A 46865-nucleotide genomic window follows, 5' to 3' on the forward strand; every position below is an offset into this window, starting at 1 on the left:
TCCCCAAAAATGCTTCAATGCTTCGTGTAGCCGCCTACAAAGGGCAGGAACAAGCAGGCCGGCTGATCGATATAACCATCGATACCCTGAAAAAAAGGGCTGCCGAGGGAGAAAAGAAATAACCTGCTATAAAACATAAAAAAACAAATGTTACAAAAAGAATAAATATGTGTACTACTTATAGAACGGACAAGGAAAAAAGAAAAAGAAAACTTCAAACCAATAAGTAAAAAACACCTTAAAGAATGAAATACTTTAAAACAGCCATGATCACAGAAAAATTTCGTATCATATTCTTTTTATTACTAATGAATGGATTCATGGGCATTCTGAATGCCCAGAATCTTCAGAATGCACCGGAGCCGAAGCTCTCTCTTTCGCTTAGCAATGTCACACTCAAGCAGTTCTTCGAAGAAATCCAACACAAAACGGATTACTATTTTTCGTATCGCGAAGGAGTGGTGGACAATCGGAAGGACATTACTGTATCTGTACAGGATCGAAGCCTGACGGAGATTCTCAAAACGGTTCTTGCACCGAGAGGACTGAGTTTTAGCATACAGTCCAAATCAGTCATCATTACTCTGCAACAAGCCGTTGCAAGTAAACCCGTCATCATCAAAGGAAAAATTACAGATGCCATGGACGAACCGCTTGTCGGTGTCACCATCCGGGTTAAAAACGGTAATGAAGGTGCGACCACCGATATGGACGGTAACTATTCCATCCAGTTAAAAGACAAAAACTCCGTACTCCAGTTCTCTTACATCGGTTATAAGCAGAAAGAGGTAAGAACGAAGGACAAAGCGGTTATCAACGTTCTGATGGAAGAAGACAGCCAGATGCTCAATGAAGTAGTGGCAATCGGCTATGGAGTCATGAGAAAAAAAGACCTGACAGGTGCTGTTGCCCGCTTGGGAGGGAAAGATATAAACAATATCCCGACCGTACGTCTCGATCAGGCACTTACCGGTAAAGTATCGGGTGTACACGTTACCAATACTTCCGGCGAACCGGGTGCGGCAACTAATATCCTTATCCGTGGCGGTAACTCCATCTCGGCAAGTAACCAGCCGTTGTATGTGGTAGACGGATTTATCGGTGCAGGCGATCTGAACCTGATCGACCCGAACGATATAGAATCGATAGAAATCCTGAAAGATGCTGCCGCCACCTCCATTTATGGTGCCAGAGGTGCCAACGGGGTAGTTATCATCACTACGAAAAGAGGAACAGAAGGAGGCAACAGCGTCACAGTCAATGCCTATGTAGGCGTTCAGCAGGTTGCCAAACGCCTGGAAATGCTCAATGCCCGCGAATATGCCGAGATGTTAAACCAACAGGATGTCGCCGCCGGCCAGGAACCGTCTATCGAAAACCCCAGCATCTATGAAAAAGGAACCGACTGGCAAGACGAAATTCTCCAGACAGCATTGATGCAGAATTATCAGGTAGCCGCTTCGGGAGGTAACAAAGACACCCGCTATTATCTGTCATTAAGCATGTTCGATCAGGAAGGTGTAATCAAAAAATCGGGAATCAGACGCTATCAGACCCGTCTTAATTTGGACAGGAAGATCGGTAACAAAGTAAATATCGGTGCCAATTTCCAGTTCTCGCATTCTGCCCGAAAGCCCAATCTGGTAAGCCTGGGAGGTTTCGACTACCAAAGTTCCGCTTTGGCAACTCCGCCGACCATGCCTATCTATAACGAAGACGGTTCATATGCCGCCGACAGCCCTTCACGTGTAGTGAGCAATAAAATCGATAACGTAGTTGCCCAACTCAATCTCCGCAAAAAAGAAGAAAAGTCGACTACCGTATACCTCGGTGTTTTCGGAGACTGGGAGCCTATTAAGGGATTAAAGTTCAAAACCTCCTTAGGTCTGAATGCCAGTACCGCCAAGACGAGTGAATATAAGCCCGGATCTCTGCCTACCATGATGCAGAATAAAACCAAAGGCGAAGCACGGATCAACCAGTCGGAAGGATATTCCATCTTGTGGGAAAACACAGCCAACTATATGAAAGAGATAGTGGAAGGCCATCACCTCACTGTTTTGGGAGGATATACGCTCCAATTCGGACGCAACGAAGGATTGGATCTCTTCGGAAAGAACTTCACCAACGACCTGCTCGACTGGAATAATCTCTCCGATGCCGAAACCAAAACCCGTCAGATAGGAAGCTCGGCTTCCGAATGGGCCATCATCTCTTATTTAGGACGAATCAACTATTCCATCCGCGACCGCTATCTGATTACCCTTACAGGCAGATATGACGGTTCGTCACGTCTGGGCAAGGACAACCAATTCGCATTCTTCCCTTCGGCAGCCTTAGGCTGGAGAATCTCGGAAGAGAAATTCATGAAACGTTTCACTAAACTGAACAACTTAAAAGTAAGACTGAGTTACGGTCTCTCCGGAAACCAGGATATTGCCCTGTATCAGACCTTGCCTCTGATGAGACAGCAGAATGTCATGTTAGGAGAAATTCCGCAAATCGGCTACGTCCCCGACCGTTTGGGTAACGACAAACTAAAATGGGAAACAACCGCCCAAGTCGATTTCGGTATCGAGGCCTCTTTCTTCAATTCACGCCTGAACGTAGAACTCGATTTCTATTCCAAAAGAACCAAAGATCTCTTGCTGGATGTGGAATTCCCTTATGTTTCGGGCTTCAAGAACGGCTTCATGAACGTAGGAAAGATTTCAAACCGCGGTGTGGAATTAATGATCCGTACTACCAATATCATGACGAAAGATTTCACATGGTCTACCGAATTCAACATCTCGACCAATAAGAATGAAGTGCTTGCCATGGGACCGGATAAAGACTTCGAATACACCTTCCGCCCGGGCTTGGGAACCCATCCTTATTCCTGGCTGAAAGTAGGTCAACCTGTCGGTGTATTCTACGGCTATATCATGGACGGTATCTATCATTCTCGCGAACAGATCGATGCCGGAAATGAACCGACAGCCTCTCTCGGACAGAAAATATACCGGGATATCAATGGCGACGGTGTCGTATCGATTGAAGACCAGACCACCATCGGTGACCCGAACCCCGACTTTTTCGGAGGTATCAACAATACTTTCACCTACAAGAATTTCACCTTAAGCATATTCCTGCAAGGAACCTATGGCAACGATATATTGGCCGGCGGTGACTTCCTGTATGCCACAGTCGATCCCCGGTTCGTAAACCAATATAAGCGGATAAAGGATTTCTGGTCGCTCGACAATCCGCGTGCGGCTTATCCCAAGCTCTATTCCAATGACGAATACCAGCCCTCCACTTATATGATTCATGACGGTTCACATCTGAAGATTAAGAGCATCAGCCTGTATTACAATTTCCCGGTGAAGAGCTGGAAGAAAAATAAAGTAATTCAGGATATGCAATGCTACGTTACCGGAACTAACTTGTTCACATTTACCTCTTATAAAGGATACGACCCGGAAGTAAATACGGGAAAGGAAGGTGGATATAAAGTTTATTCGGCAAATGTACTCCGGGGTATGGACTTCACCGCATACCCATCGGCAAGAACGTATACTTTTGGTTTTAAGATTACACTATAATGAAAAGAATCATGAAAAGATTAAAAATAATGGTATTATGCACCCTGACAGTGACGTTAAGTTCGTGTCTGGATATGCTGAACAAAACACCGATATCACAACTGAGTGTCGATAAACTATTTGAAACGGTAGACGGAGCCGAAGCTGCCGTAGCCGGATGTTACAGCTTCCTTTACGGAACCGGCTATTATAGCCAGGACAGATGGTGTTTCGCTTTCGAAGGCACCGATATATCCGGTAGTGCGGGCGGTTCCGCCAATTATCAATGGACTTCGGGCGAAAACAGATGGAGTGACTGGTGGCTTACCACTTATCAGGCTATCGGTGCCTGTAACACAGCCATAAGCCGCATAAAAGAATCAACGTTCGATGAAAACAAACGTATTCTTCTGTTATCAGAAGCCCGTTGCCTGCGCGCTTTCTATTACTATCACGCATTGACATACTGGGGAGGCGTGCCGTTGCTACAAGATGAAATCACCTCATTGGATCAGGTGAAGAACGTAAAAAGGGCTACAAAGGATGAACTGGCCAAGTTCATCATTGACGAACTCGAAGAGGTGTCTCCACTATTGGAAAAGAACCCCACCGTTGTAGCCAGAATCAGTAAAGGTGCCTCCTATACCTTATTAGCGAAAATGTATCTATTACAAAAACAGTGGGAAAAAGCGGCAGGTGCATGCGAAGAAGTCATGGGATTGAATAAATACAAATTATTCGACAATTACAGCGACATCTTCTCCCAGGCTTTTGAAAATGAACAGGAACACATTTTCTCCATACAATTCAATGCCGATTATACCGACTTCTCAGCCCGCATGTTGTGGTATTTGGGCCCGAGCAAAGAGGAATGGGACAAATTCAACGGACTGGGAGGCAGCTCCGCCCCAACATCCTTCTATAATAAATACGACGAATGGGATTTACGTCTCGAACACAATCTGGCCAAAACGTGGCGCGGGCAACCTTTCAAGGACAGCCGCATCGCTGTTATCAAATATTGGGACAGAACCGGCAAGCAGATGCTCGACCATGACGGTTTAAATTTCCCCGTATTTCGTTATGCCGATGTTCTCTTGATGTATGCTGAAGCACTGAACGAATGGAAAGGCGCCCCTACCGAAGAGGCCTACGATGCCGTAAATGAGATCCGTCTACGAGCCGGTATAGACGAAGTGGAGGATCTGAATTACAAGCAGTTCCAATCCCTTATCCAAGATGAGCGCGCCCGCGAACTCTGCTATGAAGGACACCGCCGGTTCGACCTTGTACGATGGGGAATACTCGTAGAGACCGTAAAAAGAGTCAGTAAGGAGATCAACTCCAAAGGTGGCGAATATGTGAGCGAAGCGCACAACCTTTGCCCCATTCCTCAAACAGAAATTATCAAAAATTCAAATTTAGAGCAGAACCCGGGATATGAAACCACTCAAAAATAATAGCAAGATGAAAGCAACCGTAAAATTAATACTCTTTCTGATCACTTTTTCTTTTGTAGCCTGCGATAAAGACGAGGATGACTTTTCGAAAAAGGACAGCTATCTCTACGTATGGAACGTACGCACCTGGGAGGTTGGTAAAGAAAGCAAACTATCTGACATCAAAGTCACCTATTTCTTCAAAGGCGATACCACCCGCGTACAGAATATCAACTTCTGGATAATCAAAGAGAAAAGTACGCTCTATGCCGAAGACGCGATGGAGCACACCGACAAGGCTTTTCAGATAAGCCGTCTCCAGAAAGATCCCGACCAGAAAGAATTTAAGAACCAGTGTTCGTTCCGCTTCGACGAGAGCATCACTACCGATTTCGACGGTGACCCCATCGTAGCCGGTGGAAAATACCGCTTGGTAGTGAAAGCCATCGCCACCGACGATCTGGTAGTAGACAGCCCCACCATCGAATCGGGCGTATTCGAGATTTATGACCCCAACAAACCTCAAGAATAAACTTTGTGTAACTTAATAATAAAAGAACAATGAAAAAGAATCTATTTTTATGTCTATTTGCCTTGTTAGGCTTTCTCAGTGCAGCCGCACAAACAACGGGAAACAAAGGTTTTAAACTGAACGTTAATTCCGGTGATGCTTATCTGGATTGCGGAGATATAACACAACTCAACAAAGCAGGTGCCTATACCATCGAATCATGGGTAAATATAACCCTGGATGATCTGGACGACCGTTTCATTATTTTCAAGAAAGAACAACCCGACGAACGTAACCGTATCAAAGTACAGGTAGAGAAAAGCGGGCAGATCTATGTAATGCAAGCCAACGGGGCAGACGGTGCTTACGCACAAACTTCTGCCGGATGTTATCCGAAAAGCGGCTGGCATCACATCGCCTTAGTCTACGACGGAACCAAAACAAGTACCGATGAGGGAGTCATCATTCTCTATATCGACGGTATCCGCCAGGCTTTCTCCAATGCATTCTTTAAACCGACCACCGGTGATATCGATGCTTCTTTCGTATTGGGCGGTGCTTCTCTTGCCTGTTATGACGAAGTCAGAATATGGAATAAAGCCTTGGATCTGGAAACGATCTCCAAATGGAAAAGTTATAAAGTGCTCGATTCTCACCCGGAAAAAGCTAATTTAGTAGCTTACTACGATTTCCAGAATGTTTCCGAAACGACTGTTCCCGATCTGCAAGGTGCTTATCCGGCCACTTTCAAAACAACGGAAGCAGAAATAAAAGACATCGACCTGAAAATATTCGAAGAAGTAGGAGAAATGACAATCGAAAGTGCCATGGTTTCTCAAAAAACCGGTAATGCTTATGCTAAAGAGGAAAATATCGAATTGCTTACTTTAAAAATCAATACAGTCGGTGCCGGTGAACTTTCACTTAGCGGACTGGACATTTCTTTGGACGGTACTACCAAACTTACCGATATTGCCAGCATTAACGTATATTATGCCGGTGACAAAGCCCAAATCACAGACGAATCGTTCACGATGAACTATCAAGCACTCCGTCCGGGAAACGGTAAGTTAGAACTGCGTGACGAAGTAAATGCCGGAAAACAAGCGCTTCTCGTTGGTAATAACTTCTTTATCGTTGCCATTCGATTAAAACCGACTGCAACCGATGGTGGTAAACTGGACGGCCAAATCACCAAATTGTATTTCAGCAACGGTAACAGCATCACTCCCGAAAACCCGAATCCCAATGGTGATATGACCATCCGTCAGATCAATGAACTGGATGAGGCTGCCTATACGCAGAAATGTAAAGATTACAATAACAAAATCGTTTTCGGCTGGTTCCCCTGGTTCAGTGTTACCACCATCGACAAGGTAGACTGGAAAGGACTTACTCATGTGGCTCCCATCGGTTTTGAAATCGACAAAGGCAACTATACTCCGACTTTCGAGGATAAAGGCATCGACTTGAAATGGCCGTGGATCGATTTTATCAATGACGCACACAAAAACGGTGTGAAAGTACTTGCCGCCATCACCGGTAATGTGCGCGACGGAGGAAACACCGCCTTCTATGTAGACCTATTCGGAGATTCCCAGAAAATGCGTACGGCTGCTGCCGCCATCGCCAAGTTTACAGACAAATACAATCTGGACGGTATCAACATGGATATTGAAGAGTTTTATAACTCTGTGCCCAATCACGGTGCTAAATACAATGAACTGATCAAATACATCAAAGAGGAATTAGATAAGATCAATCCGGATTTCGAGCTCTCCGTAGCTACCTACCCGGGCAATGAAAGCAACGAATGGGACTTCAAAGGCATGCTCCAAAGTGCCGACTATCTGACCATCATGATGTACAACATCGGACAAACTTTTACCTGCCCGTTGAACGATGCGCAAAGAAGAATCAAACAATTCTGGCTGGATATCAATATCCCGGCATCCGATATCGTCATCGCATGGCCTTATTACGGCAATCTTTATAAGAACGGTTCCAAAGTCGGTACAGCCACTTTAGGTGATGTGCCCAAATATTCTAAAGACAATAACATCACTTGGGACGATGCAGCCAAAGGTAATGTTTACAAGTACACCGATGAAGACGGTGCCAATATGACGGCCTATACGGAAGACCTCCAGAGCCTTCGCCTGAAATACGATTATACCATCAAAGGCGGTTTCAAAGGTATCGGAATCTGGGCATTAGGCCAAGATGCCGGTATGGAAGAAGAAGCTTACGGGTTAATTCGTGAATTCTATGATTCCACTTATCAAGGAACAGGAATCAGCACTACCCAATCCAGTGGCAATATATCCGTATATCCTACACTGGTTGAAGACGAGCTGTTCGTCAACCTCAATGGTAATGACGAAACCAATCTGACAGTTACCGTTTACGGCACGATGGGACAGATATTAAAACAAGAAAACCTGTCCGACGGCACACGCTTCATCCACCTCAACAACTTGTCTACCGGTTATTACGTGGTAAAAGTGCAATGCGACTCGGAAACAGCAAGCTTTAGAATTATCAAGAAATAAAAAACACTTCGTTTTTTATACGATTCATAATATACCCGGGTTGGAATCCGTTTTTATTCTAACCTGGGTTTTCTTCGAAAAAGTTTTCAATAAATAGAGATACAATGAAACACAAGCTCCTTCTATTCGTCCTGCTAACAGCCAGTTTGCCTATTTTTGCAACCGGCTCTATCAAAGAACGTTTATCCCCCAATGAAACGTTATGGTTCACTTATCCCGCCCGAAACTGGTCGGAACAAGCTTTACATATCGGCAACGGCTATATGGGAGCTTCCTTTTACGGTGACGTAGAAAAAGAACGCTTTGACATAGCCGAAAAGACATTCTGGACGGGAGGCCCTCACTCTGTTCCCGACTTCAATTACGGAGTTGTCAAAGGAGGCAAAGACAAGATTGCCGCTATCCGCCGGTCCATTACAGATCGTCGTTTTGCAGAAGCCGATTCTCTCTCCCGTCTCTATATGGTGGGAGACTATACAAACTACGGTTATTTTTCAATGGTCGGTAACCTGTTTGTGGACTTTGGAAAGAAAAACCAGCCGGTACAGAATTATCTGCGTGGTATTGATCTGTCTACTTCCCGGGGGTTCGTCGAATATACCCAAGGAGGTGTCCGGTTCAACCGCGAATACTTTTGCAGTTATCCCGACAAACTGATGGCACTCCATTTCACAGCCGACCAAAAAGGGAAGATCAGCTTTTCCCTTTCCCATTCACTTGTTTATCAACCCGAAAAAGTAACAGAAGGCAAAGATGAACTCATTTTCAACGGAATCATCCAAGGAAACGGACTGGGCTATACCATCCGTATGAAAGTACTTCACCAAGGCGGAAGTATCAAAGTGGGACACCAGCAAATTACAGTCGAAGGAGCCGATGAAGCTACCGTCTTTTATACGGTCGATACCGAATATTCCCCCGTATATCCGCTTTATAAAGGAGAAAAGCCTCGTCAAACAACCGAGAAAACAATAAAAAGTGCTATCACTAAAGGTTACGAAACAGTCAAACACACCCATATATCCGATTATCAGACATTGTACAACCGTGTTAAATTCACCCTTTCCGGTGACACGGCTTCCGAAAAATTACCAACCGATATACGTGTAAAGCAATTACAGCAAGGATTTACCGACGACGCTTCCCTCAAAGTATTGTGGTTCAACCTCAGCCGGTACCTGCTGATAAGCGCCTCCCGCCCGGGAACATTACCCTCCAATCTGCAAGGTGTATGGAATACCTTTGAAAAAGCACCCTGGAATGGTAACTTCCAAAGTAATATCAATCTTCAGGAGATGTACTGGGGTTGCGGACCTACCCAACTTCCGGAGTGCGAAGAGGCTTATCTGGAATGGATCGAAGGTTTGGTAGAACCCGGACGAAAAACAGCCGGAGAGTATTACGGAACCAAAGGCTGGGTCAGCCACTCCACCGGAAACATCTGGGGACATACCGTTCCAGGTGACGATATCCTATGGGGACTTTATCCGTCAGGAGCCGCCTGGCATTGCAGGCATCTGTGGGAACATTATGCTTTCGGCGGAGACAAATCTTATCTTGAAACCAAAGGATATCCTATCATGAAAGAAGCCGCCGAGTTCTGGTTGGAAAATATGGTAGAGTACCAGAAGCATTTCATTATCGCCCCCTCCGTGTCGGCCGAACACGGCATTGAGATGAAAAACGGTTCTCCGGTAGATTATTCTACCGCAAACGGCGAACAAACCGCAGGACGTATCTTCACCCTACCGGCTTATCAAGATATCGAAATGGTCTATGATTTGTATACTCATGTGATAAAGGCATCGGAATGTTTAGGAATCGATTCCGCATTTCGTGAGAAAGTGACTATTGCCAGAAACAAGCTATTACCTTTGAAAATCGGTCGCTACGGACAACTGCAGGAATGGATAGACGATGTAGACAACCCACGCGATCATCACCGGCATATCGCCCACCTCTATGCCCTGTATCCGGGAAACATGATTTCATACAGTCAGACCCCTGCACTGGCACTGGCCGTCAAAAAATCATTAGAGATGAGAGGAAAAGGAAAGTTTGGCGAAAGATGGCCCCATACCGGCGGTAATTGGTCTATGGCATGGCGTACCGCTCTTTGGACAAGACTTTATGAAGGTGATCAAGCCATCGGCACTTTCAACCAAATGATTAAAGAAAGCGGTTATGAAAACATGATGTCCAACCAATCGGGAAACATGCAGGTCGATGCCACAATGGCAACCTCCGGGCTCTTTGCCGAAATGCTCCTACAATCGCAGGAAGGTTTTATCCACCTCTTACCGGCTCTGCCTACTGAATGGCCGGAAGGAAAAATCGAAGGTTTAATGGCAAGAAACGGTTATCGGGTAAATATGGAATGGAAATACGGGAAGTTGATGAAAGCGGAAATCATACTCCCGCACAAGGCGGATAAACCGATGGTGAAAGTACAAGGCAGTTACTTACCGGAATCAGACAACAGGGTTGTTCTTATCCAAGATACGGGCATAAACAACTGATAATGAACGCTTATAAGAGTATATACTTTTACACTGCAAAAATATACACTATTGCATGATAATGGTATATACTCTTGTATATTAAAAGTACATACTATTCTGAAATAGCAACTACATGATACAAACAAAAAGAAAATATGACAAACATAGTGTCCCCAAATGGATGTGCTGCGATGTTTTTGACAGAACGATAAAACTGTTTTCTACCGATACGTTTTCAAAGCCGTAATTTACAATAGCTATAAAAGATGAAGTGGAGTTATTGGTTTCCACTATTGAACAAGCTTTTTGAGAATGCCTGCTGCTTACACCACAACAAATACAGATAATTAATATGGAATCAGCAACTAGCTATTCCTGCTTTCGTATTTATGAGAGTTGTTGTCTTTTAAGAATATTCAACTCGTTTCTCGGTGAGAAACGCTCCGTTGCCCGTAGAGAATCGGTGCGTTTCTCTACGACAAACGCTTCGATTCTCACCGAGAAAAAAAGGAAACATATAACTTGTTGGTATTCAACAATTTGCCCAGCAGCAAAAGAGTCATCTATTTTCAACTGTCAAATCATATCTTTATCCCCCTATTTTCTCTATAATTACATATCAGAAATCACAACATTCATTCAGGCTATTCGAATCATCTACCGGATAATTGAGAGATTTTTATAAGTTATGATAAATAAAACCACTATATTTACGATATTTATTAACCATAACTTATAAAAAATGGACTTTTTCGATCTCCTATTCGGGCCGATTGGGCCCTCACTTCAATTTATTTTCAAAATCGGATATATACCCAATGAAAATGATTTCTTGGAACTTACAGAAGACCAATATGCTGCATATGTCAAACAGTGTGGCGAGATAAAAGGAAAAATTTACATGTTCTCTCCACAAAATCCACATTTTTCCATGGATGATGACTATAACGAAATTTCATGTTTTGATGAGGAGGACTTACGAGGATTTAAAGATGCGGAACAGCTCATACAACACTATTGTGATAACTCCAAACAAATCTTCAAAACGACTGAAGAAAAATTACAGTATATGGCTTCAGCTTTGCCAGAGGTATTTTCCAAGGATACTCCCTATGAGAAATACCATCACATGTCAATTCATTGAGTTCGTAAACCTTAGCTATTCACAAAGCACTTCACACACCTTGTCCTGAAATTCTCTGGCTTTTGCGGCCGAGAGAACATTCTGATTCATGATGGCAAAAGCTATTTCATGCCCATTGGCAGCTTTCAGATAACCGGCTAACGCATTGATAGCGGTATAGGAACCGGTTTTGGCATGGACATTCTTATACGCTTTACTCTGCTTCATCCGGTATTTCAATGTCCCGTCTACACCGGCAACAGGAAGTGCTTTATAGAGTTTCCGGAATACTTCCGTGCGGGAATATGCGAATTTCAAGAAATCGACTAAAAGGGCAGGGGAGAGGTAGTCATAGTTGGAAAGACCGCAACCATCGGCTATTTTGTAACGGTCGGGGTTGTGTCCCAACTGTTTTATCATTCTATTTATTTCGGCAATCCCTTCTTTGGCGGACACATATCTTTTACCGGTAGCCTGTGCCCCCAAACGACAAAACAAAGCCTCCGCACTCAAGTTATCACTCTCTTTCATGACCTGATTCAAGACATCCTGCACCGGACGCTCCCAACGAACCATGCAAGCCGACAAACTATCGGGAACAAAGACCGAAAAATCATATTCACGAGACACATCGATACCGCGATCACGAAGTTTCTCTAAAAAAGCATGCATAAAGAAATCCTGTGAAGAAAAAACATTGATATCGACACTGCGTTTTCCTTCTACATTACCCGTGACCGTGATGTTGTTCTTATTCTGAAGCCATCCCCGGGTCACGGCAAATTTCCCGGCAGAAGGAGTACGCGTCTGTGCTGTGTTGTGAAGAGAATAATAAGAGGATACAGGATAACAGGATACCTTTGCAGTATCACCGGGAGCAGCACCGGGAGCAACTGTAACCGTAACCATCCCTTTGTGGTACATCAAAGGAGAGAGATAAGGCTGATAAGCTTCCGGCGTATCATCCCATGCCCAGCCGGCACCCCAATAAAGAGAATCTTTCATGGAGATATCCCCGTAGATTTTACCACTAATAACGGAAAAAGGGAAAGTGATGACATTATCCACCAATGAATCCATGCTATGTTCGTCAAATTCGGGATCGAACCCTCCTATCACATATAAATCTCCGCGAAGCGTGTCATGCTCAATCGTTCCTTTATACCACACTTCAGTACGGAACGGCTCATCGGCATCGGAGCGTGAAAGAGCCGTAATGGCAGTCAGCAGCTTCATGGTCGATGCAGGCCGCGAAAGTTTCGTATCCCGATGGGTATAGAGGGATTTCCTTGCAGTAAGGTCATACACGGATATGCCGACTTCGGAACCTTCGGGTAAAGTTCGCAATAAGGCGTTGATACGCGAAGAAAGCACCTCCTGCCCCCATAAAACGGGAAGGCAGGAGGATAGTATAAGGAATAGGAGTAATCTTTGCATAAATTTGGAATCTTGATCAAAGGGCTTCTCTGAATATTTCGGCTACCGTGGGGTGGGGGAATACGATTTTCTTCCACTCCGCAACGGTCAGTTTCATTTCTACGGCCATGCCGGCAAGGGTAATGATCTCGGAAGCCGGATTGCCAAGGATATGAGCCCCTAAGATCGTCTTATCTTCACCGATAAAGACTTTACACATACCGTTCACCCCCTCGTTCTCGGCTACGAAGCGACCAGAATAGGCCATCGGTAATTTAATGACATGAAAAGGAATTCCTTTGGCCAACAGGCTCTCTTCGGTCTGGCCTACCCCTGCAATCTCCGGATTGGTGTACACTACACCGGGGATGGCACGATAACTCATCGTATCTTCTTTATCGAGAATGGCATGTACGGCAACTTCCGCTTCGCGAACAGCCGTATGGGCCAGTAGAGAGAATCCCGTAAGATCGCCACAGACATATACTCCCGGCACGGAAGCCTGCATCTTATTATTGACAGCGACATTACCGCGTTCTGTCAGTACCAGTCCCAGATTTTCCAATCCGAAGCCTTTGGTTACAGGCCGGCGGCCGACACTCATCAGGATCTTCTCTGCAACCACGCTTCCCGTACCTTCGGCATTTTCATAAGCCACAGCCACGCCACCGTCATTCGGTGACAAAGAGGTGACTTTCGTACTAAGCAGGAATTTTACCCCCCGTTTGACATATTCGGCACGAAGCAGGGCAGAGAGCTCTTTGTCCATTCCATTCAATATTTCGTCGAGCATCTCGACAACCGTCACCTGTACACCGAGACTACTGAAAAAAGAAGCAAATTCCATTCCGATGACACCTCCGCCCACAATGGCTAATGAGACCGGCAACTCTTTATTGTCGAGCGCATCCCGATGTGTCCAGTAATCCACTGTATCGATGCCTGCAAACGGCGGGATAAATGTTTCCGAACCCGTACAAATAATCAGATTCTCACATTCGTAAATGTCTTCACCGCAACGGACGGTATTCTTATCGATGATATACGCTTCACCGTTCACAACCGTTACGTTGTTGGAAGCAAGCTTGCCTTTTACACCCAATACCAATTTACGTACTACCTTACTTTTACGGGTAATTATCTTTGCCAGATCGAAAGAGGCTTCCGGCACATTCACCGCATATTTAGAGGCATGCTTAACTCCGTCATACGTCTTTGCCGAATAAAGCAAAGTCTTGGTAGGGATGCATCCTTCATTCAGGCAGACTCCGCCTAAATTCTGTTTTTCGAAAAGCAAAACGCTCAGTCCGGCCTTACCGGCGGCTTCGGCAGCTGTATAGCCCGCAGGGCCGCCACCAATGATAATTACCTGGTATTTCATATTATTCATTATTAGATTGGATTCTTCTCTTTTCCACCGACTCGATGAATTCCCGTTCTTTGACAGGCATTACCGATGCATATTTCTCTTGGCCGTACTCTATGAGCAGATACTCCGTCACTGAAAACCGGCCGAATTTCATCGAATGGTGCTTCCGTATGGAAATGATATCTTTGATGGGAATTGTTTTTTTACGTGTAAAACGTCCATAAGAAAGGATCAGTTCTCCTTCCGGCGTAACGATATAAGTGGTGTGAATCACCTGTTCGATCACCACGATCAACAGCAACATCATAAAAACAGCAAGCAGAATATACTTGCACCAGAGAAAGCCAAACGCATTTGCTCCCAATACAATCAGCAGGAAATATTGATACCAGGCAATACGGGCATGGAAGATTCGGTTCATTTTGTCAGATTTTTGCTGCCAAGTTAGCAATTTTATGAATTAATGGCAACGAAAAGTACAATGAAAACAGTTATTTTGTAGTTTTGCGGTAATAAACATTTAGATTATGGTTAAAAAGTTCGATTTCCTCGTCATCGGTTCCGGTATTGCCGGAATGAGTTTTGCCCTGAAAGTGGCACACAAAGGAAAAGTAGCCCTTATCTGTAAAAGCGGTTTGGAAGAAGCCAACACCTATTTTGCACAAGGAGGAGTAGCCTCGGTCACCAATCTGCTGGTAGACAATTTCGATAAACACATAGAAGATACGATGATTGCCGGTGACTGGATAAGCGATCGCGCCGCCGTAGAAAAAGTCGTACGCGAAGCTCCCGCACAAATTGAAGCGCTCATCAACTGGGGAGTGGATTTTGATAAAAATGAAAAAGGCGAGTTCGACCTGCACCGCGAAGGAGGGCACTCGGAATTCCGCATTCTCCACCACAAAGACAATACCGGCGCCGAAATACAGGACAGTCTTATCAGAGCCGTACAACGGCATCCCAATATTACGGTTATCGAAAATCATTTCGCCATTGAGATACTGACACAGCACCATTTAGGGGTAACCGTTACCCGCCAGACACCGGACATCAAATGCTACGGCGCTTACATTCTCGACCCGAAAACCGGAAAGGTAGATACCTATCTGGCCAAGGTGACGCTGATGGCAACCGGCGGCGTAGGAGCCGTATACCAGACAACGACCAATCCGTTGGTAGCTACCGGAGACGGCATCGCCATGGTTTACCGTGCCAAAGGAACGGTGAAAGACATGGAGTTCGTGCAGTTCCACCCGACAGCGCTCTATCATCCGGGCGACCGTCCGTCTTTCCTGATTACCGAAGCCATGCGCGGATACGGTGCCGTGCTCCGTACGATGGACGGTAAAGAGTTCATGCAAAAGTATGACCCGCGCCTTTCACTCGCACCACGGGACATCGTAGCACGTGCCATCGACAACGAAATGAAGAACCGGGGAGACGACCACGTTTACCTTGACGTGACCCATAAAGACCCGGAAGAGACCAAAAAACATTTCCCGAACATCTACGAGAAATGTCTCAGCTTAGGCATCGACATCACAAAAGACTATATCCCGGTAGCCCCGGCAGCCCATTATCTATGCGGAGGTATCCTGGTGGACCTGAATGCACAATCATCCATCGAACGCCTCTATGCGGTAGGCGAATGTTCCTGCACCGGCTTGCACGGCGGCAACCGCTTGGCATCCAATTCACTGATCGAAGCTGTGGTCTATGCCGATGCGGCCGCCAGACACACGTTAGAGGTAATAGACCGGTATACCTACAACGAAGAAATTCCCGAATGGAACGATGAAGGTACCCGCTCACCGGAAGAGATGGTACTGATTACCCAAAGCATGAAAGAGGTAAACCAGATAATGAGTACCTACGTGGGTATCGTCCGCAGCGACCTCCGGCTCAAACGCGCATGGGATCGTCTGGACATCCTTTATGAAGAGACGGAAAGCCTGTTCAAGCGTAGCGTAGCCTCCAAAGAGATCTGCGAATTGCGCAACATGATCAATGTGGGTTATCTCATCATGCGTCAGGCTATGGAACGCAAGGAAAGCCGTGGATTGCATTACACGATCGATTATCCACACGCCAAGCAATAAGGCCATTACAGATACACTTATTTCGCAGATTACACGGATTCTTATCACACCATCCGTGTAATCTGCGCTTTAAAAGAGCATATCACTCTTTTTACATACCCTCACGACACCGAATAATCACCTCTAAAACTACCCGATCATGAAGATGAAAAACATATATCCTCTGCTGGCAATCCTATTACTGCCCCTGTCACACGCAGCAGCAACAGACCACGAAACCACCAAGGACGGTGTCATCATCCGTCTCAAACAGAAAAGACCGGAAGATGTACAATCCATCCGTCTGCAAGTTATCAACGAGAAGATTATCCATGTATCGGCTACTCCCGAACGAACCTTTTCAGCGAAACCCAGTCTCATTTCCGTGTTCGATACCGGAAAACATCATCCCGACTTTACCGTCAAAGAAGAAAAAGAGTCAATCATTCTGTCTACCAGATCCTTGCATGCACGGATAAGCCTTAACACCGGAGAAATCGGCTTCACTGACCCGGCAGGAAACCCTATCCTGAACGAAAACGAAGGGGGAGGAAAAACATTCCGCGCCATCGAGGTGGAGAACACCAAAGGATACGAACTCCGGCAGGTATTCGAGAGCTCCGACGATGAAGCATTTTACGGATTAGGACAGCATCAGGCCGATGAATTCAACTACAAGGGAAAAAACGAGGAACTGTTCCAATACAATACCAAAGTAGCCGTACCTTTCGTCCTTTCCAATAAGAACTACGGGATCTTATGGGACAATTATTCATTGAGCCGTTTTGGCGATCCACGGGACTATGCGCAGCTAAACGAAGCATTCCGGCTGTACGATAAAGAAGGCCGGGAAGGAGGACTGACAGGAACCTATATTCCCCATCCACAAAGAGGGAAAGATACACTGGTGCGTACGGAACCTTTTCTCTATTTCGAAAACTTGAAAGCCAACCGTGAATACCTCCCCGAAGGCTTTCCGCTGATGGGGGCCAACGTTACCTTTGAAGGCGAACTGGAAGCCTCAGAGAGCGGTTTACATCGCTTTCTGCTCTATTATGCCGGATATGTAAAAGTATACCTCGACAACGAATTGCTGGTACCCGAACGCTGGCGCACGGCATGGAACCCCAACAGCTATAAGTTCACTGCCAACCTGCCAACCGGAAAACGAATCCCCCTGCGCATCGAATGGAAGCCCGATGGCGGCGAATCGTATTGCGGCCTGCGAGTGCTTACTCCCGTAACGGACAAAGAACAGAACAAGCTGTCGCTATTCAGCGAAATGGGTAATGAAATCGACTATTACTTTATCTACGGCAATTCCATGGATGAAGTGATCAGTGGATACCGTACACTGACAGGCAAAGCGCAGATCATGCCCAAATGGGCGATGGGCTTCTGGCAGAGCCGCGAAAAATACAATACCCGCCGCGAATTGCTGGATGTACTCTGCGAGTTCCGCCGTCGCCGAATTCCTCTCGACAACATCGTCATCGACTGGAACCACTGGCCGGAAAATGCCTGGGGAAGCCATGAATTCGATTTGAAGCGTTTCCCCGACCCGAAAGGAATGGTAGACTCCATACATGCCCTGAACGCCAAAATCATGATCAGCGTATGGCCCAAGTTCTACACAAATACCGGACATTTCAAGGAATTCGAGGAAAAAGGATGGATGTATATGCAATCGGTGCGCGACAGCCTGCGCGACTGGGTAGGACCGAGATACAGATACGGCTTCTACGATGCCTACGACCCGGAAGCCCGGAAGCTATTCTGGAAACAGATGCAGGACCATTACTGTCCGTTGGGCATCGATGCCTGGTGGATGGATGCCTCGGAACCCAATGTACGCGATTGTACGGACATGCAATACCGTAAGGCACTTTGCGGACCGACCGCTCTGGGGCCGTCGACCCAGTACTTCAACGCTTATGCCTTGATGAACGCCGAAGCCATCTACGACGGACAACGCAAGATGGATCCCGATCGCCGAGTTTTCCTACTCACACGCTCCGGATTTGCCGGGCTGCAACATTACAGCACAGCCACTTGGAGCGGAGACATCGCCACCCGGTGGGAAGATATGAAAACACAGATCTCCGCCGGACTGAACTTTGCCATGAGCGGCATCCCCTACTGGACGATGGACATAGGAGGATTCTGTGTAGAACGCCGCTACGAAAAGGCACAGCGCGAATGGAACCAGACGAAAAAGGAGAATGCGGATTACAAAGAGTGGCGCGAACTAAACGCACGCTGGTATCAATTCGGTGCTTTCTGTCCGCTTTACCGCTCGCACGGACAGTTTCCTTACCGCGAGATATGGAACATCGCCCCGGAAGGGCATCCTGCTTATCAATCAATGGTTTACTACACCCGGCTGCGATACCGGATGATACCTTACATATATTCATTAGCAGGCATGACACATTTCAATGATTATACGATCATGCGCGCGCTGGTCATGGACTTCGGCAAGGACAAGAACGTATTAGACATCAGCGACCAGTTCATGTTCGGCCCTGCATTGATGGCCTGCCCGGTATATACCTATAAAGCCCGCCAGCGCAAAGTCTATTTCCCGGATGGCAACGGATGGTATGACTTCTACACCGGAAAGTACATTACAGGCGGACAAACACTTACCGTAGATGCCCCCTATGAACAGATTCCGCTCTATGTCCGTTCGGGCGCCATCCTCCCTTACGGTCCGGACCTGCAATACACAGGTGAGAAAACAGCTTCCGAAATCATTTTATACGTTTACACCGGACAGGATGGGGCATTTACTCTCTACGAAGACGAAAATGAAAACTACAACTATGAAAAAGGCCAATATTCCATGATACCTTTCAAGTATGACGAAGCCACCCGTTCGCTGACCATCGGCAAGCGTCAGGGAGAATTTTCCGGGATGCTAAAAGAGAGGACTTTCCGTATTGTTACGGTAAGCCCTACCCAAATGCAGGCTTTCGACCCGGATGCATCCGGCAAAACCATCACTTACAACGGAGGCAAACAGACCATCCGGCTTTGACCTTACAAATCTTCGCCCAGATTCTCGTAAGTGCGTTCATCCCGTGACGGTTTGATGAGTTTTATACTGTCAGTATAATACTCTTGAGAAAGCTTAAAATACTTTTTAAACAGACGTTTGACTATATCGACCTCATCCCCTTCAGTCGCGGGGATACGCGCTTTCCCATAGGTATCTACATAAGATAGTTCCCACTCTGCCAGTGCATGATAAAAATCATTGGCACGGAAAGCCTCTCTGCCGTAAATCTGTGGCAGACCGGCCTCCTCATAAGAAGTCCCTTCATCCAGATGTTGCTGCAACATGGTATAGAACTTCTGCCATCGCGGAAGATAATAGCCGTTTATCAATCCGGCCCATTCCCGCCATGAATAATCAAAAATACGCGGATCTCCATCGGCTCCCCAGATAGTGACCAGAGAAGTGGCATCGCGTTCCATCTGATTCTTTTCCTCTTCCGTCTCTCCCCAACTACGGGCCTCGGTCAGCCATCGGTCGAAACTATATTCGCTTCGTGTACGCAACAAGGTATCCATATCGGCAAGCATTCCGAGAAAACGTCCCGAATGAAGTGTAAAAGCCTCCCGGTCTTTACTCCGGAACGCCTCGGCAGCCTTACGATGAATGAGTTGTCCCAAATTAGTCATCATCTGCCGTTGTACATCTACAAGATCGAAACGATAGGGGCGGGAAGCCGATAACTTGTCGGCATCTTCCAGCAACAGGCTCTGGGCACGAATAATCAAAGCCGGATCATAAGGAATCTCAAGACCGGCATTCGGACCGGACTTTTTCACATCCAATGCAGGGCGTGCGGCAACAATAGAACTTTTCTCCGTCCCATTCGTTCCCTGACGGTACGGCCCCTCGAGCAACAACATCCACGCTTTCTGCGTGGCCGGTGAAAAAGCACCGTAACGGCGGGTAGCATACTGCTTCAACCAAGCGCGCAGATCAATACTGTCCGGATGGCAAGGCATTTCAAAAGCCAATTCATAATATACCGGATTCTGCTCGATAGCTTCCATAAACAGCCCCGAACCACAGACAGCAGGATTCAAACGTTTCGCTTTACTGTATTGATTGGAAGCAAGAAGTGCCAGATCACCATGCATATTGATACGTCCGCCGAAATTATGCAGATTCCCCACCACAGTAGGATATCCCCAGAATTCCGCTTTCGAAGTACTGCTGCCACGTAAATCAAGAATCAGCAAAGCCTCTTTAGGGACGGCTTTTACAATAGCTTCGCGCAAGCTCCACGACTGCATTGCCCAAGTGCTTTGAGGATCGAACTCCCGGAAAAGACGATGGATGGTTTCCCCCACAGCTTTCAGGTATTCGGGCGTATCTACCGGAGGCGCACTTTCATGAAAAGGATCGGCGGCATAAACTCCGTGAGCGCCAAACAAACGGGCCTGCTCCTCAAGAAAAACCCGCCCCATACGGGTAAACAACGAATCGGTAGGATCCAACTGAGCCGCACCTTTGAAACCGCACCAGGAACGTTGTTGATTGATATTTGCCGTGGGGTATTTATCTTTTAACTCACGGGGAACGTAACCGGAAAATCCTTGCTGGATAGGCTGCATACCCAATTCCAATTGCCGTGCTATGATTTTCTTCCCTAAAGCGGCATGCCTGTCAATTACGGATTTCGGAAGAGGACCGCCATAACTTTGCAGGTTCTGCATCCATTGCCAGGCAGCATGTCCGGGCCCGGCAAGAAAGGCACGTGCTTCTCGGTCACTGAAATTGAAATGCAACAATGTATTGTACCATACCGCATCCAAACCGATGGTGAAAAGCGGCATATTAACGGAATTCATAGCCATGAAATCCAGTTCTTTTTGCCAGCGTTCCCAATCCCACCAGGCAGCAGTGTAGCTGACAGTACAGTAATTCATGTATACGCGATAACGCCCGTTGATAACACGGCGTTCCCTTTCGCGAGGCTGAGGCAGTTTCTCCGGAAGGTTCAACTGATTGCCAAACCAGGAAACATGTGCCTGACAGGTATACTTCAAATACCAATTGAAAGCAGTGGCCAAAGCAACAGGAGTATTACCACGCAAAATGATTTCTTTACCGTTTCCGTCTACTTCATAAACATCGACGCCATTATCCGGTGCAATGATCTCCAACCGGTATTGGGAAGAATAGCCGGGAGTAACCCGTTCGATAAGCTCATAGATTGCTTTCGTATCTTTATTTGCACCATAAGCCGGTAACAAAAAGATACTAAACAAGAAGATGAAAGTGATTTTGTTTTTACTGATTAAATTCATGGTGTCCAAATATTAAAATTGCGCATCTTTATCCTACATTATATACATTGCTGCATATCAACGGACAAAGATGCGCATTCTTTTTTAATTATCCCAATTATATCCTAATACCTTATGATGTAAACCGTCTCCGGCATTTCAAAATAAAGATACTTATTTATTTAACTATTACCTTACGGACTGTTTCTCCGTCTGCTGTTTGCAGCTTCACAATATAAAGCCCGCCGTCAGTAAGACTGATAGTATCAGCTCCTCCATCAGTAGTTTTCTGAGCAACCATCGAACCCAATGTATTAAATACGGTTACCATACCGGCTGCACCTTCAAAAGAGATGCCGTTGTCAATAGAGCGGACTTTGAAGTCATCTTTCTCAGAAGATACATCGATGATACTTACACCTTCGGGAATTTCACCATAGCCTACTTCCAAATCGTCGATATAGCGAACTCCATTGCTTCTGAGCTGAATATCGAATGAAGTAAGATCGAGTTTGGCAAGCTCTACATAAATACCATATTGTTTCCATTCGGTAGTAAGCTCTACATAAGGAACTTTAGACCACGCATCACTATCACCACCATTGTTTTTCGGGTCGTACAACTGAGTAGCTCCAATATACATTTTCGTCCCGTCCGTATCACTCTTTGCCCAAAATGTATAATAGAAATCATCTCCTCTGTCTATAAAAAACGGATCGGCAATATAATCCTCTGCATAAACACTCGATACTTGAGTAACACCTACATGCCAACTAAACCAAGTAGATACAATACCGGTAGCGATAATCTTACAAGCCTTATCAGCTTCCCCGTCACGGTTCTCTGCCTTTTCAAAAGTCACTTCTACCTTATTGCTACCCGAAGTCCAGTTATTGTTTGAAGGAGATACCCAGCCGGCCGGTCTCACACCTATTACATTTTCATCTGCATCCTTGATGTCTACCCAACTATCAAAACTGGTATTATAACCATCTACAAAATAAGATTGTGCATTCATGTTTGCACTTACCAATAACAATGCTACTGCGTAAAATAATTTTCTCATACGAATTGATTTAAAAAGTTAATAATTATGTTATTGAAATTCATTTCTTCGAATTGTAATGCTCATACCGGTTCAAAGCTTCCAGAAAATAATAATCGGCATAAACCAAAGGAACATCAATCTCCTGACCATGAGGTATACTACCGACGCTATGCATCAGAATAAAGTTATTGTTAGTGCCCGGTACCGCCCGGTAAGCCGGAGAAGAGAGCGACTTAAGTATCTTCACAGCCGCATCGTAGTACGTATCTTCATTCGGTACGTACGTAGCCAGTTCCAGAAAGGCAGAAGCAGCAATAGCCGCTGCCGATGCATCACGGGGAACTACTTTGAAACGGTCGGGATCATATTTCCAATCGGGAACATAGCCTTCCTGCCCGGCATTAAAGTCCCAATACGGTACCCCGTCTTCCGGAAGATTCGGATGGTTGAGCCAATAATCCGCCGTATGTACGGCTATTTCCAAAAAATTAGGATTCTTCGTTTCACGATAAGCCATTGTATAGCCATAAATAGCCCATGCCTGTCCGCGTGCCCATGCCGAATTATCAGAAAATCCCTGACAGGTAGCCTGATGAAGTACTTTTCCCGTCAACGTATCATAATCTACCACATGATAATTGCTATAATCTTCGCGCAACTGATTCTTTGCAGTCGTCTCCGCATGAGTGGTTGCTATCTTGGCATATCTCGTGTCACCCGTTACTTTAGAAGCAAAATAGAGCAACTCCAGATTCATCATATTATCAATAATCACCGGATAAAACCATTCATCCTTTCCATTCCATGCCTTACGGTAGTTCCATGATTTGATACATCCGGTCACTTCACTGAAACGGGTAGTTAAAGAATTGGCAGCTTCAATAATTACATCCTTATATTCTTCTTTACCTGTAAGCCTATATCCGTTACCAAAACTGCAATAGATAAGGAAACCGATATCATGATGGCTTGTCAGCTTTTTCATCGGTTCCAAAGCTTCCGTCCATTTGACGGCACTCTGTTTCCAACTCTCTTCACGGTTATGTTCATAGATATACCATAGACATCCCGGATAGAATCCTTCCGTCCAGTCATTCTTCGGAGTGGCAATCAACTGTCCGTCCTTGCCCGTAGTACGTGGGTACACAGTAGGTTCGGGAACCGCTTTCAGTTGATTACTCAAATGCTGTTCGGCAACTAAAAAATCATCTTCAATGAGTGCTTTCTTCTTATCCGCTTGCATGCAAGACATGCAAAGAGAGCAACTCAACAATAATAGTCCAATAATTCGCATATAGGTTGACATTTTCATTATATATTCTTTCTCAGTAGCTGTTTAGTAGTAGTCAAGTAGTTAAGTAGTTATCACTTCGTTAGTAGTAAGTAGCAGATAGTATATAGCTTAACAATCAGTAGTATCCTACTTGACTACTTTAACTACTTAACTACTTGACTACTAATCGGCTAATTGACTACTAAAATCACTCTTCTTCACCGTAATACCAGCGCAGATTGCTAAGGGTGAGCCGCCAGGTATAAAATGGGTTACCGCCCCGATACTTATCAACAGCACGTAGAAGGTCTTGATCCATTTCGAGAAGCTCATCGGCAACATACATTGTTCCGGCAGGGCTATAAGGTTTATTATAATCACTACGTTTTTTATCGGGTGCCCATTCCGTTTCTACAAATTCCGTATGCGGATTCTTCGCCGGGTCCAATAAATAAGGTTTCCAGAAATCGACACTTTTCTTAATAGAAGCCCCCCAGTTCACGTCTTGCGCATAAAATTCATCAGCTACCTTATATCCTTCATAACAGGCCATTCCATGACAGATTTCGGCAAAGAACAGTAAATCATAAGAATGGTAAGCAAAAGCATCACGACCCATCAAATCAGTAGTAGTACCATTGGCGTATAGATTATTTTTCACCCAACCGGAATACCTGTTTCTGAAATAAGTATTCACTACATTTTTATCATTCAATGCCGAACCGTAATAATAAAATTGCTGCATAAGACAAGTTCCCCAGTTATTATCGCGTAAATCATTATCCTTAATGAATACATTGATACGCTTTCTGAACCATCCGTCTATCTCGTCTCTATCTGCCTGCGAAATCACATTGCGAATAATACTATATCCCTCTACAGCCGGTGTATATACACTTTCGTGAATATTTGATTTGGATACGGCCACATTCACCTTTCCCCACGCCTTCAAGTATTCAACAGCTTTATTCAGAAATTTATCGTCTTGTGAGAATGCATAAACCACGCAAAGCTGGTAGATAGCGTTCATTTCACCACTTATATCCACATTATTAGGATTGTTGGAGGTTGAAACGACAGGAGTGGTTTTCCGGTCATTGTTCACAATTGTTTCCGCCGGATTTCTCATCTGTTTGATGTAAGCGCTCTTAGGAGGATTATTACCTTTCTTCTCAATATCTTCTTTCATCTTATCATAATGATAACGAGTCATCATCAGATTGGGAAACATTAAATCTACATTGTCCGTAGATTGAGCTTTTCCGGTAAGCGAAGTGCCTACCAACAGGAACAGGAGTAAAATGTGCTTTTTCATCGTCTATTATATTAATGTAACCAATACGGAAACAGTTGTCGCCAACTGATCACAGAGACAAATGTAGAGAAGATGCAGCAGACTGAGGTTGATGTATTGTATCGGCAGTAGTATCGAATTATCTTTCGGACAATATAATCCCATAATACGGATAAAAACACCCACAGGCCGCTAAAAATGCGGAAAACAGAGAAGAACTTTCTTCAAGACAAGAACAAAGGGACACCTGAGGGAATATAATCCCCATTTCGTCCAACGGACAATAAAATCATCTATTTCGGACAATAGGCAACATCCCATTTTCACAACATCCTCTACTTTTGTAAGTAGTAAAACAAAATCAGCCTCACAAATTGATTGAATTATGAAAAACAAGATCATTACTTCCGCGCTGTTAGCAGCATTTATCTCTTTTTCCGGCAATATGTTCGCACAAGAACTTTTCCGGGCAGACTTTGAAACTTATGAAACAACTCCTTATTTCTTCCGCTTCGGCAACACAGGAAAACGGGGAGACTATAAACCCAAATCACGTTGGATGTATTCACACGAAGTGATAGACAATCCGGCATCCGCCGAAGGCAACCATTCGGGAAAAGTACTGAAATATGCCTCTATGGAAGCACGCAACTACGGATTGAAATTTCTCTTTGACACGCCTATCTCCATCGACGACCTGAAAGTAGTAGAGTTTATGATCTATCAACCGCTCAATGTGATCGGTAAAGAAACAGACGATTGGGAAGACCCGGCAGAGAAACAAGACATCTGTATCAAACTGCTTTCGAAATTCAATACAACGAATGATCTTATACAGGACGAGGGCATACTTCTCAATAAATCGGTTTATGACTTTACCACGGAAGGAAAATGGATTACCTACACATTCACATTCAACAAAGCCGCCTATTCCAGCCAGATAAGCAAATTCACCAATGGAGTATTGGGAATAGCCATACTGCCGACCTACAACTCGAATGTCGTGCTGTATGAAGACCAACAGCACGTCTGCTATATCGATAATATCGTAGTAAACCCTTCACCGACAGGTATCTCCGGCCCGAATACCGAAAAGACGGCAATCGAGTACAGCGACGGAAAACTCACCCTTTGCGGTGCAGAAAACGGCCCTGCCAATATCACCGTCTATGACACGAACGGATGTGCAGTGACAGCAGCAGAGATTACCGTAGAAAACGGAAAAGCTTCATTGGCTTTACCACTTGATAATAATAAGGTATATCTGGTAAACGTAGTAACACAAAATCAATGTTATCGTCAAAAGATCAGTAAACTATGAGACAGATACTAACCTGTTTGATACTAATCGGCCTCTTGTGTACCGGTGATCTATATGCAACAGACAACGGAAAGAAAGAAACCATCCGCCGTTTGCGACAAGAGTTTGCCAGACACATCAGCGGAACTCCTGTTACCAACTATACGTTAGCGGAATCCCTGTCCTTGATCGATGCAGACGGACGTTTTACCGATAAGCGCCCGGAAGAGGAGATCATTATCCGCAACAACTATGCCGCCGGAACCAACATGGCGCACTGTATCCAAATCAACAACCTGACCCGGGACTGTTTTGAACGGTTGCAGGTTATAGCCGATTCATACCGTGGAGTAAAAGGACTCGACCCGTCGGACAAGGGAGTACAAACCTTATTACGCGGCATTGCCTTCTACGGTAAGATGGAAAACGAGCGTAACAACGATGCCCCCGGACGCTTCCATGCCTCCTGCTTCGCCACCCCGCGTGCCGCAGTCAAAACCTACTTTGCCTTGCTCGATCTGATGGACCGTATCGAGGCAGGAGAAGTGAAAGATTCGATTGCCCTTGCAGCGCATCAGAAACTGTTCGATGTAGGTTTCCAGTCATGGACACAACCTTACAGACACGATGAAACGGATAAGAATGTAGTAAGCGTGGAACGATTCCGCAAGCACGTCTGGTGGGTAGGAGGCAATGCACTCGACTATCGCCCGGTACTGGAAGCAGCCGTGATGATGAGTTCCATCCCGATGATAGATGTATTGTCCGAAGTAGCGATCGGTTCGTTATCCGTAGTTTCGCAAACCACTTACGACGACGCTTTCTGGACAGAAGGAACTACCGCCGACGGTGCCGGATGGGGACATGGAATGCAATGCCTTGTATGGGGATATCCCATCGACGGGCTAAAAGGAACTTTCCGCATATTGAAACACCTGCAAGGCTCACCGTGGGCCAAACAACTTTCGCGGGAAAATGTAGAGGTGGTGCTTCACTATATCCGTTGTTCCGCTTTCTATCACCACAAAGGCATCATCCCACCGTTGGTAGACAGAGGAAACATGACGCGGAAAAACAACCGCCGTGGCAATGTGCCTTCACACATCCTTGCCAAGACATTATTGGCAGACTGGCGTACATCACTCACTTCCGAAGAAATACAAGAACTGGAACAGTTCACCGAAGAGTCTTCCCGCCTAAATGTGCAAATGACATCCGCCCCCGACGGATATTATCACGGAACCCGCTATTTTTATAACAACGACGACCTGATCAAGAAAACGAACGATTATTACCTCTTCATCAATATGGGCTCCATCCGGGTGGATGGTTTGGAAAGTGCTTATCCCGGTGCTGCCGGTTATAATTTCTACAGTGCCGACGGAGTAACCCTGTTTCAGCGGGATGGCAGTGAATACCGCCATATTATCGGCGCCATGAATCTCACTGCATGGCCGGGAGTCACTACCCGCCAGACTCCCACCGCATTGAAACCAATCGAGAATTGGAGCGGTTATACCAGTTCTTACAATTTTGCCGCCGGCGCCACCGATGGAAAAGGAGACTTCGCTACCGGATTTATCTATCAGAAGATAAACGCCAAGATGAAAGAAAATCCCGGTAACTCCGAGGCTAAAGATGTCAATAAGGACATATATGGCGTACGTGCATACAAAAGCTATTTCATGTTCGACGACTTATTCCTTGCATTAGGAGCAGGGATTACGAATCTCTCACCGGAAAAGGAGGGGGATATCACAACTACCATCGAACAGACTTACAGCCCGACCGCACCGGAAACAGTAAAAAAAGGAAAAATCGACTGGATATGCCACGAAGGTTTTGCTTACGGAATAATCCCGAAAGAGACATCCGGCGAAATGAAATGGCGTCGTGAAGAACGTACTACCGACTGGAAACGGCTTTGCAAAGCCAATACCGAACCGGAAACGACTGTTCCCGTATTCCAGATGGAAATTGTACACGGGCGGGAGATAAAAGACGCTACTTATGCCTACATGGTGAACTGTAAAGGCGAACTTCCCAAAGCAATACCGAACGTACTTGCCAACACCACACAGCTACAAGCAGCAGAAAATCCGGAAAAGACCAAATTGGGTGCCGTCTATTTCGATGCTTCCGCTACAGCCAAAGGAAAGTTGGGAACATTCAGAGTATCGTCACCGGCAGCCCTGTTTGCAGAAAAGAAAGACGGCAAACTGATACTGACCGTTACAGATGCTTTCATGAAGAAAGACTTGAACAACCTGACTGTATATACTTCCGTACCCGTCACAGGCGAGGAGGTCACCAAACAGAAAAAAGGAGTCTATGAAATCAAAGTGCCCCTCCCGACAGGAGCACAATGCGGACAACCCGCCACCATCACCCTAAAACTCCTCTAACACTCTATAAATCGACCTGTATGGAAAAAACGCACTTTTAAGTGTAATTAATTTCCGCCTTCTATCCTCCGGCTTACGTATCATCCACATGTATCAAGGACAGAAGTGCGGAAATTAATGTACATGAAATCTAATTACCACTAAATAACTATCATTTTATGAAAAAAAAACTTTTCACTTTTCTTATGACACTGATTCTGCTGACAGGCAGCGGTACATGGGCTCAGGCACAGACAAAAGGCACACACACTTTCCGTCTGGGCGACAACCAGTTCTGGCTGGATGACAAACCTTTCCAAATCATCTCCGGCGAGATTCACCCGTCACGTATCCCGGCAGAATACTGGAAACAACGGATACAAATGATCAAAGCGATGGGTTGCAATACCGTAGCCTGCTATATTATGTGGAACTATCACGAAAGCGAACCGGGAGTGTTCGATTTTCAGACAGGCAATAAGAATCTGGAAAAATTCATCCAAACCGTACAGGATGAAGGCATGTTCCTGTTATTCCGTCCGGGACCTTACGTCTGCGGCGAATGGGACTTTGGCGGACTTCCTCCTTATCTGCTCTCCATACCGGATATAAAAATCCGTTGTATGGACACCCGGTATACATCGGCAGTAGAGCGCTATGTAGACAAGATCGCCCCCATCATAAAGAAATATGAGATCACCAACGGCGGCCCTATCATCATGGTACAGGTAGAAAACGAATACGGAAGCTATGGCAACGACCGTATTTACATGAAATGGATGCACGACCTTTGGCGTGACAAAGGCATCGAAGTACCTTTCTATACGGCAGACGGAGCCACTCCTTATATGCTCGAAGCAGGAACACTGCCGGGAGTAGCCATCGGACTGGACCCGGCCGCCTCAAAAGCAGAATTCGACGAAGCCCTGAAGGTACATCCCGATGCCAGTGTTTTCTGTTCCGAACTTTATCCGGGATGGCTTACCCACTGGCGTGAAGAGTGGCAACATCCGTCCATCGAGAAAATTACCACAGACGTAAAGTGGCTGCTCGATAACGGCAAGTCATTCAACTATTACGTTATCCATGGCGGAACCAACTTCGGTTTCTGGGCCGGAGCCAACTCTCCGCAACCCGGAACATACCAACCGGACGTAACGAGCTACGACTATGATGCGCCTATCAATGAGATGGGCCAGGCTACTCCCAAATACATGGCTTTGCGTGAACTGACCCAGAAATACAGCAAAAAGAAACTGGCACCGATCCCCGACCCTATACCTACCATCACATTCCCGGCCACGGAAACGAAAAGATATACAAGCATCTGGGACAACCTGCCTGCCGCCAAACAAATCGTACAGCCGGTTCCGATGGAAATGATGAAACAATACGAAGGAATGATCTTGTATCGCACCAAACTGATCGGTCATAAAAGCGGTAAGCTCCGTGTAGACGAGGTGCACGACTACGCAACCGTCTTTTTGAACGGACGTTATATCGGAAGCATCGACCGTACCCTGGGCCAGCATACCATCGACCTCCCGGTATCCAATGTAGAAAATCCGGTTCTGGACATTCTGGTAGAAAGCATGGGACGCATCAACTTTGCCGCACAGATGATCGACCGCAAAGGTATTACCGACCGGGTTACCCTGAACGGCATGACACTGATGAACTGGGAGGCATTCAATATACCGATGTCATCGGAATATGTATCCAATCTGAAAGAAAGCGATACGGTTCGTCCGGGCATGTTCTTCAAAACCACTCTGCAACTCGACAAAGCCGGAGATTGCTATATCGATCTGAAAGACTTCACAAAAGGACTGGTTTACGTCAACGGACACAACCTCGGCCGCTTCTGGAATGTCGGTCCGCAGTACCGTCTGTATTGTCCGGGAGTATGGTTGAAAGAGGGTACCAACGAAATTATCATCTTTGATATGCACCAGACAGAACCGGGAGTAATTCAAGGAGTGGAAACATTGGAATAAAATAGTAATAATTGGTTGTACTCTGTTGAAAACCGGTATATATTGTCTTTATTAGGGGGCATTTTTGTCCGAATACACTATTATACCATTTTACCGGTACACAGAGTACAACCCATTGCAAACAAAATGCATTTCATTTGCACAACCGTTCGGAAGAGAGTATGATCCGCCCTTCCCGCATAACGGCAAAATTATCGAGTCATTAATTTTTTAATCTTAAAAAGACTATGAACACAGAAACGTTACATTTTAAATTTCTAAAAGTGTTTTGCTGTGTATTGCTGCTGCAACTTGGCTGGAGCCACGCGCTCGGAGCTGTGACAGAAGCAAATCAGACCCGCCAGATACAGGGTGTGATCACTGATAGCCAGGGAGAAACCTTACCCGGCGTAAACGTAATCGTAAAAGGGACATCTATCGGAGCAATCTCCGATCTGGATGGAAAGTTTACATTACAAGTACCTTCGCCCAAATCCGTATTAGTAATTTCTTACGTAGGATACGAGACATACGAAGTAATCGTGGGCAACAAGACCTCGTTCAACATTGTACTGGAAGATCAGATGAATGCACTGGACGAAGTTGTGGTAGTGGCCTATGGGTCACAAAAGAAACAAACGGTAACCGGCGCCGTCAGTATGATGAAGAGCAGCGAGCTGGTTGCCGCACCGGTAGCGAACGTAACCAATGCATTGGTTGGTAAACTTCCGGGTGTAATCACCCAACAACCGGGCGGACGTCCGGGTGAAGACGCTGCTACGATTCTGATTCGTGGTAAGTCCACGTTCAACGATGCTTCTCCCCTTATCATTATCGACGGTGTGGAACAAGAATCATTCTCCCAACTCGATGCCAACGAAATCGAAAGCCTTTCCGTATTGAAAGATGCCTCTTCCACTGCCGTATATGGTATTCGAGGTGCGAACGGTGTTATCCTGATCACGACCAAAAGAGGGAAGGAAGGAAAGCCCAAAATCTCGGTTACCGCCAACTGGGGATTACAACGGCCTACGCAGATTCCGGAATTCTTAGGTTCATACGAACATTTGTTGCTCCGCAAAAAAGCATGGGAAAACGACGGTAAAGATCCGCTGCAACAAGACAACGGATTGCTGACAGACGAATCATTGGAAGGTTTCCGTCTCGGACAAGACCCTTACCGGTATCCGGATGTAAACTGGTATGACGAAATGGTCAACAAGAGCGGTTCTCTCCAGCAACAATACAATATTAATATTTCCGGTGGTACCAAAGTAGTAAGATATTTCATTTCATTGGGATACCTGAACCAAGGGGGTATGTTTAAATATGGCGACTTACAGAAAGATTATAATCCGGAGGTATACTACCGCCGCTTCAATTTCCGGTCGAACATCGACTTGAACATCAACAAATACCAGACCGTATCTGCCAATATCTCCGGCCGTTCCGGTGAGATGAACGGATTCTCGGGTGCATCGGGCAGCTTCTTCCAAGGACTGATTGCCAAAGAACCCTGGAGACATCCGATCTATAATCCGGATGGCACGATTGCCGGTGTGGAAGGTTCGGGCAATCCGCTCTCTACCATTGCATATAGCGGATACGAAAACTCGAAGACCAACTATTATGATCTGGTAGGTACCCTGCACAACGACTTGAGTTTCATCACCGAAGGCTTGTCATTCGATATGAGCATCTCGTTCAACAACAATTTCGGTTCGACCAAAGTCTATACGGACGGTATCGATACTTATTATTACGAACCGAATTCCGGACGTTACGACCAGTTGGGAGAGGATTCTCCGTTCCGGTTCAAAGAAGATAAGAAAACCAACCCGATGAGACGTACGAACCTACAATTAAAGGTAGGGTATGCCCGTCGTTTCGGCAAGCATAACATCAACTCCATATTGGTTTATAACCAGCAGAAAACAACCAGTGGAAACAGTATACCAAGCGCATTGATGGGATATGCCGCCCGCGTAGAATATGGATTTGCAGAAAAATACCTGGGTGAAGTCAGCTTAGGATACAACGGCTCGGAGAACTTTGCCAAAGGACACCGTTTCGGATTCTTCCCTTCGGGTTCATTGGGATACGTCATCTCTGAAGAACCGTTCATGGCAAAAGTGAAAAACGTGATTCCTTTCCTGAAAGTAAGAGGTTCAATCGGTCTGGTAGGTAATGACAAATCCAAAGACCGCTTCCTGTACATGGGTGAATATGCTGCCCAAGGCATATATGCCGGCGGCGGAACCCCGAGTTTCGGATTCGGAACCACCAACCCTTCTACCAATGGCGGTATCTATGAAAAGAGAAACGAAAACAAGCTGCTTACATGGGAAACAGCCCTAAAAGGCAATATCGGTCTGGAAGCCCGCCTGTTTTCAAACGATCTGTTGACTTTCACCGCAGACTTCTTTAAAGAACATCGTAAAGATATCCTTCTTCAAGGACGTTCCACTCCACAAATCATCGGTTTGTCGAGCCCTTACCTGAATGTGGGTGAAGTAAAGAACTGGGGATATGAGTTCGAACTATCACATCGCCACCACATCGGAAAAGTAGATTATTACATCCGTGCCAATTACAGTTTTGCACGAAATGAAGTTATAAACTATGATGACCCCGCAGGAACTCCCGATTATCAGAAAATTGCCGGATTCAGAATCGACCAGTTCAAAGGTTACCAAGTTCTCGGATTCTTCCAGAACGAAGAGGAAATCAAGCATTCTCCCGACCAGACAACTTTAGGAGGCCCTATCATTCCGGGCGACTTGAAATACTGGGACCGCAATGGAGACGGCACACTGACAGAAGCGGACAAAGTGGCCATCGGCTATTCCCGCATTCCCGAAATCATGTATTCGGTCACTCCCGGTATCATCTGGAAAGGCCTGGAAATATCGGCACAATTCCAGGGAGCGGCTCATGCCTCTGTACTGTTTGCCGGAAATGCCGGTTATGAATTCGGTGGCGGTGCAGGCGGTGGCCAGGTTTCCAAAATACATCAAGACTATTGGACACCGGAAAACCCGAACGCATCCTATCCGTCACTACACATGGCAACTAAACACAGCAACAAAAACATCAACTCATTGCATCTGAAATCAGCCGCCTACCTGCGTCTGAAGAATGTACAGATTACCTATTCATTCCCTGCTTCCATCTATCGCAAATTGGGAATGACCGGACTGAAAGTTTACTTGAACGGAACGAACCTCTACACATGGTCTAAGATCGATAACTTCGACCCGGAAACCGTAAATGCCAGTGGAGAAGTTTATCCGCAACAAAGTGTCTATAATCTTGGTGTAAACATTAACTTTTAATCGAATATGAAAAAATTATTTATCATATATGTAATAGCGGCATCCATAGGTTTCTCCTCCTGTACAGGTTTGTTCGGAGAAGGACAGTTGGATATGGCTCCGGTAGAAGATATCAACGAAGACAAGATATTTTCGGACTATGCAATGTTCCGTCAGTATGCAGACCAGGCTTATTCTTACATGCCCGGTCATTTGGGACGCCTCTGGAACTCTTTGGTTTCGTCGATGGGTGACGAATCACGCAACAAGGGTGGTTGTACCGCTATCTTCAATAACGGAGCATGGGACGGTACACGAATGGATACCAGTAATAAAATGGTTGATGCCAACAACGAAATTTCGGACATGTGGCAGAATATGTACATCGGTATCCGCAAGGCCAATAAGATCATCGAAAACATAGACCGCATTCCCAACTTCCCGTCCGATGAAATCAAAGACCGTTGTTTGGGAGAGGCTTACTTCCTGCGTGCTTTCTTTTACTTCGAACTGATCAAACGTTGGAGCGGTGTACCTATCATCGACCATACACTGGTATTAAATCAGGATAATCTGGATTTACCCCGCGACACATACGAGAAATGCGTCGAGTTTATCGAAAATGATTGTAAAACTGCTGCCGGCCTGCTGCCCCTGAAGTATGCCGATGCTGACAACGGCCGCGCCTCGAAAGGAGCCGCACTGGCACTGAGATCCAGAACTCTGCTATATGCCGCCCGTCAATTGCACAACCCTACCAATGACATTGCCAAATGGGAAAAAGCAGCCAAAGCAGCCAAAGATGTAATCGACCTGGAACTCTATACGCTCTATCCGGATTATGTAAACATGTTCTTCCAACCGGTTTGCAGTGAAATCATTATGAACCGTCCGCGCATCAAAATGAATTTTGAACAGGGACATACCAACGGAAGCACTTTCTGGACACGTTTTATTGCCACTCAAGGATACAATGGCTGGGCAGGAGAATGGGTTACTCAGAATCTGGTGGATATGTTTGAAGATTCTAAAGGTTATCCCATCACCAATTCGCAAATTTATAATGACGAAGATCCGTATGCCAACAGAGACCCGCGTCTGGACATGTGTATCTTACGCAACGACCGTTTCTGGTACGACCGTAAACTGGAATTTTGGGTAACAGCCGATGGAAAAGAATCGGGACGCGACAAGGGAACTACCCATATCAATGTTTTGGGATATGCCATCGCCAAATTCTGGCCGGAAACTCACCAGCGATATAAAGGAACTTCCACTTATATGAATTATATTTTCTTCCGTTATGGAGAAATACTGTTGAACTTTGCCGAAGCGCAAAATGAAGTAGGCGGTCCGGAGAGCTCATTGGAAGGACTCTCGGTTAGAGAAGTTCTGACAGAACTCAGGGCACGTGTCGGTCAGGTGCCGATTCCGGAAGACATTTCGGACAGTAGAGAAAGCATGCGCGAACGTATTTATAATGAACGTGCAGTAGAGCTCTGCTTTGAAGAACACCGCTGGTACGATGTACTCTCCTGGCACAAAGGAGTAGAATATTTCAATAAGGATATTTATGGTATCCGTGCCGTGAAAAATGCGGATGGCTCGTTCACTTATTCCCGCGAGAAGTATGAAAGTGCGACATTCAAAGAACACATGCATCTTTATCCGATACCGAATAACGAAGTGTACAAGAGCGCCGTATTGGAACAGAACCCGGGATGGAAATGATGGTATAAACCCTAAAATATGATTCAAATGAAGAGATTTATATATTTGTGCACCGTTCTGTGTACGCTGCTTTTATCGGTAACGCCGGTAAAAGCTCAAAAGACCCAAAAGAACTCGACAGTAACTGTTGAAGGTATTGTGGTCGATGAAAACAATGTCCCCATGCCCGGTATCACCGTAAATGTGCAAGAGAAACAGACAGATGCCGTAACGGATGAGGATGGTAAATTCTATATGTTGCTCGATCCGTCGGATGTATTGGTGGTCAACCTGAAAGGCTACCGTCCGGTAATCAAACGTCTCGACAATCAACCGGTCTATACGCTGAAAATGGTAAAATACCTGACGTATGAAGACGAAATGATCGGTGTGTCTTATGGAGAACAATCCAAAAGAAGCATGACTTCTGCCGTATCGAGCATCGGTACCGATGTAATTGAAAAGAACACGGTGAGCAGTATCGAACAGGCCATGAACGGAACGCTTTCCGGACTCTATTCAATTAAAAACGGAGGAGAAAAATTAGGTAAAAGCAACTATACCTTTTATGTACGGGGTATGGCTACCAATGCCAATGCCAAACCTCTGATCTTAGTGGACGATATAGAAGCCAACATCGACCTGATGGACTTTAATGAAGTGGAAAGCATCTCGGTACTGAAAGACGCATCGGCCCTGGCCATGTACGGCATGCGCGGAGCCAACGGTGTTATTCTGATCAAAACCAAACATGGTAGTGAAGTAAAACACTCGATCAACGTGGATATCCGTGCCGGATTCCAAACCCCCGAATACATGTCCGACCGCTTAAACGCTTACCAATATTCAACACTCTACAATGAGGCTTTGAAGAATGACGGTTCGTCTCCCATGTATAATCCCGATATGTATCTTCGCTCGGACAGAGACCCGTATCTCTATCCGGATGAAAACTACAAGGATCGTTTCATCGGCAACAGTTCTCCTTTCCAGCACTATAATTTCTCTGCTTCGGGAGGCAACGGCCTGGCACGCTACTTCGTGACTGCCGGCTATATGAAACAAGAGGGAATTTTCAAGGATGCAAGTGCCAACAACATTTACGAACGTTTCAATTTCCGTTCCAATCTGGATATCAATCCTATCAAAGGAATGCTGTTCAATATTTTAGTTTCTGCCGCCATCGATAAAAACAAGGCTGCCAACACCGGTTCGGAAGTAGCGGCGGCTACCAACTCTGTGTTTAATACACTGATGACCCTGCCTGCCAATGCTTTCCCGATGTTCAATAAAGATGGCTCGCTCGGCGGTACTTCCGAATATCAGACCAACCCTTACGGACTGTTGAACCGTCACGGCTACCGGAAAGACGAATCCCGCCTGCTCAATGTACAGGTAAAAGGAAAATATGATTTGGATATGCTGTTGCCGGGATTGTCGGTCGATGCTTATTACGGTTTCGAAAACTTCAATATGCAATACTTGAGCATCAACAATACTTATGCCGTATTCCAGGAGAATACAGACGGTACGTATACGCAATTCGGTAAAGACGAGTATAAAAACAGCCGTAGTTCGGCCATGATGGACGGATTCTACCGCTATAACACATTGGGCGCAGGCCTTAACTACAACCACACCTTCGGAAGTGTACACGACCTGGCTGTCCGGCTGTTCTACAATCATTCCAGCGAAACGGTTCCGGGCGATAATCCGGATTATAAATATCAGGGACTGGCCATGCGCGCACAATATGGCTTCAACAAACGCTACTACGCAGAAGTAACAGCTTCTTATCAGGGTTCCAGCAATTACAGAAGCGGAAAACGTACCGGATTCTTCCCGGCCGTCGGATTGGCATGGGTTGCTTCGGACGAGAAATGGCTGCAATCGGCAGAAGCGATCGACTTCCTGAAATTCAGGGTCTCTTACGGTGTGAACGGTAACGACCAGACCGGCGGCCGCCGTTTCCCTTATCGTCAGGAATTCACTTCATCGGGCGGATATGCTTTCGGTAACCCGAACGGAAGCACCGACGGTTCACAGGAAGGAGTATTGGCCAATCCGGACGAAACATGGGAGAAATCATACAAGTTTAACGTAGGATTCGACTTGGAACTATGGAGAGGACTTTCATTTACCATGAACTATTTCAATGAAAAACGCCGGGATGTACTGGTAGATTATTCTAATATCGTTCCTTCATTAATCGGTATCGGCCTTTCCAAATACAACGGCGGATCGATCGATAACCAGGGTATCGACTTCAATGTGCTTTATAACAAGCAATACAAAAACGGCGGATTCTTTGTCGGAGGAAACATGTTGTGGGCAAAAAACAAGATTATCGACCTGAAAGAGATAGCTTACAAATATGCTCATCAATACCGCAAAGGACACTCCATCGGCACACGCTTCGGTTTCGAAACCAATGGCCTGTATACTCATCCCGACCAACTGGTAAATGCTCCTACAGGTTCTTTCGGAAGTCCTGTCTTAGGTGACATCGTTTATAAAAACCAGAATCCGGAAGATGACAATGTAATCGACGAATCGGATATGGTAGCTTTGGGAAATTCATTGCCGGAAATCATATTCGGTGCTACATTGGGAGGCAATTACAAAGGATTCGACATTCAGTGCAATCTGGAAGGATCTTCTTTGTTCTCTACGCATTATATTCCGAACAAGTTTACTCCTTATGCCTATGAGAACCGTTGGAATCCGAATGATCCGGCTGTACAGACAGCCTATCCGGGACTGAGCATCTCCCGTGAATATAACACGCAGACATCGGATTTCTGGCAGAAGAAAACCTCTCTGCTCCGCATTTCATCCGCAGAAGTAGGCTATACATTCCCCAAACAACTGATGAAAAAGATCTTCCTTTCTTCATTGCGTGTTTATGTAAATGCCAATAATCTGTTCACTTTCTCAAATGCAATAGATGGCCGTAACCCGGAAGCGATGAATGCCGGATATTCTGAATATCCTTTATTGAGAACATTCTCTTTCGGTATATCTATCAAACTTTAAAAACACTACGATTATGAAAATCAATAAATATATTATAGGTTTAGGCTTGACTTTCTCTTTCCTTTTTGCCGGTTGCGATTCTTTTCTGGATCCGGCAAAAGACGGTAAATTAGGAGAAGAAGATATATGGAATGAAACCCGGCGTGCTTTCGGGTTCTTGAACGACGCATACAACAAGCTGCCAAGCGGATACAATTATATCGACAATGCGATGCTGGCAGCCGGATGCGACGAAGCGGTACACTCGGATGTGACAAGTGACATCAAAGGTTTTAATAACGGTACATGGGATTCTTACTTTCTGGTAGAAAACGTATGGAGCAAAAACTATGAGGGAATCCGCATCGTAAACCGCTTCCTTGAAAGAATCGACGATCTTAAAATGCCGGTTAAACCGACTGTTTCCGGAACGGACGAACAGTTGATCCGTACCCGTGAGCGTATGAAAGGAGAAGCATTTTTCCTGCGTGCCTATTTCTATTTCGAACTGATCAAACGTTACGGCGGTGTACCTTTGTTTACAAAATCATTGACGGTTGAGGAAGCTCAGCAAGCCACCCGCGCTTCGTATGACGATTGCATGAAACAAATTATTGCCGACTGCGACTCGGCCGCCAACCGTCTGCCGGAACAATACAAAGGAAGTTCCGAAAGTGTGGGATTCGACGACAAGAAAGAATTGGGACGCCCTACTACCGGAGCCGCTTACGGACTGAAATCACGCGCATTGCTCTACTGGGCAAGCCCGTTGAACAATCCCGGCAATGACAAAGAACGCTACAAACGCTCGGCCGATGCTGCCCAATTGGTTGTAAAATCGGCCTTCAGATACAAGCTGATGAACTTTACAGACGACAGCGAGTCATTTACCGATTTATATGCCGTCAGCGAAAACTTCCTGCAATATCATCGCGAAATCGTGTTCTCTACCAAGTATAACAATACGGTGTCGGTTGAGCAACAGAACTCCCCGTTAACTATGGGAGGAAAAGGCTTGACCAACCCGACACAAAACTTGGCAGACGCCTTCGGTATGGCTAATGGCAAAGGGATCAATGAACCGGGATCGGGATACGATGAAGATCATCCTTACGTAGGCCGCGACCCACGTTTCTACATGACTTTCGCATATGACGGATCTGAATTCACCGTGAATGATAAAACCCAGACCATCGAAACATTCGAAGGCGGAAAAGATGCCACCGCCACCAATAAGACAGCAACCAAAACGGGATATTACCTGAAAAAACTCCTGTCACCGCAAGCCGTATGGGACGGAAGAACCAATAACATCACCCGCACCTGGATACTCATGCGTTATGCCGAAGTACTGCTGAATTATGCCGAAGCCATGAACGAATATTGCGAATCGCCGAGTCAGGCACCGAACGACTCAATCTATAAAGTAGTGGAACTGATACGCAAACGTGCAGAATTGAGCCCGTACAAATTGCCTGCCGGACTGACAAAAGAGGAGATGCGCGAAGTAATCCGCAACGAACGCCGCGTGGAACTGGCATTTGAAGAACACCGCTTCTTCGATATCCGCCGTTGGCGCCTGTTAGACGATCCGCAGGAGAAAGCCGACTATCTGAAAATAGAAGGTATGCAAATTGTAAAAGATGATAATGACGAACCTCATTACAGTAAATATACCGTAGAAAACCGGGTATTTGACGAACGGATGTATCTCTATCCGATCCCGAAATCCGAAATATTGAAAGCACCGGGAATTACTCAGAACCCGGGATGGTAGTCAACTAAAGGGAGTTAATTAAAGGGAGAAGGAAGAATGGAGAGGGGAGAAGTACTATGCAGGGTGATAAGGCTGCGTAGTATTTCTCCCCTCTCTTTTTTATACTATTTCTTTCTCTCTTTTTACATTTAAAGAAATAACAGGTTCCAAATAGCAATATATCACCTTGATTTTGCCCCCCCTTCATCGCCTTCACCTTTTTCCTGTATGGCCGATAAATAAGGGGATAGAGGGTGAAAGCCTGCTCTTTTTCTGACCACCGTGCAAAGTGAGCCTGAGCACGGTGGCCAAGGAGGATAAGGTCCGTGCTTATACTTCGTAAGCATGCTCCTTATGCTCCGTAAACACACTCCTTATGCTCCGTAAGCATAGTGCCTTCACCCTGTATATCCGATGAATAAGTCGATTGAGAAAAAAGATGAAGATGGTGAAGGAGGTAAAAACATATTGAATACAGGTTATTTTAAAGAATAACCCTGCTTATGAAAAGAGACAGCATTCTTCCGGAAAAAGATGTCACGTCTTTTTTTGAAAGATGCTTGTCTTTCCGGAAAAGATGCTACGTCTTTTTTTGAAAGATACTTGTCTTTCCGGAAAAGATACTATGTCTTTTTAAGGAATCTCTCCACTCAGCTCAATATAAAAATCACACTGCATAGCACTTCTCCCCTCTCCCTTCTCCCTTCTCCCTTTAATTAACTCCCTTTCTACAATTCTGGGGTGATACTCCATAGAACGATTTAAAACACTTACTGAAATAACGGGGCGATGAAAATCCAAGTTGATAGGATATTTCTGAGATATTCAAATTTGGCTGATTATTAAGTAAGTACATAGCCTCCTCGAGTTTTATTTTCAGAGTCAGTTCGTTAGGGGTAAGGCCGGTAATCTCCTTTATCCTTAGATACAGCTTACTGCGGCCGATACCCAGTTCGGAAGCCAATACGTTCATATCAAAATCTATATCATCAAAATACTTTCTGATGATCGCCGTAGCACGATCTATCAATTCCTGATCCTGCTCATTGACGGCATTAGAAACAAGTGGTGTTTGAGACATATGGTTAAACCTTTCGTAAAGCATCCGACGGGTTCTCACCAAATTATTACAACGCGATATAAGTACTTTAATATTAAACGGTTTAGTTACATAGTCATCCGCACCGAACATATATCCTTCGACGGTATATTCTACAGAAGTCTGTGCCGTAAGCAGAACCACAGGAATATGTGATACTTCCAAGCTGTTTTTAATCTTATGACACATCTCCTTACCGGACATTTCCGGCATCATCACATCACTTAACACGATATCAGGGTGCAACTGACGGGTGGCTTCAAATCCTTCTTTCCCATTAGTAGCTTTATAAACACGATAGATGGGAGAGAAAATATCCTCCAACATATCCAATATCTCCAGATTATCCTCTACGATAAGGATGGCCGGCTTATTGGCAGAATCTTTCAGTTCATTATCCGTATCTTCCGCCTTTTCCTTATCACCGGTTTCCGGTTCCTTTTCCGATTCTTCGGATATCAGTTCTTCCAAACTCAGTCCTTCCGAAATCTCATCCTTGATCAAATGAAAATTAGATTCATTATCACTCAGCATATCTTTCGGAAAATGCTCATTACCCATCAGCAAAGTAACAATGAAAGCACTGCCTTTTCCTACCTCACTCTCTACACGGATACTGCCCTTATGCAACTCCACAATCCCTTTGGATACTGCCAGACCGATACCAGTACCCAACGTAAACTCCGAACTTTGCCCGTCGACCTGATAAAAACGGTCGAATATCTTATGAATAGACTCCTCCGATATACCTACTCCATCATCTTCCACCCTTATTTCTACCTCATTCTTCACCTTACGGATAGAAACCGTGATATTGCCTTTTACCTTTGTATACTTAAAAGCATTGGATAACAAATTGAATATTACTTTCTGCAATTGAACCGGATCGAACCATAAGTTCAATTTCTCTTCCATATGTTCGAACTTATAATTTACAGAATGCTTTAAGGCATATTCGTAGAAAGACATGTAGATCTCTTTAGTGAAAGCTACGATATCCATGTATTCCACTCTCAGTTTCAGGAATCCCTGCTCCTGTTTACGGAAGTCGAGCAATTCCGATACCAGATCGCGCATGTGCCGGGCATTCTTATAAATCTTCAATACACGGTTATACACAGACGGATTAAGTTTGTTGAGTTGCAATAACAGCTCCACCTGCACGATAATAAGGGTCAGCAACGTGCGGAACTCATGCGAAATATTGGTAAAGAAACGTAGTTTCGTCTGATTCAACTCTTCAATATATCCTTTTTCTTTCCTTTCGTATTCCAACGAAGCTTTCAGTTTGGCCTGCCGTACGTTAAAACGGAATATGGCATATAAAATACCAACCACAATCAAAGCATAAAGCAGATAAGCCCAGACTGTAGCATAAAATGGCGGATTGATCTTGATATCAAGTTCTATCTGCTTGGTTTCGGCTTTGGAATCTTCCCAGACCTCCCGGACAATCAACCGGTATTTGCCGGGACTCAAATTATTATAACTGATAACATTGGAATGTGCCGGAAACCAAGTATCGTCAAGTCCTACCAGCTTATATTCATACTGGAAATCATTGTTGGAAACATAATTCGAAGTAGCAAATTCCACAAACAGATTGTTCATATTATAATCTAACTCTATCTCTTTACAGTAAGAGAGAGCGGTAGGCAAAATTCCGGATTCATCTCCCGGTTTGACTTCTTTATTATACATCCAAAGTTTGTCAAAATAGAGCTGGTATTCCTTTTTAGTGGTATAGAGCAACTGTTCGTAAAGGGATGTCAACCCATCAATTCCACCAAAGAATACTTCACCGTCTTTTGTAGAATAGACACTCGATCCCTGACTGAAACTCATTTGCGGAATTCCACAAACATGCTTCAGAAGCCTATTCTGCGGATCGAAAAAAGATACGCCTTTATTATGCAATATCATCAAGTAATTATAAGGCGATTCGGTGATGTAATAACAATAATTACTCTGTAAATCCCCCTTCTCCGCCGTAAAATTCCGGAATGTATCCGTATCGGGAAGATAAAGAAACAAACCGGAACCAAGCGTACCGAAAAAGAGATTTCCCTTACTATCCTCCAGAATATGGGTAATCCGGAATTTACCTATCGACGTGGTATCTTCCAATACCGGATTATATTCTTTTATCTTATTATCAGTCAGATTGATACGCACAACACCACCATCCGATTTGGCAATCCACATCCTGTCTTTGCTATCAATCAGAAAAGTTTCATAATAGAATTTACGTTCTACCGCCTGATTTACCTGTTCGTCGGTAGACAGCGAAGAAAATGTTTCGTTTTTCAAATCCATTCCATACACTCCTGCCTGCGTCAACACGATAAGCCGGTCTTTATAAAACTGCATGTCATTCACAATATCATTGGGCAGTGACAGAGGATCTCCCGGATTATTTTTCAAAACTCTTATCCTTTGCGACTTTATATCAAAAACATTCAGTCCTCCGGTATGAGTTCCGATATATAACAGATCCCTGTCTTTCAAGTATCTGATACATTTCAAATTATTATGGCTTATACTTCCGGGAGTACTCCCTTGCATGAAACTTTTAAATTGCTTGGTCTCACGGTTGAAGAAATTCAACCCGCCGCCTTCGGTACAAATCCAGAGATTACCATTTTTATCTTCCACCATCTTGCCTACAAACGGAAAACTGAGATAGTTTGGATTGTTTCCTCCCAATGCGCCATAAAAGTGATAGATATCGGCCCTCGGATTAAAACGGTTGATACCCCCGAAATAAGTTCCTACCCAAATGTTACCTTGCATATCTTTATACAGGCTGAATACCGAAGAATGGCTCAAACTATAAGGTACATTGTCTATCTGAGTATAGCATTTCCACTTATTGGTAATAGGGTCATATTTGTTTAACCCATAAAAAGTACCGATCCATATATTTCCGAACTCATCCTCTACAACGCTTCTCACATGATCGTCCGAAAGGCTTTCCTTACCGGGCGAATTACGGAAATTGGTCACTTGATTCTGAGAAGATATTCTATAAACTCCGCTCATATCCGTACTCACCCACAAATCATTTCTCTTACTCTTATAAAGATGCTTTACAAAAACATCCGATAATACCAGATGGGGGGCGAAAGGATTATTTACAGAAACCGAAAACAAATTGTTTTCCGTTCCGATCCACAGATATTCTCCATCCGAAAAAATACAGTTTCCATTTCCGAATTTCGGATCGAAATCACAAAATTTATGCAATCCTTCTTTTCCTTCCAGATAATAAAAAACGGTATGATCCGACAGTACCCAAAGAGTATCATTCGCATAGTAAATGCCATTGATTTCCTTTTGTGCCAAACAAATGAACTCCTGTGTCAAAACATCGTATTTCACTAAATCGTGTCCGGCGCGCAGATAAATGGCTCCTTTCCGATTGCCATAAATGGAGTAAATTTCATTCTGAGTCAATCCTTTATTATTCTGAGACGGACGAAAGGTAGTAATTTCCCGTCCGTTATACCTGTTCAATCCTTCAAAAGAACCGAACCACATAGCTCCTGTCTCATCCTGATAAAGAGAAAAGATACTGATTTGAGTCAACCCGTCTTTAATCCCCAAATGATGGAAATAAACATCATTGGCCTTGGAAAAGGAAAAAGATAAAAAACACAGAACCGATATCAGCAAAGTTTTGATCGCCGTTTTACTCAATAGATGATTTATTCTTTTTTTTATCATAGTTAGTAAGACATTTTGTCTTTTTAGTATTAGTTATATATAAGAAGCAAATATAAATAAAATATATAAATTATACAACATTACAACTAAGTCTTTAAATCAAACAGACAGCAAAATAAAAAGCGGCCTATCTCTTAGAGATAAGCCGCTTTCCCAAAACCGGATAACGATTTATTAATAGTTTTCTTTTTTTACTTCAAAATAAGCTTGCGGATGTAAACATGCCGGGCAAACTTCGGGAGCTTCCTTGCCGATAGTGATATAGCCGCAATTACGACATTGCCATACTACTTCACCTTCTTTAGCAAAAACAGAAGCTGTCTCAATATTATTTACAAAAGCACGATATCTTTCTTCATGGCCTTTTTCGGCAACAGAAATATTGCGATACATGGCAGCGATTTCATAAAAACCTTCCTGTTCGGCTACATCGGCAAAATGCGGATAGTCTTGCGACCATTCTTCATGCTCACCGGCAGCAGCTTCCAACAAATTGTTAAGAGTAGTACTGATAACTCCGGCAGGATAGCTGGCAGTAATTTCTACCATACCGCCTTCAAGATACTTAAACATACGTTTTGCATGTTCTTTTTCCTGATCAGCCGTTTCAGTAAAAATAGCAGCGATTTGTTCGTAACCTTCTTTTTTTGCAACACTTGCATAATAAGTGTAACGCATTCTTGCCTGTGATTCTCCGGCAAATGATGTCAACAGATTTTTCTCTGTTTGAGTACCTTTAATACTTTTAGCCATAATAGTCTTATATATTTAATTAATTAGTATAATTACGTCAGTGTTGTTTATTTATAACACAAATATACGGATTATGTTCAAAATAAGTATGTTTTTCTTTATTAATAAATTCTATTGGATCATTGATAAATTCTATCTAAATCAAATTATATGCTTAAAAACATACTATTAGATTTATTTTATGTAATTTTGCAACCTCTATTTAGCAAAACTGATAAAATCACATATAATTTTCGTATACATTAACGTATCATAGCATTAATAAAATGAAAATTTTAGCATTCAAACCAAAGCTGTTTTCTACACTAAAAAACTACTCGAAAGAGACGTTCACAGCCGATCTTATGGCAGGGAT

Annotated in this window: 24 protein-coding genes and 1 pseudogene (1 of these 25 running past the window's edge); 16 read left to right on the top strand and 9 right to left on the bottom strand. The window is 44.7% G+C overall.

Annotated features, from left to right (window positions below):
* The first annotated feature begins 245 nt into the window (after window positions 1-245).
* The 6 genes from QVP90_RS17075 (at window position 246) to QVP90_RS17100 (ending at window position 11713) form a co-directional block, all read left to right on the top strand.
* Window positions 246-3587, top strand: coding sequence for a TonB-dependent receptor (locus QVP90_RS17075; protein WP_007479557.1), 3342 nt, complete (start codon window positions 246-248; stop codon window positions 3585-3587).
* A gap of 11 nt (window positions 3588-3598) precedes the next feature.
* Window positions 3599-5026 (top strand): RagB/SusD family nutrient uptake outer membrane protein, encoded by a 1428-nt coding sequence (locus QVP90_RS17080; RefSeq protein WP_007479558.1) that lies wholly within the window; start codon window positions 3599-3601, stop codon window positions 5024-5026.
* A 7-nt stretch (window positions 5027-5033) separates the two neighbouring features.
* Complete coding sequence (locus QVP90_RS17085; protein WP_007479560.1) at window positions 5034-5537, top strand: hypothetical protein; 504 nt, start codon at window positions 5034-5036, stop codon at window positions 5535-5537.
* 29 nt (window positions 5538-5566) lie between these two features.
* Window positions 5567-8068 carry a glycosyl hydrolase family 18 protein gene (locus QVP90_RS17090; protein WP_005928032.1) on the top strand — a complete coding sequence of 834 codons (2502 nt, stop codon included), beginning with the start codon at window positions 5567-5569 and terminating at the stop codon, window positions 8066-8068.
* Window positions 8069-8172: 104 nt separating this feature from the next.
* On the top strand, window positions 8173-10587 hold the full coding sequence (locus QVP90_RS17095) for a glycosyl hydrolase family 95 catalytic domain-containing protein (RefSeq protein ID WP_021937094.1): 2415 nt from the start codon (window positions 8173-8175) through the stop codon (window positions 10585-10587).
* A 724-nt stretch (window positions 10588-11311) separates the two neighbouring features.
* A complete protein-coding gene (locus QVP90_RS17100; protein ID WP_021937095.1) occupies window positions 11312-11713 on the top strand; it encodes a hypothetical protein in 402 nt (133 codons plus the stop codon).
* A gap of 15 nt (window positions 11714-11728) precedes the next feature.
* On the opposite strand, the gene dacB is transcribed toward QVP90_RS17100, so the two are convergent.
* From dacB to QVP90_RS17115, 3 genes are read right to left on the bottom strand one after another with little or no spacing between them, the layout of a single operon-like run.
* Window positions 11729-13129 (bottom strand): D-alanyl-D-alanine carboxypeptidase/D-alanyl-D-alanine endopeptidase, encoded by a 1401-nt coding sequence (gene dacB / locus QVP90_RS17105; RefSeq protein WP_021937096.1) that lies wholly within the window; start codon window positions 13127-13129, stop codon window positions 11729-11731.
* A 16-nt stretch (window positions 13130-13145) separates the two neighbouring features.
* A complete protein-coding gene (lpdA, locus tag QVP90_RS17110; protein ID WP_021937097.1) occupies window positions 13146-14489 on the bottom strand; it encodes a dihydrolipoyl dehydrogenase in 1344 nt (447 codons plus the stop codon).
* A gap of 1 nt (window position 14490) precedes the next feature.
* Window positions 14491-14898, bottom strand: coding sequence for a PH domain-containing protein (locus QVP90_RS17115; RefSeq protein WP_021937098.1), 408 nt, complete (start codon window positions 14896-14898; stop codon window positions 14491-14493).
* A 106-nt stretch (window positions 14899-15004) separates the two neighbouring features.
* Between QVP90_RS17115 and nadB the strand changes: the two genes are divergently transcribed.
* Complete coding sequence (gene nadB / locus QVP90_RS17120; RefSeq protein ID WP_005928049.1) at window positions 15005-16576, top strand: L-aspartate oxidase; 1572 nt, start codon at window positions 15005-15007, stop codon at window positions 16574-16576.
* A 139-nt stretch (window positions 16577-16715) separates the two neighbouring features.
* A complete protein-coding gene (locus QVP90_RS17125; RefSeq protein ID WP_021937099.1) occupies window positions 16716-19595 on the top strand; it encodes a TIM-barrel domain-containing protein in 2880 nt (959 codons plus the stop codon).
* A 2-nt stretch (window positions 19596-19597) separates the two neighbouring features.
* On the opposite strand, the gene QVP90_RS17130 is transcribed toward QVP90_RS17125, so the two are convergent.
* The 4 genes from QVP90_RS17130 to QVP90_RS17145 form a co-directional block, all read right to left on the bottom strand.
* Window positions 19598-21883, bottom strand: coding sequence for an alpha-N-acetylglucosaminidase (locus QVP90_RS17130; protein WP_005928056.1), 2286 nt, complete (start codon window positions 21881-21883; stop codon window positions 19598-19600).
* Window positions 21884-22040: 157 nt separating this feature from the next.
* Window positions 22041-22928, bottom strand: coding sequence for a T9SS type A sorting domain-containing protein (locus QVP90_RS17135; protein WP_005928059.1), 888 nt, complete (start codon window positions 22926-22928; stop codon window positions 22041-22043).
* 40 nt (window positions 22929-22968) lie between these two features.
* A complete protein-coding gene (locus tag QVP90_RS17140) occupies window positions 22969-24204 on the bottom strand; it encodes a glycoside hydrolase family 88 protein (protein ID WP_005928062.1) in 1236 nt (411 codons plus the stop codon).
* Window positions 24205-24391: 187 nt separating this feature from the next.
* On the bottom strand, window positions 24392-25498 hold the full coding sequence (locus tag QVP90_RS17145) for an alginate lyase family protein (protein WP_021937100.1): 1107 nt from the start codon (window positions 25496-25498) through the stop codon (window positions 24392-24394).
* A gap of 364 nt (window positions 25499-25862) precedes the next feature.
* Here QVP90_RS17145 and QVP90_RS17150 point away from each other — a divergent pair, with 364 nt between their 5' ends.
* The 7 genes from QVP90_RS17150 to QVP90_RS17180 all read left to right on the top strand — a co-directional run bounded on the left by QVP90_RS17150 (window position 25863) and on the right by QVP90_RS17180 (window position 40953).
* Entirely contained in the window at window positions 25863-26798 is a 936-nt protein-coding gene (locus tag QVP90_RS17150) for a hypothetical protein (protein ID WP_005928067.1), read from the top strand.
* Window positions 26795-29182 carry a polysaccharide lyase family 8 super-sandwich domain-containing protein gene (locus QVP90_RS17155; RefSeq protein ID WP_021937101.1) on the top strand — a complete coding sequence of 796 codons (2388 nt, stop codon included), beginning with the start codon at window positions 26795-26797 and terminating at the stop codon, window positions 29180-29182. Before QVP90_RS17150 ends, QVP90_RS17155 begins: the two co-directional genes overlap by 4 nt.
* Before the next feature lie 158 nt (window positions 29183-29340).
* Window positions 29341-31158, top strand: coding sequence for a glycoside hydrolase family 35 protein (locus QVP90_RS17160; RefSeq protein ID WP_021937102.1), 1818 nt, complete (start codon window positions 29341-29343; stop codon window positions 31156-31158).
* Window positions 31159-31385: 227 nt separating this feature from the next.
* A complete protein-coding gene (locus QVP90_RS17165) occupies window positions 31386-34472 on the top strand; it encodes a SusC/RagA family TonB-linked outer membrane protein (RefSeq protein WP_007479581.1) in 3087 nt (1028 codons plus the stop codon).
* 6 nt (window positions 34473-34478) lie between these two features.
* A complete protein-coding gene (locus QVP90_RS17170) occupies window positions 34479-36182 on the top strand; it encodes a RagB/SusD family nutrient uptake outer membrane protein (RefSeq protein WP_021937103.1) in 1704 nt (567 codons plus the stop codon).
* A 27-nt stretch (window positions 36183-36209) separates the two neighbouring features.
* On the top strand, window positions 36210-39197 hold the full coding sequence (locus QVP90_RS17175) for a SusC/RagA family TonB-linked outer membrane protein (protein ID WP_005928080.1): 2988 nt from the start codon (window positions 36210-36212) through the stop codon (window positions 39195-39197).
* A gap of 13 nt (window positions 39198-39210) precedes the next feature.
* Complete coding sequence (locus QVP90_RS17180; RefSeq protein WP_005928082.1) at window positions 39211-40953, top strand: RagB/SusD family nutrient uptake outer membrane protein; 1743 nt, start codon at window positions 39211-39213, stop codon at window positions 40951-40953.
* 691 nt (window positions 40954-41644) lie between these two features.
* Here the strand turns inward: QVP90_RS17180 and QVP90_RS17185 are convergent.
* Together QVP90_RS17185 and rbr are read right to left on the bottom strand one after the other, a co-directional pair.
* Complete coding sequence (locus QVP90_RS17185; protein WP_264381012.1) at window positions 41645-45757, bottom strand: hybrid sensor histidine kinase/response regulator transcription factor; 4113 nt, start codon at window positions 45755-45757, stop codon at window positions 41645-41647.
* A gap of 174 nt (window positions 45758-45931) precedes the next feature.
* On the bottom strand, window positions 45932-46510 hold the full coding sequence (rbr, locus tag QVP90_RS17190; RefSeq protein ID WP_002558465.1) for a rubrerythrin: 579 nt from the start codon (window positions 46508-46510) through the stop codon (window positions 45932-45934).
* Between the two features lie 266 nt (window positions 46511-46776).
* On the opposite strand from rbr, the pseudogene QVP90_RS17195 reads away from it, so the two are divergent.
* Window positions 46777-46865: pseudogene (locus QVP90_RS17195) on the top strand (SulP family inorganic anion transporter) (it continues 1635 nt past the right edge of the window).

The organism is Bacteroides sp. CAG:189 (assembly GCF_000432295.1).
Lineage (GTDB): Bacteria > Bacteroidota > Bacteroidia > Bacteroidales > Bacteroidaceae > Bacteroides > Bacteroides salyersiae.

Bases quoted from the DNA above. Each gene is read 5' to 3' on its own strand.
- QVP90_RS17075 (WP_007479557.1), top strand. From the start codon at position 246: ATGAAATACTTTAAAACAGCCATGATCACAGAAAAATTTCGTATCATA.
- QVP90_RS17080 (WP_007479558.1), top strand. From the start codon at position 3,599: ATGAAAAGATTAAAAATAATGGTATTATGCACCCTGACAGTGACGTTA.
- QVP90_RS17085 (WP_007479560.1), top strand. From the start codon at position 5,034: ATGAAAGCAACCGTAAAATTAATACTCTTTCTGATCACTTTTTCTTTT.
- QVP90_RS17090 (WP_005928032.1), top strand. From the start codon at position 5,567: ATGAAAAAGAATCTATTTTTATGTCTATTTGCCTTGTTAGGCTTTCTC.
- QVP90_RS17095 (WP_021937094.1), top strand. From the start codon at position 8,173: ATGAAACACAAGCTCCTTCTATTCGTCCTGCTAACAGCCAGTTTGCCT.
- QVP90_RS17100 (WP_021937095.1), top strand. From the start codon at position 11,312: ATGGACTTTTTCGATCTCCTATTCGGGCCGATTGGGCCCTCACTTCAA.
- dacB (WP_021937096.1), bottom strand. From the start codon at position 13,129: ATGCAAAGATTACTCCTATTCCTTATACTATCCTCCTGCCTTCCCGTT.
- lpdA (WP_021937097.1), bottom strand. From the start codon at position 14,489: ATGAAATACCAGGTAATTATCATTGGTGGCGGCCCTGCGGGCTATACA.
- QVP90_RS17115 (WP_021937098.1), bottom strand. From the start codon at position 14,898: ATGAACCGAATCTTCCATGCCCGTATTGCCTGGTATCAATATTTCCTG.
- nadB (WP_005928049.1), top strand. From the start codon at position 15,005: ATGGTTAAAAAGTTCGATTTCCTCGTCATCGGTTCCGGTATTGCCGGA.
- QVP90_RS17125 (WP_021937099.1), top strand. From the start codon at position 16,716: ATGAAGATGAAAAACATATATCCTCTGCTGGCAATCCTATTACTGCCC.
- QVP90_RS17130 (WP_005928056.1), bottom strand. From the start codon at position 21,883: ATGAATTTAATCAGTAAAAACAAAATCACTTTCATCTTCTTGTTTAGT.
- QVP90_RS17135 (WP_005928059.1), bottom strand. From the start codon at position 22,928: ATGAGAAAATTATTTTACGCAGTAGCATTGTTATTGGTAAGTGCAAAC.
- QVP90_RS17140 (WP_005928062.1), bottom strand. From the start codon at position 24,204: ATGCGAATTATTGGACTATTATTGTTGAGTTGCTCTCTTTGCATGTCT.
- QVP90_RS17145 (WP_021937100.1), bottom strand. From the start codon at position 25,498: ATGAAAAAGCACATTTTACTCCTGTTCCTGTTGGTAGGCACTTCGCTT.
- QVP90_RS17150 (WP_005928067.1), top strand. From the start codon at position 25,863: ATGAAAAACAAGATCATTACTTCCGCGCTGTTAGCAGCATTTATCTCT.
- QVP90_RS17155 (WP_021937101.1), top strand. From the start codon at position 26,795: ATGAGACAGATACTAACCTGTTTGATACTAATCGGCCTCTTGTGTACC.
- QVP90_RS17160 (WP_021937102.1), top strand. From the start codon at position 29,341: ATGAAAAAAAAACTTTTCACTTTTCTTATGACACTGATTCTGCTGACA.
- QVP90_RS17165 (WP_007479581.1), top strand. From the start codon at position 31,386: ATGAACACAGAAACGTTACATTTTAAATTTCTAAAAGTGTTTTGCTGT.
- QVP90_RS17170 (WP_021937103.1), top strand. From the start codon at position 34,479: ATGAAAAAATTATTTATCATATATGTAATAGCGGCATCCATAGGTTTC.
- QVP90_RS17175 (WP_005928080.1), top strand. From the start codon at position 36,210: ATGAAGAGATTTATATATTTGTGCACCGTTCTGTGTACGCTGCTTTTA.
- QVP90_RS17180 (WP_005928082.1), top strand. From the start codon at position 39,211: ATGAAAATCAATAAATATATTATAGGTTTAGGCTTGACTTTCTCTTTC.
- QVP90_RS17185 (WP_264381012.1), bottom strand. From the start codon at position 45,757: ATGATAAAAAAAAGAATAAATCATCTATTGAGTAAAACGGCGATCAAA.
- rbr (WP_002558465.1), bottom strand. From the start codon at position 46,510: ATGGCTAAAAGTATTAAAGGTACTCAAACAGAGAAAAATCTGTTGACA.